This is a genomic window from Streptomyces sp. NPDC058469, from assembly GCF_042721125.1.
Classification (GTDB): Bacteria; Actinomycetota; Actinomycetes; order Streptomycetales; family Streptomycetaceae; genus Streptomyces.
In genome coordinates this window covers 57,672-103,982 of the sequence record NZ_JBHXME010000012.1, presented here as the reverse complement: position 1 = coordinate 103,982, position 46,311 = coordinate 57,672, and the positions used below count along the sequence as shown (strand labels likewise).

The following is a 46,311-nucleotide window of genomic DNA, read 5'->3' as shown; positions in this document are numbered from 1 at the left end:
CTGCCAGGACGGCCGTTTCTGACCCTCGCGGACCGGGAACGCGTCTTCGCACGCGGTGTCACCGGCGGTTCGGAGGCCACCCCGGGCACGGGCGCGGGCCTCGCCATCGTCCGCTGGGTCGCCGGCCTGCATGACGGCACGGCCCGCCTCACGGACGCTCCCGGCGGCGGCCTGCTCGCCGAACTCCGGCTCCCCATGGACGCACCCCAGACGTCCTCATCCTCATCTCATGAAGGTCCCGGCACCGTGGGCGCATGAACGCATCGCGCAGGCCTGTCCTGCTGGTCACCACCACTGCCGTGAGCATCGGCGCCGTGCTCGTCGGCCTGAATGCGCACGGCACGGCCTCCACACCGTCCGCTCCCGAAGTGGCCGTCCGGGTCGACCAGGTCGGCTATGTGCGCGGCGAGCCGAAACAGGCGTACGTCATGGGACCCTCGAAGGCGCTCGCGGGGGCGCGCTTCAAGGTCGTGGACGCGAAGGACAAGGTGGTCACGGCGGGCAGGCTCGGTGCCGTCACCGGCCACTGGAACGCCAGGTTTCCCTCCGTACGGACCGTCGACCTCTCCGCGCTGAACACGCCCGGCACCTATCGCGTCGTCCTGTCCGGCACCGCAGCCGGCCGCTCCCCCGCCTTCCGGATCGCCGACGCGAGCGAGCTGATGACCCCGCTCGTCCGGGACAACGTCCGCTTCCTTCAGGCGCAGCGCGACGGAGCCGACGTGGTTCCCGGCACCTTGTCCCACGGGCCCTCCCATCTCGCCGACGAGCACGCGACCGTCTACGCCGATCCGCACTACGACGAGGAGGGCAACGAGCTGCTCGACGAACGGCTGACCCCGACCGGCGCCACGGTCGATGTCGCGGGCGGCTGGTTCGACGCGGGCGACTTCCTCAAGTTCACCGGCACCACCTCCTACTCGACCGCCGAACTCCTGCTCGCCGAGCGGGACTTGCCGGACATGAAAACGCTGTCCGCCGAGGCCGGGCACGGGCTGGAGTGGGTGGACAAGATGTGGGACGGCGACAGCGAGACGCTCTACGCCCAGGTCGGCATCGGCGCGGGCAACGACGCCGTACGGACGGATCACGACGTGTGGCGGCTGCCGGAGGCCGATGACCGGCTCGATGTGTCGCCCGGTGACCCGGACTACACGATCAAGCACCGGCCGGTGTTCCGCGCGAACAAGCCGGGCGAGCCGATCACTCCGAGTCTCGCGGGACGGGTGGCCGCGGTGTTCGCCCTCGCCGCGCAGCGCACGGCCGACAGTGACCCGGACCAGGCCCAGGAGTGGCTGGACAAGGCCGCCGCCGTCTACGGCCTGGCCGACACCGACCACGACCCCGACAAGCCGCTCGTCACCGCCTTCCCGAGCGCCTTCTACCCCGAGGACTCCTGGCAGGACGACATGGAGTTCGCTGGTGCCGAACTCGCCCTGGCCGCACGGCAATTGGGAGACGACCGGGAGGGCGACTGGACCGGCGAGGCGGCCCACTGGGCCAAGGCCTACCTGGGCTCCGACGTCAAGGGCACCCTCAACGTCGCGGACGTCAGCGCCCTGGCCCACGTCGACCTGACCACCGCCCTGGACGGCGCCCGCAGCAACGGCGTCGGGGCCGAGGACCTGAACAAGGACCTGCGCCGCCAGCTGGAGGAGGGTGTCGATCACGCCGGTCACGACCCGTTCGGCGCCGGTGCGGTCTACGACGACTTCGACGCCGTACCGCACACCTTCGGTCTGGTGGCCACCGCCCGCCTCTACACCAAGGCCACCGGGGACACCCGCTACGACGCGTTCGCCGGCCGGCAGCGGGGCTGGGCCCTCGGCGCCAACCCGTGGGGCACCAGCTTCGTGATCGGCGCGGGTGAGGTCTACCCGCACTGCCCGGAACACCAGTTGGCCAACCTCCGCGGCAGCCACGACGGGAAGGGCGCGATCCTGCGGGGCGCGGTGGTCAACGGCCCCAACGCGGCGGACAAACTGGCGGAGTTGAACAGCTTCCCCACCATGACGAAGTGCACCGCCGCCCCGCCGACCGGAGCCTGGACCGACTTCGACGGCAAGGGCTCGCGCTACGTGGACGACGTGGGCGCCTGGCAGACGGTGGAGCCCTCGCTGGACTTCACCACGACCGCGCTGCTGGCCTTCGCCCTGACCGCGCAGGACGAAGACCAGTAGCCGCGTGATCCGGCAGCCTCCGATCACGCGGGGAGTGGAGGCTGCCGGAGGTGTCGGGCCGGTCAGGACGTGAGGTAGCAGGACTTGCTCACGCCGGGCAGCGGGTCGGTGCCGACGGCGGCCGTCGTGCAGGCGGCGGAGCCGGTGAACGCCTTGTAGAGGAAACGGCCCCGGGCACCGTAGGCGACGGTCTGCTGTCCGCTGAAGCCACAAGTGCCGCCTTCCGCCGAGCAGTTGGTGGCGTAGCCGACCGGTCCGCCGGTCGCGGTGTAACAGGCCTTCGACTCACCGGAGATCGGGTCGCCGAACGTGGCGTCGGTGCACGCGGTGTCGCCGGTGGCGGTGGCCGTGGCGAACGCCCCGTAGGCGCCGTACATCACCGGCTGTCCCGCGGCGGCCGCACAAGTGCCGTTCTGGTCGGCGCACTTGGTCCAGCCACCGGCCGGGGCGCCTGCGGGCGGCAGATAGCAGGACTTGGCGACGCCGTCGATGGGATCGCCGAAGTGGGCGTTGGAGCAGGCGACGGAGCCGTTGGTGACCTGGTGGACGAAGTTGCCGTTGGCGCCGTAAGCGACGTCACGGTTGTAGCCGGGCACGGCGCAGGTGCCGTTCTCGGCCGCGCAGGCGGTGTATCCGGGCGGGCCGCCCACGTCGGCGACGTAGCAGGACTTGACGAGGTTGGCCGCCGGGTCGCCGCCGAAGGAGTCGTTGGAGCAGGCGGTGCTGCTGGTCACCGTCTTGTACGTGTACGTCCCGGCGCCGTAGGCCACCGAGCGGGTGCCGCTGAAGGAGCAGGTGCCGGCCTCGCCCGCGCACCGGGTGTAGCCCGCGCGCAGGGCACCGGTGCCGGGCTGGGTGGGTGCCGACGGATTGCCGAGGCCGGTGGCGGAGACGGTGTAGCTGCCGGGGGCGACGCCGGTGAGGTAGACGTAGGTGTCGTCCTGGCTCCCGCCGGTGATGCCGGAGGTGGGCGTGAAGGCTCCGTTCTGCCATACGACGGTGCCGTTCACGGTCACGGTGATGTCGCCGCCGAGCTTCGGGACGCCGATACGGCCGCTGCTGCCGGAGGGGCTGGAGAGGGTGGCCGAGTAGGTGCCGGCCGACGGGTCGCGGGACCAGGAGGCGTTGATGGCGCCCTGGGGCATGGTGATGCGGCCCTGGGCACTGGTCAGGTCGCCGGGGTGCGGGACGAAGCGGTAGGCGCCGGTCGCCGACTCGGGTGCGGTGCCGAGCACGTCGAAGGTGAGCGTGGAGGTGGGCGCCGTGGACCAGCCGTGGGCCAGGCTCATGAACGAACCGCCGTACGCGAGGCCGCCGTCGGACTGGATGCCCTCCCAGAACGTGCTCTTGGTGCCGATGTCGCTGTCGAGCATGTGGCCCCAGGTGCGGCGGATCTGGTCCAGGGCGGTGAAGTCGTCGTTGGCGGTGAAGCGGGCGTTCAACTCCATGCCGCCGGCGAACGGCGAGACGTTGCCGCCCCACTCCGGGGTGGTCGGGCCGTAGATGCCCCAGTTGTTGCCCAGCCCCGTGATGATGCTCTTCGACTTGGCGGTGGAGTCGCTCAACCCGTACCAGACGGCAAGGGAGTTGCCGTCCTGCGGGTACAGCCCGCTGCTCGGGTTGTCCTTGTACATGCCCTTCGAGGCGTCCCACAGCAGGGAGTTGGCCGCGGACCTGATCGCGGCGGCCTTGCTGTTCCAGCTCGCGGCGAGCGCGCTGTCGCCCTCGACCGTGGCGAGTGCGGCGCCGCCCTTGAGGGCGCCGTACAGGAGCGCGTTGGCGGAGATGTTCTCGCCGCCCTGGCCGACCCGGGCCCAGTCCTGGGTGCGGGTCACGTTGAGCAGGTTGTTGCCGTCGATCTTGTTGGTGATGAAGGCCATCCCCCGCTTGTAGTTGGACCATTCGGAGTCCAGCCACGACCGGTCGGCGGTGTACGTGTAGTACGTGGACGTCCCCAGCAGGGTCCACGTGTGGTACGTGTCCGAGCCGGTGAGGTTGAACGGCGGCCCGGACCAAGGGATTTCACCCGCGGCCGACTGCGCGTTGTACATGGTGGTGAGCGCGTTGCGGGTCGAGGTGAGGTCGTTCGAGTACGCGTACTGCGTGGGGACGGCGATGCCCATGTCGCCGGGCCACACCGTACGGTCGCGCTTCGCCCCGTCGACCAGGACGGAGTCACCCACGCCGACGGTGGCGCTGTTGTCCCAGGCCGAGGAGGGCGGGGGCCAGGCGCGGCCCTGGTTGGAGGCGATGGTGTTCAACTGCACGGTGTACGCCCCGGCGTACCAGATGCGGTTGAGCAGGTCGTCGCTTGAGGTGAAGTAGTTGGGGTAGTCGGCCGGGTTGGACTTCCCCGGTGCCGCGGTGAAGTTGAGGCTGACACCGTTGAGGTCCACCCAGCCCGAGCTGTCGAGGAAGACCGTCAAGTAGCGGAATCCGCCCCGGAGTTGGGCGGTTGGCATCGTGTAGGTGCCGTTGGCGGAGGGCGTGGCGTAGAGCGCGCCGTCCTCGCCGTCGCGGCCGCTGCTGCGGTCGCTGTTGTTGCCCACGTACAGGGACGACTCACTGAAGGCCAGGCCGACGCGTTGGTCGCTGGAGCTGGTGCCGCCGAATGACAACGTTACCAATCCGCCGACTTCTTTCCCGAAGTCGAGCGTGACGGCCGACTGCGAGCCGGTGATCCGTGTCGCCTGTCCGTTGAGGACGTTCTGCGGGTTCGCGACGCTGCCGGACGTCCGGTAGACGGCGGTCGGCTTGAGGGTGCGCGAGGTCGGCGAGTAGTTCACGGCGTCAAGTGCCGCCTTGGGAGCGGGCGTTACGGTCGCCGACGCGTCTCCGGCCGAGGGGGGCGCCGCGCCGGCGGACGACGCGGGAGCCACGGCCAGCGCGGCGGCGACCACCATGGTGAGCCCGACCAGGCGCCCCGGTCCGGGCTTTCGGTTCAGCGGTGGCCGTCGGCGGCGCATGAGTACCTCCCGGATCGGTGGGGAACCAGCTGCTCACCTCGCCCGACCGGTGACTGAATCGATTCAAAAAGATCGACCGGTGAGGCCTGGAAAGGAAGCGACAGCAGGTGTGCGAGATGACTCGCCGAAGTTCGCACCGATGATGGGCGCCCGAAAAGCGGGTGTCAACCCATCGCGTCAACCATCGACTCGCGCCTCAACTCCTCTGGAACAACCGCGCCTTGCGGCATTGACAGGGTCGCACCAAGCCGGTTCACTGCCTCGAAGACGGGTACAGGTATGGACCATTAATCCAGCACTGAATCCATTCACGCTCCGCTCGGCCCGGTGCGAGCCGTGGGCCCCAGCCGCGCCCGCCGACCGGCGTCCCCCATCGTGAAATCGAGGCGAGTTCCGGTGTCCCTACGCAGCTTCGACATCGTTGTCAGACCACGGTTCCTCAGCTTTCTGCTGACGGCCGCTCTCGCGTTCGTGGCGCTGGTCCCGGCCGCGACGCCGGCGTCCGCCGCCACCCAGGTGTGCGTCCTGGCCTGCGACACGCTCGACCCGTCGCAGGCACGACAGGAAACGTTTCCAGTGCCGGACAAGACACTCAACGGCCGGCGCGTCCAGCTCCATGTGTCCGACGCGGACGACATGGCGTGGGCCAGCATCGACAACGGCACGACCGGCGACGCGGTGTGGCTGGACCGTTCCTGGGACGGCGGCGCCACCTGGGACGGCCTGCTCGGCAAGGCGAGCATCCCGAGCACGTGGACCGGCACCAGGACGCTGATGTACAACATCACCGACCCGCGCAACCACAAGCGCGGCCTCGTCCGCGCCTGCGGCGACGCGGCCGGCGTCGGCTGCACGAACTGGGTCTACCCCACGGTCTGCGACACCGTGTGCGACGGCACGAGCGCGGGCCAGGCGGCGGGCGACGACCAGCCGGTGCCCTCAACCACCTTGTACGGCCGCGCCATTCGGCTGCACGTGGACCAGAAGAACTCGATGGCCTGGGCGAGCATCGACACCGGTGGCGCGGGTGACGAGATCTGGCTGGACCGTTCCTGGGACGGCGGCTCGACCTGGCCGGACGGCTCCTCCCTCGGCCGTACGAGCACCCCGTCCGGAGCGACCACGACCCGCACCGCGATGTACGCCGCCCGCGATCCGCGCGGCCTCCTCTACGGCGGGGCGGTCCGCGCGTGCGGCCGGGAGGCGAGCCACAACGAGGGCAGCTGCACGGCGTGGTACCGGCCCGTGCCGACCAGGGCACGAGCGGCGGCGGACACGCTGATGACGTCGTACGACCCCTACAACGGCTGGTGGCCCAGCAGTTGGTGGAACTCGGCGGCCACCCTCACCTCCGTCATCGACTTCGCGAAGACGACCGGCACGCACGACTACGACTGGGTCATCGCCCGCACCTTCGACCAGAACAAGGGCGTCTTCGCGGCCGGGACGCGGAGTTCGGACGCGATCGAGGGCGACTTCATCAGCCGGGCGATCGACGACTCGGGCTGGTGGGCGATCGCGTGGATCGACGCGTACGACTACACGCACGACGCGCGCTACCTCAACGAGGCTGTCACCATCGCCAATTACGTCCAGCAGTACTGGGACACCGGCACCTGTGGCGGCGGCGTGTGGTGGGACCGTGAGCGGACCTACAAGAACGCGGTGACGAACGGGCAGTACCTGTGGCTGACCACCGCGCTGCACCAGCGCATCGCGGGTGACACGGTCTGGCTCCAGCGGGCGAAAACGTCGGCCGCCTGGTACAAGGCCAGCGGGATGATCAACTCCTCGGGTCTGGTGAACGACGGGCTCTCCTCGTCCTGCGCCAACAACGGTTCCACCGTGTGGAGTTACAACCAGGGCCTGGCCATCGGCGCCTTCACGGAACTGTGGAGGACGACCGGCGACAGCTCGATGCTGGCCACGGCGCGGAAGCTGGCGGACGCGGCGATCAGCAGTCCGACGCTGACCTCCGGCGGGGTGCTCACCGAGTCCTGCGACGTCGGCTCGGCGTCCTGCGACGACAACCAGAAACAGTTCAAGGGCATCTTCATGCGGAACTTCGCCGACCTCGCGAAGGCCACCGGCTCCACCACCTACCAGAACTACATCCAGAAACAGGCCGACACCCTGTGGGCGCAGGACCGCACCTCCCTCAACGCCCTCGGTGAACGCTGGGCCGGCACCAGCCCGAACCAGACCGACTGGCGTACGCAGGCCAGCGCGCTCGGAGCGCTCACGGCCGCCGCGGGCTGAGGCCAGGGTGGGTGCCGGGAGGATGCAGGGTGGGTGCCTGACACCTGGGTGAACGGCAGCCTGGTTGCGCTCCTCGGACGCGACCAGGCTTGCCGCGAAGCAGCACCCGTTCACCTTCACCCGAGGAGCAGGCGATGAGCGCCACCCACACGGACACCGTGACCGTGACCTGGAACAGCAAGGCCCTCGACGAGATCGTCTCGAACGACGCGGGCCGCCCCGTCCTGTTCACCAACGCCCGGGTCCTGACGATGGACCCCCTGATCGGAACCCTGCGCGGCGCCGACGTCCTGCTCGTCGGCGCCCTGCTGGTGGGCGTCGGCCCGGGCATCATCACGGCTGCGGGGGACGACAACGCCATCGTCGTCGACTGCACCGGCATGACCGTGGTCCCGGCGGTGGTGGACGCGATCGCCCTGGCCGGCGGACGCGGCCACCGCTCGGAGTACGTCGCGACGCTGACACCGGGGAACACGGGAGACCTGCTCGTCGTACCCGACGCACTCGCCCCGGACGTGGCGGGCGCGCTGGCCACGCTGCTGACCCGCCCGGAGGAGGTCCGCGCCCTGGTGGCCGCCGGCAAGCCGGTCCTCTGGTCCGGCACGAACGCCCCCGGCCGCGCCACCGCGCCCGAGGCGGGCATCCCGGCCGCCCAGGACCTGAGCGGCAGCCCGCGCGTCGGCGTCTGGATCGACAACAACGACTTCCTGCACCAGGAGTTGACGCCCGCCGGCCGCTACGACGAGACCCGCGGCGGCCGCCCGCACGCCTACGAGGGCCGCTACTGGATCGACGGCGACCGCATCGACTACCTGGACGACCTCGGTTTCTGGGCGTTCGGCGAGTTCCGGGGCGAGGAGCTGCACCATGCGGGGTATGCGATGCGGCTCGGACCGCGGGCGTAGTGGGGGGCTGGGCGGTCCCAGGGGATCATGGGCCGCCGCTCCCCCGAACCCCGGCCGGTCGCGGCTGGAGATCCAGGGCAGCAAGGGGGCAACGGGACGGACTCCCGGCACCACGTAGTGCCGAGCCCCGTCCAGTCGAACCGATCACGCCCCGCCGCTCCCCCGAAACCCCGCACGCAACCGGGCCTCGGCCCCGATGTCCGATCGCGGATGCAAGTCCAGAGCGGCCAGAGCCGCGCCGAGCAACGGCGGGTCCGCGCACACCACCGGCCGGACCCCCGGCACCGCCTCGGTGAGGTGGTGTTCGACGTCGTCCAGGAGGGCCTTGTGGCCGGCGGCCAACACGCTTCCGCCGAGGACCACTTCGGGCTCGGGGGCGACGGCGAGTTGGAGGCGGCACAGGACCGTGACCGCCATTCTCGCGATCTCTGCCGCCAGGCGTTCCACCAGTTCCGTCGCGATCTCGTCGCCCACGTCGCGGGCCGCGAAGACCGCCGGGCAGAGTTCGCTGAGGCGGAGTGCGGGTACGTCACCGTTGTGCAGGGCGGCGGTGACGTCGGCGACCGTGGGGAGGGCGAAGTGGTCGATCACCGCCCTGCGAAGGGCCGTTCGCGGGCCGCGGCCGTCCTCCGCCCGTGCCGCGTGCCACAGCGCCGACGTGCCTACGTCGATGCCGCCGCCCCAGTCGCCCGAGATCCGGCCCAGCGCGGTGAAGCCGGTGGTGCGGCCGTCGGGGGCCACGCCGACGCAGTTGATGCCGGTGCCGCAGACCACGCCGACGCCCCAGGGGCGGCTGGCGCCGGCCCGCAGGACGGCGTAGGAGTCGTTGTCGACGCGCTGGGTGACCGCCCAGCGGCGGGCGCCGACGGCCTCGCGCAACGCCTCGATCTCGTACGGCAGATCGGCCCCGGCGAGAAAGGCCGTGATGCCGTCCACCTCGATGTCGGCCGCCACGCCCGCCGCCGCCATCGCCTCGGCTCGCAACTCGGCCAGTACGTCCATCGCCGCGTCGACGCCGACCGCCTGCGGGCGGAATCCGCCGCCCCGCGCGCGGCCCAGGATCGCCCCGTCCGTCGTCAACACGGCAACGTCCGTCTTGGAGTTGCCGCCGTCGACGGCCAGGAGCAGGCCTGTCTTCATCAGGCCCACCACAGGTGTTGGCTGTTGGCGGCGACGAGCTTCGCCGCCAACTCCTCGGCGACCTTGACCTGACCGATGAGGGGATGCGCCAGCAACGCCGTCGCGACCCGGTCGACTCCGCCGTGCAGGGCTGCTTCCAGGGCCAGTTCCTCGTAGGCCGTCACATGCGCGATGAGTCCGGCGAAGAGGGGTTCTACGGCGGTGACGGGCAAGGGAGTTGCACCCTGGGCGTCGATGCGGGACGGGACCTCGATGACGGCGTCGTCGGGGAGGAAGGGCAAGGTGCCGTTGTTGCGGACGTTGGCGACGCGGACGTCACCGGTGTCGGCGGTGAGGGCGTGCACCAGCTGCACGGCGGCCTCGGAGTAGTAGGCGCCGCCGCGCTTGTCGAGGAGGGCGGGCTTCTCCGTCAGGGCCGGGTCGGCGTACATCTTGAGCAAGTCGCCCTCCATCTCCGCCACTTGCTGGGCGCGGGAGGGTTCGCTCAGCTGCTCGCGGAGGACCTCGTCGTGGGCGTAGTAGTAGCGCAGGTAGTACGAAGGGACCACGCCCAATCGGCGGACCACGTCCAGTGGCATGCGCAGCCGGTCCGCGAGGGCCTGGCCGTGTTCGTCGAAGATGCGCGGCAGGACGTCCGCGCCGTCGAGCCTCACCGCCCGTTCCCAGGTGAGGTGGTTGAGGCCGACGTGGTCCAGGGCGACGCGCTCGTGGTCGACGCCGAGCCAGTCGGCGAAGGTGCGCTGGAAGCCGATGGCGACGTTGCAGAGGCCGACCGCCTTGTGACCGGCGTCGAGAAGGGCGCGGGTGACGATGCCGACCGGGTTGGTGAAGTCGACGATCCAGGCGTTCGGAGCGCGCTTGGCGACCCGTTCGGCGAGGTCGAGGACGACCGGGACGGTGCGCAGCGCCTTGGCGAACCCCCCGGCGCCGGTGGTCTCTTGACCGATGCAGCCGCACTCGTGCGGGAAGGTCTCGTCGACGTGCCGGGCGGCCTGGCCGCCGATGCGGAGCTGGAAGAGGACGGCGTCGGTGCCGTCGATGCCCGCGTCCGGGTCGTCGGTGGTGGTGATTTTCGCGGAACTGCCCTGGCGGGCCAGGATGCGGCGCGCGAACGGGGCGATGACATCGAGCCGCTCCGGGTCGGGGTCCACCAGGGCGATCTCGGTGACGGGCAGTCCCAACCGGGCGAATCCGTCGATCAGTTCGGGGGTGTACGTGGATCCGCCACCGACAACGGTGATCTTCAACCTTTGACTCCTGTCAGTGTGACGCCCTCGATGAAGGCCTTTTGCGCGAAGAAGAAGACGATGATCACCGGCGCCATCGCGATGAGGGTCGCCGCCATGGTGAGGTTCCACTGCACTGCATGGGAGGTCTTGAAGGTCGCCAGGCCCAGGGCAAGGGTCCAGTGGGCGGGCGTCTCGCCGGTGTAGATGAGTGGGCCGTAGTAGTCGTTCCAGGCGTTGAAGAAGGAGAAGAGCCCGACGGCGACGAGCGCCGGGCGCATCATCGGCAGCACCACCCGCGTGAGGACCCTGAGTTCGCCGCAGCCGTCGATGCGGGCCGCGTTGAGGTAGTCCTCGGGGACGGTGAGCAGGAACTGGCGCAGCAGGAACACCGAGAAGGCGTCCCCGAACAGGGACGGGAGCACCAACGGCCAGATGGTGCCGGTGAGATGGAACCTGGCCCACATCAAGTACATGGGGATGACGAGGACTTGGGGCGGCAGCATCATCATGGTGATGACGCAGAGGAAGGCCACGTTGCGCCCCTTGAAGCGCAGCCGTGCCAGCGCGTACGCGATGGGGACGCTGGACAGCAGTGTCGCGGCGGTGGCGGCGACGGCGTAGATCACCGTGTTGGCGAGCCAGGTGCCGATCGGGGCCGTGCTGAAGACCGTGCGGTAGTTGGACCACTGCCAGTGGTGGGGCCACAGGCTGGCGGTGAGGGACTGGCCGTCGGTCATGACCGAGGTCAGGAAGATGAACACGATCGGGCCGATGAAGGCGCAGGCCAGGCCGACGGCGACGGCGTGTTCGGCGATCCAGATCAGGGTCCTGCGGCGACCGGCCCGGCCGCGCGCGGCACGGTGGGGCGAGGCGGCGCGGGTCTGGTGGGCGGGTGCCGGGGCGTAGGTGGTCGTCATCGTGGCGTCTCCTCGGTGGCCAAGTCCTGTGCGGTCGTGGCGACTTCCCGATGGACGAAGCGGTACGTCATCGCGGTGACTCCTCGATGTCGAAGCCGGAGGCGCGGCGGAGCAGGACGACGGTGAAGGCCATCGCCACCACGAAGAGCACCACGGCCAGCGCGCAGGCGTAGCCCGCGTGGAACTGGTTGAAGCCGGCGATGTAGAGCTGTTGCGGGAAGGTGAGGGTGGAGCCGTCCGGATAGCCGGGCAGGGGCTGGATGTTGCCGTTCGCGACCTGCGAGGCGACCATCGCCTGGGTGAAGTACTGGAGTCCGGCGATGACCCCGGTGACGGTCGCGAACAGCACGACCGGTGAGATCGTCGGCAGCGTGACGTAGCGGAAGCGGTGCCAGGGACCGGCGCCGTCCAGTTCGGCGGCCTCGTACAGTTCGGCGGGTACCTCAAGGAGTGCCGCCAGGAAGATGACCATCATCGTGCCGCTGCCCCACAGGGCGAGCAGGGTCAGGGCCGGTTTGGACCAGTCCGGCGAGTTGAACCAGAGCGGGCCGTGGATGCCCAGCAGGCCCAGAATCCGGTTCACCGGGCCGGAGTTGGGGTTGAACATGCAGACGAAGGCGACGGTCGCGGCGACCGGCGGGGCCAGCGCGGGCAGATAGAACAGGGTGCGGAACAGGCTCGCCCCGGCCTTGAGCCGGGCGGTGACCATGGCCACGCCGAGGGCGAAGAGCACCTGCGCCGGGACCATGATCACCACCAGCCAGGCGGTGTTGCGGACGGCGTGCCAGATCAGCGGGTCGCCGTCGAGCAGGTAGCGGTAGTTGCGGAGCCCCACGAACTGGGCCTGGGAGATCATGTTCGAGTTGGTGAAGGACAGCCAGACCGTCATCACCAGGGGGTAGACGAGGAAAACGGCGAAGCCGACCAGACCGGGGGCCAGGAAGAGCAGGACGCGCAGCCGGTTGCGGCGCAGCCGCGCTTTCAACGGGGCTGTGGTGAGCGGGAGTTGGGTGACCTGGTGGGTGGCCATGACGTCACTGCCCCAGCTTTAGGGCGGCGTTGTTCTGCTTGTCGACGGCGGCCAGCCCTGCCTTCAGGTCGGGTACGCCGCCGCTCTGCCACTTCTCCACGAAGTGACCGAAGTTGGTGAGATAGGCGCCGCCGTCGCTACTGGCCGGAGTGGTGGCGGTGAGCGGGTTCTTGAAGACCTCCAGGAACGGCGCGAAGTGCGGGTCCTTGGAGAGGCCCAGCGAGGGCGAGTCGAGTGCCGCCGTGGTGGTGGGGACGTTGCCGATCCCGTCGGCCAGTGTGGTCAGCGCGTCGGTGTCGGTGGTGAGGAATTTGATCAACTTCCAGGCGGCGCCCGGATGTTCGGCGCCGCGCGGCATGCCGATCACGTTGCCGCCGACGTAACCGGCACCGTACAGCTGGGACTTGCCTTCGGCGGCCGGCATCGCAGCGGTGCCGTAGTCGACGGTGGACTTGTCGTTCTTGATGAACGCGTTGCGCCACTCGCCGTCGACCATCATGGCCAACTTGCCGGTCTCGAAGGCGTTCTGGGCGGAGAACTCGTCCCCCATGCCCGCCTTGAACGTGACCAGCTTCTTCGCGCCGAACCAGTCGAAGAGCTGCTTCTGCCAGGTCAGCGCCTGTGCGAAGGCGGGGTCGCCGCCGACGTTGGACTGACCGTCGGCGGTGAGCCACTTGCCGCCCCAGCTGGGGACCAGATGCTCGGTGAGCATCTCGTAGGCGCCCAGGTAGGGCATGAACCCGGCGGTCCTGATCGAGCCGTCCGCGTTGAAGGTGGTCAACTTCTTTGCGTCCGCCGCCAGTTCGGACATGGTCTTGGGCGGGGAGGTTATCCCGGCCTTCGCGAACAGCTCCTTGTTGTAGTAGAGGCCGAAGGTGTCGGCGAGCCACGGCATCGTGCAGCGCTTGCCGTCGAAGGCCGTGTACGACTGGACGGCCTTCGGGATCTGGTTCAGGTCCACGTGGTCGGCCTTGATGTCCGGGGTGAGGTCCTGGAAGGCCCCGCTGGAACACCAGCCGCCGACGTTCGCGGCGTTGAACGAGGACGCCACGTCGGGGGCGGTGCCGCCGCGGATGGCCTGGTTGACCTTGTCGTCGGTCTGGGCGGCGACGGCCTTGACGGTGATGTAGGGGTACTTCTTGTGGAACTTGGCCAGCACCGCGTTGACCGAGGCGATCTCGTGCGGGGAGCTGAGACCGTGCCAGAAGGTGATGGTGACCGGGGTGGTGTCGTCGGCGCCGGTGTCCGCCTTCGACGTGGCGCCGCCGGTGGTGCATGCTGCGGCCAGCAGCGCGGTGACCGCGATCAGCGACGCGGCGACGGTACGGCGGGCGGTGCGGCGGGGGCCGCGGGCGGTGCGGGTGACGGGTCCGACACGGGACTCGGACATGGGACCTCCGGCGAATTCGCTTACCACTTATTGACCAGTGGCCACATGTTGGGGCACCATTTGGTCACTGTCAAGCGAGTCCGCAGCAAGAAACCGCTGGAGAAAAGCCATCAAAGCGTTACATTGCGCCACTCGAAGTTGAACCACTGGTAAAGAAAGTTGGTAGGCATGGTCAGCGGTGAGAGCCGTTGGGAGAAGCGGGAACGCATCCGCACCCACCTCCTCGACCTGATCGAGGAGACCGGCACCGGCCGCCCCCTCCCGGGCGAGCGGCAGCTGTGCGAGGAACTCGGGGTCTCCCGCCCCACCCTGCGCGCGGTGGTCGACGACTTCGTCCGTGACGGTCTGCTCGTGCGGGAGCACGGGCGCGGTGTCTTCGTCGCCCGCGCCAAGGTCGCCCAGCACCTTAGCGGCGGCGCCCCCGGGCAGACGCAGGGCCTGGGCGTCGGCGGTGTGGACGGCACCTGGTCGAGCCGCACCCTGGACTTCAAGACCGTCGCCGCGGGGCCCCGGATCGGCCGCCGGCTGGGCACGGCGCCCAGCGAGCAGATCCTGCGGATCACCCGGCTGCGGACGGTGGACGGCGACCCGATGTGTGTGGAGACCCTGCACGTGCCGCACGCGCTGGTCCCCGGACTGACCGCCCGCGACCTGGAGACCGACTCCTTCTACCGCTTGCTGGGCCGGCGTTACGAGATCCTGCTGACCGACGCCACGCAGAGCATCGAACCGACCGTGGTCGACGAGTGGGAGGCCGAAGTCCTCGGCGTCTCCGTGCACACCCCCGCCCTGCTCTTCGAACGGGCGGCGCGGGACGCGGAGGGCCGGGTCGTCGAGTTCACCCGCTCCGTCTACCGGGGTGACCGCTACCGCATCTTCACCAGGCTGTCGTTGGCGGCCCGGCCCGACGGCGGACGCGTCGTCGACGGCTCCTGGTCGGCGGCCACCACCGTCCCCGGCGCCGACACCCTGGTCTTCGACCCCTACTGGACCAACTAGCCACCCTCACCCACGAGTTCACCGCGCCGGCCCACCGGCCGACGCGGCGATCCCGCACGCCCCCCACCAGAAAGGACCGCTCATGATGCGCCACGCTCTTACCGTGAGCGGCGTCGTGGCCTGCACGGTCACCACGCTGCTCGCCTGTACGGCCTCGGTCCCGGCCGGCGCCACCCCCTCCGCCACCTCGGGCGTCCAGCTCCAGACCTGGCTCTACCCCGGGTCGACCGGCGACTCCACCTGCACCGCCAAGAGCGAGTACGCCGACAACAGGGTGAAGACCGGCGCCCTCAATCCCGAGTACTGGTCGGTCCAGAGCAACGGCTCGGTGACCCTGGAGACCACCGCCGACGGCAGCTGCAACACCTACAGCGCGGCCAACGTCGCCGACCTCAAGGCACACTCCGCGTACCAGTACCCGACGCTCTCCGGCATGACCACCGCCGACGTCCACGCCCTGGTCAGCAGCAACAGCACCCGTACGGCAGCCGTCACCAAGGTCACCTCCCTCGTCGGCGACGCCGGGCTCAGCGGTGTCGACGTCGACCTGGAGGACTACTGGTCCTGGAGCACCGCCGACTTCACCAACTACAAAACGTTTCTGAAGCAGTTGGCCACCGCCCTGCACGCCAAGGGCAAGCGCCTCCAGGTCGACGCACCCGCGATGACCGAGGACGCCTCGTTCTACGACTACGCGGCCGTGGCCGCCACCGGCGCCGACGACGTGGTGATCATGGCGTACGACGAGGAGTTCGACACCGCGTCCGGCGCCCGCTGCCTGCCCATCAGCCCCTACGACTGGCTGAAGAAGGTCACCACCTACGCGCAGAGCAAGATCCCCGACCCGAACCGCCTGATCATCGGCGTGCCCTCCTACGGCTACAGCGCGCCCGACCCGTGCGACCTGAACTCCGTGACGGGCAACATCCAGTTCAGCGACATGAAGAAGAGCCCCGGCTTCTCCAGCAACCCGGCCACCATGGAGAGCCGCCGGGACGCGTCCTCCGGCGAGATCCGCTGGACCTCAGGCGGCGTCCTCTACGACTACGTCGACAGCGTCGCCATGGACCGCAAGCTCGCGGTCCTCAAGGGCCTCGGCGTCACCAAGGTCTCGGTGTGGTCGCTGGGTGGCGGGAACCCCTGGTTCTCCAACTGACCCACCTGATCCAACCGGTCCACCTGCTCCACCCACGGCACTGATGCGGCGGGCACCCTCGGGTTCGGGCGCCCGCCGCGTCAACTCCCCTTACTTCACAGGCATGTTGAGCACGTGGTCGCGGGAGGCGCTGACCTCGGCACGCAGTTCGGGAAGGTTCACGTCGAGCACCTGACCGTCCCACTTGCGCGGCTGCCCGTTGACGAACACGGCGGTGATGTTGCGGGCGTCCGAGCCCAACACCAGTGTGCCGATCGGGTCGTTGAGGGGCATGTTGTTGAGGTCTTCGGCCTGTACGACCAGCAGGTCCGCCTTCTTGCCGACGGTGAGGGAGCCGGTGACATCGCCGAGACCGTTGGTCCGGGCGCCCTGGAGGGTGGCGAAGTCGAGGACGTCGTGCGTGGTGATGCGGGAGAGCTCGCCTCCGGTGCCGTAGGCGGCGTTGACGGCACGCATCCGCTGGATCGCGAGCAGGGCCCGCATCTGGGTGAACAGGTCGCTGGCGAGGGCGACTTCGACGTCGATGCTCAGGCCGGGGCGGATGCCGACGGCGAGTGCCTCGTCCACCGCGGGGATCGCCGTCTCCAGGCCGATCTGCGCGTCCGAGGTGGGGGCCAGCGCGACCGTCGTACCGGACTCCCCCATCGCCTTCCATGCCCCGGTGGTCAGACCCGTGGAGTGGATCAGGGTGACGCCGGGGCCGAGGATGCCGTGCTCGGCCCAGGACAGCACGGCCTGTGACCCGGAGGCGCCGAAGACCGCGTCGACGCTGACACCGATGCCCAAGTCGGCCGCCGTACGGGCGAGTTCAGGGCCGTAGGCGAGGGCGGGGCCGGCGATCTCGTCGGTGGCCAAGGTCGCCAGGCGCAGCGTGAGGAGCTGGTCGTCGCTGCTGAAGTACTGGTCCTTGAGGCGGTTCAGGTCGGCCGGCCACTGGCGGTCCCAGTCCCCGAAGTGCGGGCCCATGGAGGCGTGGACGCCGCGGATGCCGGTGTCGCGGAGCGCTTCGATCGCCGCGTCGGAGTGCTCGCGGGTACGGGAGTTGTGCGAGAAGTCGAGCATGGTGGTGATGCCACTGTCGAGCGCGGTGAGCGCCGCCAGTCTGGTGCCGATGTACATGTCCTCGGGCCGGTAGACGGTGGCGTAACCGGCGAGCGTGGCCATCACATAGCCGCCGAGGTCGTCGACGTCGGGCATGATCCGGCGCAACTGGGCTTCCCAGGCGTGCCGGTGGGTGTCGACGAGGCCGGGAGCCAGGATCGTGCCGGAGGCGTCGACGAACACCGCGCCCTCCGCCGCCAGGTCCGGCCCGATCGCGGCGATGGAGTCACCCTCGACGAGCAAGTCGCCCTGCACAGTGCCCAGTTCCGGGTCCATCGTGACGATGGTCGCGCCGGTGAACAGGATGCGCCGACGCGGGTCGGCGGACTGACGGCGCAGCTGGTCGAGAAGGCCGGCGTTGGTGGTGTCGTCGGTGTTCATGAGAGCCCCTTTTCGGATGACGTCGGGTGACGCCGGATGACGTGTGGTCCAAGATTCGGTGCGCGTCCGCACGGCAACCAGGCCGCCGTTTCCCTGGGTGCGCCGCACCCAGGACGCTGTCCGACACGTACGGCCTCCGTCGGCTACGGCCGCCCCAGCCGGATCTCCTCCACGTCGAGCACCTCCTGGACCGCCCGCAGGACGATGTCGTCGATACGGCCGCTGTCGCGCAGGTCGGTGAGGGTGTCGCGTTTGACCTGGAGCAGGGCGAGTCGGAGGCGCCGTACGCTCTCGCGGCGGTGCGCGGAGCCGGGTGCGGGGGCCGTGCGGTCCTCGATGTCCTGGACCATACGCAGGGTGTCCTCCTCGGCCACCCCGAACCGCTCGGCCAGCTCCGGCATCGCGTCCAGGGCGGCGCTGCTCAACCGGCACCGGGCGAGGGTGAGTTCGGCGCTCTTGTCCTCGTCGGCCGGGAAGCGGGCCCGGCGGACCATGGTCGGCAGGGTGGTGCCCAGCAGCGTGAGGGTGACGACGATGACGACCGCGGTGATGAACACGACGGCGTCGCGCTGCCCGACGATACGTCCCTCGGCGGTCGTGGCGGGCACGGTCAGCGCGGCGGCCAGCGAGATGGCGCCGCGCATCCCCGCCCAGGCCAGCGGCAGCCGCTGCGGGGCGGTGATCCGACGGTCCCGCTGCTGAGGGCGCCGGTCCAGGAGCCTCACCAGATAGGGCACCGAGTAGAACCAGAGCAGCCGTGTTCCGAGCACCGCGACACTCACCGCGAGGGCGGCGATCGTCGCCTGCAACAGGGACACGGACGTCAACGCCCGGACGGCGGCGGGCAGTTGGATGCCGACGAGGACGAACAGGGCGCCGTTCAGCAGATAACTCGCCACTTCCCAGAAGGCGACGGCCTGGACACGGGCCTCGGACCCGATGACACGCGGCCCGAACCAGGCGGACACCAGACCGCAGACGACGACCGCCAACACACCGGACGCATGCAGGAGTTCGGCCGGCAGATAGGCGAGGAAGGGGGTCGCGACGCTCAGCACACTGTGCAGCAGCGGCTCGGGCAGCCGACGCCTGACCGGGATCAGGAGCAGGGCGACCGCCGCGCCGGTCAGGATGCCGCCGGCGTAGGACGCGACGAAGGCGAGGGCCGTGCCGGACCAGGAGAAGGGATGCTCGGCGGTGACGACGTCGATGGTCACGGCGAGCAGGACCAGCGCCGTCCCGTCGTTCAGGAGACTCTCGGTGCGCAGCACGGTCAGGATGCGGCGCGGCATCGCCTTGGCGACCGCGGCGACGGCCGCCGCGTCCGTCGGAGCGAGCACGGCACCGAGGACGAACGCGATCGGCCAGCCGTAGCCCAGCGCGTGGGCCACGACTGCGACCGCGACGGCGGTGGCGAGGACCAGCCCGGTGGACTGGAGCGCGATGCTGCGGAAGTTGTTGCGGATCTCCCGCACCGAGGAGGTCAGCGCCTCCCAGTACAGCAGCGCGGGCAGGAAGAGGAACAGGACGACGTCCGGGGACAGCGCGAACGACGAGAAGGACGGTGTCAGCCCCACGAGACAACCGACAGCGAGCAGCACCAGGGGTTCGCTCAGGCCCGTACGCCGCGACAGCCAGCCCATGAGCAGGACGGCGGCCGCGACGGCGACGATCAGTTCCAGGCTGTCCACGTCGGTCACCTCGGCCGCGGGCCGGTGCCCTCCCGGTACAGGACGAGGTGCTCGTGGAAGAGCACGCCGTCGCGGACGTCACCGGTGGCGGTGAAGCCGGTGTCGTCGACGTAGTCGATGTGGTCGCCGGTGACGGTGTAGCTGCCGGTGTAGGCGCTCCGCCGGTTCCCGCGGGCCTCGTCGTAGCGGCCGTTCGGGAGGAGTTCCTGCCGAATGTGCCCGTCCACCGTCACCCACATACCGACGAAGGGGTGCGGTGCTGCGTTCGTGTTCATGGCTCCACGGTCGCGTTCCCGCACACGGGTAACCAGGCCACACCTCTCCTGGGTGTCCGGCACCCACCTTCAGGCCTTCAGAAGATGACCAGCACCGGGCCGTCGGAAGGGCCGGGCACGAAGACGAGCGGCGGGGTCGGCCAGTGGTCGGAGAGGGTGGGGTCGATGCCTTCCATGCCGTAGAGCCGCCATCGGTAGAGGCTGAGCTCGCTGAGCAGCATGACGGCGGTGCCGATGAGGAGGGCGGTGGTCAGGCCCAGCCATTGCACCAGGGCCCCCACACGGGGGCGGCGACGGCCTGGCCGCCCTGGAAGACCAGCAGACGGCGAGTCCGCGGGCCCGGACCCAGCCCGGCAGCCGGGTCTGCATCGCCGCGTTGAGGGTGGACAGGGCACCGATCCAGGCCACTCCCGCGGGCAGCAGCGCGAGCATGGCGACCCAGGTGACGTGCACGGTCGCGAGGACCAGCAGGACGAGGGCGAACATGACGGCGCCTGCGGCCAAGATGCCGTTGATGCCGAGGTGTTGGCGCAGCCACGGGGCGAAGTGGGCGGTCGAGAAGAAGTACGGCAGCTCAGCGAGGGTCGGGCCACCAAGCCGCCGTAAAACCGGACCCGCCCGTGGGACCGGTCCAGCGGTTGGTCAGAAGCAGCCGTCGAGTGGGTCGAGCGCGCCGCCAACCTGGTGCGGGATGCGGTCGAGGTCGCCGCGCCGCTCGCGCCAGGCACGCTGCTCCTCGGAGTCGGCGGCGGCGTCGGTGAAGGCGCGGGCCTGCCGTGCACCGGGTACCTCTGACGCGGCTTGGAATCCGCCGAAGCGGGCTACCGGGCTCCACGCGGGGCTGATCTCCGGGAGCGGGGCGGCGATGTTCTCGTAGTCCCCGACCGCGTGCACGACCTTGCCGCCGGCCACGGTGAGGAGGGCCTCGATCCGGTCGATGTCCTCGTCGGCGACGGAGAAGTAGTCGGCGGACAGCACGGCCAGGTCGCCGTACTTGCCCTCGGTGATGGTGCCCTTGACGTCGGCCTCGCCGGTGAGGTGGGCACCCGCGCTGGTGTACATCCCCAGGGCGGTGGAACGGTCCACGCGGTTCTCGGCCGGGTAGAGGAGGGTGTCACCGACGGTGCGGCCGGTGACCAGCCAGGACAGGGACAGCCAGGGGTTGTAGCTGGAGACGCGGGTGGCGTCGCTACCGGCGGCGACCAGCAGGCCGGTGTCGCGCATGGCGCGGATCGGGGGCGCGGTCGCGGCGCGCTCGGCGCCGTAGCGGTCGATGAAGGCCTTGCCCTGGAACATCATGCGGTTCTGCACGGAGACGGCGCCGCCGAGGGCGTTGATCCGTTCCAGACTGCTCTGGCTGACGGTCTCGGCGTGATCGAACAACCACCGTGTCCCGTCCGGGAATCCGCCGTCCGCGGCGATCTCCTCGAAGACGTCGAGGTCCTGGCGGATCGTCTCGTCGTAGGTGGCGTGGAGGCGGAAACCCCAGCCGTTGTCGAGCAGCAGCCTGGCCGCCGCCTCCAGGTCCTGGCTTGCGCGGGCGGTGAGTTGGGGGCGGGGCTCGGCGAAGTTCTCGAAGTCGGCCGGGGACCAGGCGAGGTTCTCCCCGGCGCCGTTGCAGCGCAGCCACTCGTCTCCGTCGCCGGGGCTGACCATGCCGATCCAGCGGCGCAGGTCGTCGAGTTCCTGCCCGGCGGTCTGCGGGAAGAGGTGATAGGCGATACGGACGGTCAACTCGCCGCGCTCTGCCAGCTCGGTGACGGCCGCGTAGTTGTCGGGGAAGTTCTGGAAACCGCCGGCGGCGTCGATGGCACTGGTGATGCCGAAGCGGTTCAGCTCGCGCAAGTAGTGGCGGGTGGACCCGAGTTGGTCCTCGGGGGCGAGGATCGGGCCCTTGGCGAGGATGGAGTAGAGCAGCCCGGCGGCAGGGGCCGCGAGCAGCACACCGGTGGGATTGCCCGCGAAGTCGCGGACGATCTCGCCGCCGGGCGGATTCGGGGAGTCCCGTGTGAAGCCGACGGCCTCCAGCGCGGCCCGGTTGAGTATCGCCGACTGGTACAAGTGCAGGACGAATACAGGGGTGTCGGGGGCGGCGGCGTTCAACTCGGACACGGCCGGCAGCCGCTTCTCCGCGAACTGTTCCCCGGTCCAGCCCCCAACTACGCGCACCCACTGCCCAGTTGGTGTCCGCTCGGCCTGCTCCCGCAGCATCCGCAGGGCGGTGCGCAACGACCGTACGCCGTCCCACCGCAGTTCGAGCAGATAGTTCAACCCGCCCCGGATGACGTGCAGATGAGAGTCGTTGAGCCCGGGAATCACCCGACGGCCGAGCGCGTCCACGACACGGGTGGCCGGGCCGATGTGCGGGGCGACGGTCGCGTCATCTCCTACGGCGGTGAAGACACCGTCGGTGACGGCCACGGCGGACGCGGCCGGGCGGGCAGGGTCACCGGTGTGGATACGGGCGTTGCGGACGACGAGCTCGGCGGGGTGCCGGACCCCGTCGTGCGGACGTACGCCTCCCACGGGCATGGTGCTGCTGGACACGTCGGCTCCTCGGTCGGGTCGGTCGACTGGCTGGCTGGCTGGCCGCGCACCTCGACGCTAGGTTTGCGAGAATGGATCGGTCCAACACATGGTTCTGCTCGTACCGATCCATAAGAGAGATGGATGAAGAGATGAGCGCGCGATGGACCTGAGGCACCTGAAGTACTTCCTCGCCGTCGCCGAGACCCGCAACTTCACGCAGGCCGCGGCCAGTTGCTACGTCGCCCAGTCCGCCCTGAGCCAGCAGATCGCCCGGCTGGAGAAGGACGTGGGCGCCCAGCTGTTCAGCCGCACCAGCCGTTCCGTACGTCTGACGGCCGCCGGGGAACTCCTCGAACCGCTGGCCCGCCGCATCCTCGCCGACGTCGACAACGCCAGGGCGGCCCTCGACGCGCTGTCCGGGCTGCGGCGCGGGCGGCTGCGCCTCGGCCTCGTCCAGACGCGCGCCTCCTCTGTCGACCTGGTCGAGGTGATGGCCGACTACCACGCCCGCTACCCGGGCATCGACTTCCATGTGACCAACGCGCCCAGCGCGGAGATGGCCGCGTCGGTCCTGGCCGGGGACCTCGACATCGCGATCGTCGGCCTCGGGCCACGGCAGATCCCGGACGGGCTCGACCACCAGGTCCTGGCGGCCGACCCGCTGGTCCTGATCGTGCCCGCCGACCACGCGCTGGCCGACGCGGACGCCGTCGACCTCGCCGACCTGCCGGAGAGCCACCAGCTCATCCAGTTCACCCGGGGCAGCGGACTGCGCCGCCAGGTGGAGGCCGCCTTCGCGCGTGCCGGAGTGGAGCCCGGCCAGCACTTCCAGGTCGGCCAGATACACGACATGATCCGGCTGGCCGCGCGGGGCATCGGCGTGACGGTCGTACCGCGGTCGTCCGTGTTCGACGGGTCGGTCCTCCCGAGCGTCGAAGACGCCCGGAGTGCTCTGCCGTACGGCGCCCGCGCGCTGCGTATCGCGGACGAGGCGGCGGTGCACACCATCTGCGTGGTGCACGACAGCAAACGGCTGGCGCCGGCCGGGGCCGCGTTCCTCGAAGTGGTGGAGCGGCACGCGATCAGGGGATAGGCGATCGATCGCTCCGAGAGATTGCTGCACCCGCATCCATATGTTGGACGAAACGCTCCGTGCGGGGTGAGGCTCGAAGAGGAAGCCGGGAGACCGGGAGACCTCCAGCGAATGGGAGCAATGCCATGCCTGCCGCACTGCACGACGCGTGGACCACGGTCGTCCCCGACATGAAGGACCGGCACGGCCCGCTCCCTCCGCTGATGCTCGCGCTGACGGTGGTGACCGGACTCGTGGACGCCTTCAGCTATCTGGTCCTGGGCCATGTCTTCGTCGCCAACATGACCGGCAACGTCGTCTTCTCCGGCTTCGCGATCGCCGGGGCGGCCGGCTTCTCCCTCGCCGCCTCGCTCGCCGCACTGGCCGCGTTCGCCGTCGGCGCCCTGATCGGCGGACGGCTCGCGCACGGGGCCGGCGCCCACCGAGGACGGGTCCTGCACCTGGCGCTGCTGCTGGAGACGACCCTGGTCCTGGCGGCGTACGTCGTCGCCCAGGTCGCCGACATCTCCCACGTGAGCACGGCCGTCCAGTACGCCCTGATCGCGCTCCTCGGACTGGCGCTGGGCGTGCAGAACGCCACCGCCCGCGCCCTGGCGGTACCCGACCTGACCACGACCGTGCTGACGCTCACCATCACCGGAGTCGCCGCGGACAGCCGTCTCGCGGGCGGCAAGGGCAGCAAGGTCGGCCGCCGGGCGCTCTCCGCCGGAGCGATGTTCGTGGGCGGTCTGGCAGGTGCCGTCACGGTCGAGCACGGCGGCCGGGCCCTGCCCCTGCTGTTCGCCGCGCTGCTCCTTGTGTCAGCCTCCGTCACCGCGTTCGTGCTGACGCACTCCGACGCCTCCTGGACAAAGCCGCTGTGACCAGGGACCCCGCGTGGCGGCGCACGTTCCACTCGGCCCTCCTCGAACTCGCCCTGACCGCAGTCATGTTGTTCGTCGTGGCGACCACGGTCCGCTGGCTGCTGGGCACCATCGACCCGGCGAACGGCGGCTGGTGGAACACCCCGGAGGGCAGACTGCTCGCCGTGGCCCCGCTCTCCGGCTACACGGTCACCGCCGTCATGCTCTCCCCCTGGGGCCGGGTGACCGGCGGCCACGTCAACCCGGCGATCACCCTCGCGATGTGGCGCTACGGCCGTACCCCGGGCCGCGAGGTCGCGCCGTTCATCGCCGGTCAACTGATCGGATCGCTGCTCGGCATTGCGGCCGGACGACTGCTCTGGGGCCCGGTGTTCGCCTCCCCTGCCGTGGCCTTCGCCGTCATCAGACCTGCTCCCGGCTGGAGTTGGGCCGCCGTCGCCGTGATCGAGACCGCCACGATGTTCGTCATCGTCGCCGTCGCCGGAATCGGCGTCTCCAGCCGCCGACTTGGTCCCTTCACCCCGTGGGCGGTCGGCACGATGATCGCCACCCAGATCATCGCGTTCGGCACCCTGTCGGGCGGAATCGCCAACCCGGCAAGGGAGTTCGGGCCGGCTGTGTTCGCCGGGGCGCCCTCTCTCCTGCCCGTCTATCTGCTCGCCCCGCCGCTCGGGGCGCTCGCGGCAACGGTCCTGATCAACCGGATCAACGCCCACCGCCGCACGACCGCACGGATACCGGCCGCGATGGAACCGGCGTCAGCTCCCCACGCGTAGCCGAAGCCCTAGCGGGAGCGCCAGCCGAAGCGTTTACCGAAGCCCTTGCCGAACCTCTTCCGTGAGGCGGAAGACCTGTTGCCGCACCGTGCCGCCCGTCCCGAAGATGTGGCCACCACCAGAGACGGGAGCCGCAAAGATGCCGCACACCACCGCCTTCGCCAGGAACCAGTGGTACGTCGCCGCCTACAGCCACGAGGTCGGCCGCGACCTGCTCGGCCGGACGATCCTCGGCGAACCCCTCGTCTTCTACCGCACCGAGGACGACAACACCGCCGTAGCCCTGCACGACCGGTGTGTGCACCGGCGGTTCCCGCTCTCCGAGAGCCGGCTCGACGGGGACCGGATCGTGTGCGGGTACCACGGGTTCACGTACGACACGACGGGCACCTGCGTGTACGTGCCGGGGCAGAAACGCATCCCCCGCACCGCCCGCGTCGCCTCCTACCCGGTGGTCGAGCAGGACGCGCTGGTCTGGGTGTGGATCGGCGACCCCGCCCTCGCGGACCCGCAGGTCATCCCCCGCGCCCCGCACCTCGCCTCCCCCGACTGGGTCACGGTCAGCGGCATGGAACCGATCGACGCCGACTACGGTCTCCTCGTCGACAACCTCCTCGACCTCTCCCACGAGACGTATCTGCACGGCGGTTACATCGGCTCCCCCGAGGTCGCCGAGACGCCGATCACCACGGAGGTCGACGAGGGCGCGGGCGTCGTACGGGTGAGCCGGCACATGGACGACGCCGAGTGCCCGCCGTTCTACGCCAAGTCCACTGGAGTACAAGGGCGGATCACTCGCTGGCAGGACATCGAGTACCACGCGCCCTGCCTGTATCTGCTGCACAGCCGTATCGCCCCGGTCGGCGTACTCCCCGAGGAGGACGGCAGCGACCCGAACGGCTTCCACACCGAGATCACCTACGCCATCACGCCCTCGTCGGACGGCAAGGTGTACGACTTCTGGGCGGTGTCGCGCGACTGGGCCACGGACGACGCCGAGGTCACCGAGTTCCTGCGCGGCAACAACCACACCGTCGTCATGCAGGACGTCGACGCGCTCAACCTCCTTCAGAAGACGCTGGGTTCGGAGCGCGGCGGCTACCAGGAGCTGAGCATCAACATCGACACCGGTGGTCTCGCGGCCCGCCGTATCCTCGCCCGGCTGGTCGAGGAGGGCGCCAAGCCCGTGGAGAAGGTCCAGTGACCGCTCCGACGGGCGAGGTCTACCGCATCGACTGGCTGCCGGGGACGGACACCCTGCACGGCACCTGCCACTGCGGCCGCGAGCACACCTCGCAGGACCCGATCGAGATGTGGGAGTGGATGCTCGCCCACCCCAACGGCCACTCGGTCGACCCGGCCTACGGGGTCGGCTCGGCTGACGATCCACAGGGAGTCGGAGCATGACCACCTACGAGGCCGAACTCGTCGTAGACCGGCGGGAGTTGGTGGCCGACGGCGTCCTCGCCCTCACCCTGCGCCACCCGCTGGGCGAGCAACTCCCGGTCTGGGAACCGGGCGCCCACATCGACGTCGTGCTCGGCCCCGACCTGGAGCGCCAGTACTCACTGTGCGGCGACCCGGCCGACCGTACGGCGTGGCGGATCGCGGTGCTGCGGGAGCCGGACGGGCGGGGCGGATCGGCGTACGTGCACGGGCAGTTGGGGCTCGGCGACAAGGTGCGGGTACGCGGGCCGCGCAACCACTTCCGGCTGGAGCCCGCCCCCCGCTACCGCTTCGTCGCGGGCGGCATCGGCATCACGCCCCTCCTGCCGATGCTGGCCGCGGCGGAGGCGACGGGTGCGGAGTGGAGCCTGCTCTACGGCGGTCGCACCCGCAACTCCCTGGCGTTCACGGAGGAGTTGGGCCGCTACGGCGAGCGCGTCACCGTCGCTCCGCAGGACGAGGTCGGGCTGCTCGACCTGCCGTCCGTCCTCGACGACGTACCGGACGGCACTCTTGTCTACTGCTGCGGTCCCGGGCCGCTGCTCGACGCGGTCGAGGCACGGTGTCCCGGCGGCATCCTGCATGTGGAGCGGTTCCAGCCGAAGGCCCAAGTGGCGGGCGCCGACAGCGAGTTCGAGGTCGTGCTGGAGCAGAGCGGCAGGACGGTCACCGTCCCGGTGGGCGTGTCCGTCCTCGACACCGTGCGCGCCGCCGGTGTCGAGGTGCTGTTCTCCTGCACCGAGGGCACCTGCGGGACCTGCGAGACCGACGTCCTCGAAGGCACCCCGGACCACCGCGACTCGGTGCTGAGCGAGGAGGAGCGGGCGGCCGGCGAGACGATGCTCATCTGCGTCTCGCGCTGCCTGGGGAAGCGGCTGGTGCTGGATCTGTGATCCTCGGGTCCGCCTCGATCGCGGCCGCCACCATCACGCCATCGCGCCCCCGCCACCACCACGCCGCTCCGGTCCCGCACCGGGGCGGCGATCTCTCTTCCAGCACACCAAGAGCGCACTTCGATAACTGTCAACAATATTGTGAGCACTAGCCATTGACCTGGCCGTGCAGAGGGCCCTACGTTCCCGCTCAGCACCAGTTGAGCACCACTGTGCGGAGTGCGCACAGCCTGTCGGAACAACGTCGTCTGCACAGGAGATGCCATGCGTCGTCTGCTCGTCGGCCTCGCGGTCGGAACAGTGCTGGTCGCCGCGTCGGCCTGCGGTTCGTCCGGCAACGGAGCGTCGGACAAGAACAGCTCGTCCACCGGGACCACCACGGTCAAGGTGGGGGTCATCCCCATCGTCGATGTCGCCCCGCTCTACCTCGGCCAGAAGGAGGGCTTCTTCAGCAAGCACGGCCTGAAACTGTCGATGACCCTCGCGCAGGGCGGCGCGGCCATCGTGCCGGGTGTGGTCAGCGGCCAGTTCCAGTTCGGCTTCTCCAACATGACCTCCCTGATGCTCGCCCAGACCAATGGCGTCCCCGTGAAGGCCATCGCCAACGGCGTCGCCTCAACGGGCGTGTCGGGCAAGGACTTTGGGGCCCTCGTGGTCAAGAAGGGCAGCTCCCTCAAGTCGGCGAAGGAGCTGGAGGGCAAGAAGGTCGCGGTCAACACGCTCAAGAACATCAACGAGACGGCCGTACGAGCATCGGTCCGCAAGGCCGGCGGTGACCCGGACAAGGTCAAATTCGTCGAGCTGGCCTTCGACCAGATGCCGGCCGCGCTCGACAAGGGCCAGATCGACGCCGCCATGGCCGTCGAACCCGCGCTCACCACCATGTTGAACCAGGGCGCCACCCAGATCGCCTGGCCACTGGTCGACGTGGCGAAGAACCTCACCGTCGCCATGTACTTCACGTCGACGGCGTACGCCTCGAAGAACCCGGACATCGTGAAGAAGTTCCAGGAGGCCACCGCCGAGTCCCTGGCCTATGCCGACGCCCACCCGGACGAGATCCGCCAGATCGTCGCCACCTACACCAAGGTCCCCGCCGGCGTGCTGGCCAAGGTGATCCTGCCCAAGTGGCCCGCCGATCCGAACCGTTCCTCGATCGAGGCGCTGGAGAAGCTGAGCGAGACCGACGGCCTCTTCAAGAAGACCCCCGACCTGAACACGCTGCTCCCGTGAAAGGACTGAACACCGCACTCGGTGCGGCCGGACTCGCGGCCTTCCTCGCCCTCGGCGAGGTCGTGCCGCGCGTCGGTATCGTCAAGGAGGCGTACTTCCCGCCGACCAGCAGGATCGCGTCCGCGTTCTGGGACGAGCTCAAGGACGGCACGTTCTGGTCCGCGCTCGGCGACACCCTCACCGGCTGGGCCCTGGGCCTCGCGATCGCCGTCGGCGCGGGCATCGTCGTCGGCGTCCTGCTCTCCGTCGTCCCCCACCTCCGCGAGGCGACGGCGTCGACGGTCGAGTTCCTGCGCCCGATCCCGTCGGTCGCCCTCATCCCGCTCGCGGTGCTGTTGTACGGCACCGAACTGAAGTCGGTGCTGTTGCTCGTCGTCTACGCCTCCTTCTGGCAGATCCTGATCCAGGTCCTCTACGGCGTCCAGGACGTCGACCCGGTCGCCGAGGAGACGGCACGGTCGTACGGTCTCGGCACCTGGGCCCGGGTCCGCCACGTGCTGTGGCCGAGCGCGCTGCCGTACGTCATGACGGGCGTGCGACTGGCGGCGGCCGTCGCGCTGATCCTCACGATCACCGCCGAACTGGTCATCGGGGCACCGGGGTTGGGCGCGACCATCGCGGTCGCCCAGACCTCTCAGGCCGTGCCCGAGATGTACGCGCTGATCGTGGTGACCGGTCTGCTGGGGCTGCTCATCAACGTGGGCGCGCGTACGGTGGAACGGCGGGCGCTGGCCTGGCACCAGTCCGTGCGCGGGGAGGTGGCGGTGTGAGTCGGGCTCTGCTCCGGCTGCTGTACGCGGTCGCGCTGCCGGCCGTACTGGTCGCCCTGTGGTGGCTGGCATCGGACGGCAGCACCAACGTGTACTGGCCGCCGCTGCGCACGATCCTCAAGACCTTCCCCGACGTATGGACCGGCGACCGGCTGAGGACGGACGTGCTGCCCAGCGTCCTGCGGCTCTCGGCCGGTTACGCCACGGCGGCCGTCGTCGGGGTCGCGCTCGGCACGGTGATCGGCTCGTACCGGCGGGTGCGCGCGGTGTGCGAACCGGTCCTGGAGTTCCTGCGCGCGGTCCCGCCACCGGTGCTGGTCCCGGTCATCATGCTGTTCGCGGGCATCGGCGACACGATGAAGATCGTGGTCATCGCGAGCGGCTGCGTCTGGCCCGTCCTCCTCAACACGGTCGAGGGCGTCCGCGCGGTCGACCCCGTCATGAAGGAAACAGCCCTCTCCTACGGCGTCACGGGCGTCGCCCGGCTGCGCACGCTGGTGCTGCGCTCGGCGAGCCCGCAGATCTTCGCGGGGCTGCGCCAGGCGCTGTCCATCGGGATCATCCTCATGGTCATCAGCGAGATGTTCGCGGCCACCGACGGGCTGGGTTTCACCATCGTCCAGTTCCAACGCAGCTTCGCCCTCCCCGACATGTGGACCGGCATCCTCGTTCTCGGCATGCTGGGATTCCTGCTCTCCGTCGTCTTCCAGGTGGTCGAGCGGCGGGTGCTCGGCTGGTACCACGGCCTGCGCGCCGCCGCCCGCCGGTCCCCGTGAACATCGTGAAAGGGCGGTCCATGCACGCGCAACTCGACGTATCAGGCCTGAAAAAGGTCTACGAGGGTTCCGGCCGCCGGGTGGAGGCGGTGCGGGACCTCACCTTCACCGTCGACGCCGGCGAACTCGTCTGTCTCGTCGGTCCGTCGGGCTGCGGCAAGACCACTCTGCTGAAGTGCATGGGCGGACTGCTCACCCCGACCGCGGGCGAAGTCCTGCTGGGCGGAAAGAAGGTGAGCGGGCCGCCGCCCGGGATGGCGTTCGTGTTCCAGGAGTACGGGCGCAGCCTCTTCCCCTGGATGCGGGTCGGCGAGAACGTCGAACTGCCGTTGAAACAGAAGGCGTTGAGCAAGGCGCGCAGGCGGGAGCTGGTCGCGGACGCGCTGGAGTCGGTGGGGCTGGCGGATGCCGCGGGGGCGTATCCATGGCAGCTGTCCGGCGGTATGCAGCAGCGGGTCGCGATCGCGCGTGCGCTGGCGTACGAGCCCGACGTCCTGCTGATGGACGAGCCGTTCGCGGCGGTCGACGCGCAGACCCGGGCCGATCTGGAGGATCTCGTACGGGGGTTGTGGCGGGAGCGCGGCATCACGATCCTGTTCGTGACGCACGACATCGACGAGGCCGTGTACTTGGGCGAGCGGGTGGTCGTGCTGTCCGCGTCGCCGACCGTCGTGCAGGAGCAGCTGAAGGTCGATCTGCCCGTGGAACGCGACCAGTTGCACACCCGGGTCGCCCCGCGCTTCGCCGAACTGCGGACCCATGTGTACGAGCAGATCCAGGCGGCGAAGCGCGGGACTCTCCCCGTTCAGGAAAGGCTCACGACGTCGGATACGCCTCCACTTCACTGAACTGCGCTGCGGGCCAGCCGGTGTTGGCGGTGACGTTGAGCCGCAGATAGCGGAGGTTCGTGCTGCTCGGCAGGGCCACGGTGACCGTGTTCCCGGTCGCCGGGTCGAAGCGGTAGCCGGTGGAGCCGACGACGGTCGAGTAGGCCGAGCCGTCGGTGCTGCCCAGCACGGTGACGGTCTGCGTGCGGGCGCTCCACGCGGAGGACGGCGGCAGCTTCAGCACCACCCTCCGTACGGCCTGGGCGGAGCCGAGGTCGACCGTCCAGGCCTGCGGGAAGGCGTTGTTGGCGGACTCCCAGTAGGAGGTGGCGTCGCCGTCGACCGCCTTGCCCGGCGTGTAGACGTCCTGCGAGCCGGTCGCGGTGGCCGGGCGGCTCTTGGCGAGGTTGGTGTTCTGGTCCGGGGGCGGGTTGCCCTGGCCGGGCTGCGGCCAGGTCGAGCAGTCCGACCAGGTGCTGCTCCAGCCGGAGTTGCCGCCGCCGTCGGCGAGGCTGAAGACCCCGGAGCCGGACGGGTAGGGGCAGTTGTAGATGCCGGCCGCGCCGACGCCGGTGGCCTGCGTGTTGCTGAACTTGGCCGCGCCCTGCGCCTCGGCCTGGACGACGACCGTGCCGGCGTTCCGCACGGTGGCGCCGTTCACGGTGACGTTGCCGGTCGAGTAGCCGTGCCCGCCGCCGGACACGAACTCGAAGGCGCTGTACGGGCTGTCGGTGATCGTCGTGTTGGTGATGTTGACGGTCGCGTTGACCGCGCTGTCGTAGGAGTCGACGCGCAACGCGCCCATGGGATGGCCCCAGTTGGGGTTGATCGCGCCGGTGCGGACGAGGGTGTTGCCGTCGACCGTGATGGTGCCGGCGAGCGGGGAGAAGGGGTCGAGGAACTTCTGGTTGGAGATCGCGATGCCGCTGCCGAGGGCGTTGGTGTCGGAGATCAGGTTGTTCCTGACCGCGATGTTCGTGCCGCCGTAGATCGCGATGCCGTTGGCGAGGTTCGGCTGCGAGATGGTGTTGTTCTCGAAACTGCTGTTGGTGTCCGGGGAGTTGAGCGACCACATGGCGAGGGAGTCGTCGCCCTGGTTACGGAGGAAGTTGTTGCGGACGATGACGCCGTGGGCGGTGCCGTTGAGGTTGAGGCCGTCGGCGGTGGTGTCGAGGACGCGGTTGTTCTCGACGACGAGGTTGTCGTTGTTGCCCGTCAGCCAGAAGCCGACCTTCAGGTGCTGGATCCACATCCCGGAGACCGAACTCCCCGGTCCCAGCGCCCCGTTGACGAAGTTGTCCGGGTTGGAGTCGACGCGCTCGGTGACCTCGCCGATGACGGCGAAGTCCTTGATGTGGACGCCGCCGGAGGAGCTGGACTGGTCGATGAAGCGCGAGGTGTGCACGACCGAGTACCACTGGCCGGCGCCCTGGAGCGTCACGTTCTGCACACCGCTGAGGGAGGAGGTGAGCCGGTAGTCGCCCGGCGGGATCCACACCACTCCCCCTTGGGCGGCGGAGATGGCGTCGCGGAACGCCTGGGTGGAGTCGCCCGCGCCGCTGGGGTCGGCGCCCTTGGAGACCACGGACACCGAACCGGCGGGCTGGGTGGCGGCCCCGCCGACCTGCTCGAAGTCGGCCACGTCGACGGTGACTTGGGTGCCGGTCGACACGAACGCGACCTTGTCGCCCTGCTGGACGTTCTGGCCGAGCAGGAGCCGGGAGTTGTCGAAGAAGTGGTGCGTCTTGGCGCCCGCGATCCAACTGGTGTCGATGTACGAGTACTTGGACGTGACGGCGAGCGTCTTGTTGATCTTCACGCCGTTGACGTACACGTCGACGGTGCCGCTCTGACCGTCCGGGACGCTGTAGGACACGTTCACGGCGTTGGCCGCGCGCGGCACGGTGAACTCGACGCGCTGCCCGGAGGCGAGCCGTACGGCCTGCCGTCCGGAGGCCTCGGAGGCGAGGGTGCCCTGGGTGTAGTCGGGGCCGATCCTGGTGCCGGTGGTGGTGGCCGACTCGGCCTCGACGGAGGTGAAGGGGAGGGAGGCGCCCGAGGCGGCGTGGGCGGCGGCGGGGGTCAGGGCGACGAGCGTACCGGCGGCGAGCGCGACGGCCGCACCGATCATTGGCATGCGCCTGACAGATTTGAGCATGGTGCTGTGCATGTGCTGATCCCTTCAGGGTGGGGGTAAGGGGATAGCGGATGTGGGGCGGTGGTCGACAGCCGACAGTCACCGGTCGACAGTCGGCAGTCGGCGTTACGCGGTCTGCAGCCAGGCCGCCGTGTCCCGCGGCAGGCGTCCCTGGTCGTCCAGGGGGCCGCTGGTCAGCAGGGACCGGGTGTGTGGGGGGAGGTCGGCGGGCGTGTCTGCGAGGTTGACCACGCAGAGCACGCCCTCCGCGCGGGCGAAGGCGAGGACGCCTTCGGGGGCGGGCAGCCAGGTGAGGGGGCCGTCGCCGAAGACAGGACGGAGGCGGATCGCCTCGCGGTAGAGGTTGAGCATGGAGTCGACGGTCCGCTGCTGACGGTCGACCGCATACGATGTCCAGCCGACCGGCTGCGGCAGCCACGGTTCGCCGCGCGAACCGAAGCCCGCGTACGGCGCCCCCTCGGCCCACGGCAGCGGCACCCGGCAGCCGTCGCGGCCGGGGTCGGTACCGCCGGACCGGAAGTACATCGGATCCTGTATGCGGTCGGCCGGCAGCTCGACCTCGGGGAGTCCCAGCTCCTCCCCCTGGTAGAGGTAGACCACCCCGGGCAGGGCCAGCGACAGCAGCGCGGCGGCCCTGGCGCGCCGGGTGCCCAGCGCGAGGTCGGTCGGGGTGCCGAAGGCCTTGGTGGCGAAGTCGAAGCCGGTGTCGGCGCGGCCGTAGCGGGTGACCGTGCGGGTCACGTCGTGGTTGCACAGGACCCAGGTGGCGGGCGCGCCGATCGGGGCGTGCTCGGCAAGGGTCTCGTCGATCGAGGTGCGCAGTCGCTCCGGGTCCCAGGGGCAGGACAGGAAGGCGAAGTTGAAGGCGGTGTGCAGTTCGTCGGGGCGCAGGTAGCGGGCGAAGCGCTCGGTGTCGGGGAGCCAGACCTCGCCGACGAAGACGGCGCCATACTCGTCGGCGACGGCCCGCCAGGAGCGGTAGATGTCGTGGAGTTCGTCGCGGTCGACGAAGGGGTTCGGGTCGCGGCCCTCGACGAAGTCGGGCAGCGCGGGGTCCTTGGCCAGCAGCGCCGCCGAGTCGATGCGGACGCCTTCGACACCGCGCTCGAACCAGAAGCGCAGGATGTCCTCGTGCTCCTGACGCACCGCCGGGTGGGCCCAGTTGAGGTCGGGCTGTTCGGGGGTGAACAGGTGGAGATACCAGTCGCCGTCGGGGAGGCGGGTCCACACGGGTTCGGTGGAGCCGGCGAACTGCGACGGCCAGTCGTTGGGCGGGAGTTCGCCGTGTGCGCCGCGTCCTGGGCGGAAGTGGAAGAGGTCGCGCTCGGGGCCGCCGGCGAGGGCGGCACGGAACCACGGGTGCTGGTCGGAGACGTGGTTCGGCACGATGTCGACGATCGTGCGGATGCCCAACTCCCGTGCCTCGGCGATGAGTTTCTCCGCCTCGGCGAGCGATCCGAAGGCCGGGTCGATGGCGCGGTAGTCGGCGACGTCGTAACCGCCGTCCTTCATCGGTGACAGGTACCAGGGGTTGAACCACAGGGCGTCCACGCCGAGTTCGGCGAGATACGGCAGTCGGGAGCGGACGCCCGCGAGGTCGCCGGTGCCGTCGCCGTCGCCGTCCGCGAAGCTGCGGACGTACACCTGGTAGATGACGGCGGAGCGCCACCAGTCGTCCTGGCTCTGGGCAGGGGAGGGCTGTCCCACGGTGCTGGCCTTTCTGTCGGGGGCGTCGAAGGGGGCGGTGTCAGCCCTTCGTGCTGCCCGCGCTGATCCCGGCGATGATGTGCCGCTGGAAGACCAGGAACATCGCGACCATGGGGATGCTCGCGATCACCATCGCGGCGATGAGCACGGTCAGTTGGATGTTCTGGGACAGCTGGACGAGTGCCACGCTGATCGGCTGTTTGTCGGTGTCGGAGAAGACCATCAGCGGCCACAGGAAGTCCTGCCAGACGGCGACGAGCGCGAAGATCGACACGACGCCGAGCACGGGCCGGGACATGGGCAGGACGATGGACCACAGGATGCGGAGTTTCCCGGCGCCGTCGATCTCGGCGGCCTCCATGACGTCGCGCGGGAGCTGGTCGAAGAACCGCTTGAGGAGATACAGGTTGAAGGCGTTGGCGACGGCGGGAAGCCAGATGCCGAGGGGGCTGTTGAGCAGGCTGGTGTGGATCAGCGGGAGATCGGCGACGGTCAGGTACTTCGGTACGACCAGTGCCTGCGCCGGGACCATCAGCGTCGCCAGGATGCCGCCGAGGACCAACTTGCCGAAGGCGGGCTTCAGTTTGGACAGGGCGTAGGCGGCGGCCGTGCAGAGGACCAGTTGGAACGCCCAGGCTCCGGCGGCCTGGACGACCGTGTTCCACAGGTGCTCCGGGAGCTGCATCAGGTCCCAGGCGTCGGTGTAGCCGCTGAGGTGCCAGTGCGTGGGGATGATCGTGGGCGGGGTCTGCGCGATCTCGTCCGGCGACTTCATCGCGCCGGTGACCATCCAGTAGACGGGGAAGAGGAAGGCGAGCGCGAAGAGCACGACGACGCCGGTGAACACCGTCCAGTAGACGGCCCTTCCGCGCGGCCGGGCGAGGGTCGCCGGGGAGAGCAGCGTGCGGGTGGTCACAGGTCGTCCTCTCCGGAGCGGGTCAGCCGCAGATAGGCGGCGGAGAAGACACCGAGCAGCACGAGGAGCATCACGCTGAGCGCACAGGCGCCGCCGAAGTCGTTGTAGAGGAAGGCGTATTTGTAGATCAGGTAGAGGACGGTGACGGTGGCGCTCTCCGGGCCGCCCCCGGTGATGACGAACGGTTCGGTGAACACCTGCATCGTGGCGATGATCTGAAGGAGCATCAGCATCAGGATGACGAACCGGGTCTGAGGGATCGTCACATACCGGACGCGTTGCAGCAGGCTCGCGCCATCCAGTTCGGCGGCCTCGTACAGCTCGCCGGGGATGGACTGGAGCGCGGCCAGGTAGATCAGGACGGTGCCGCCCAGGTTGGCCCAAGTGGCCACGATCACCAGGGAGATGAGGGCGGTGTCGGTGCCGTTGGACCAGTTCGAGGTGGGCAGGTGCAGGAAGCGCAGCGTCTCGTTCGCGAGGCCCGCTCCCGGGTCGTAGAACCACTTCCACAGCAGGGCGGTGACCACCGGCGGGATCATCACCGGGAGGTAGACGACGACCCTGAAGAAGGCCTTCCAGTGCCTCAACTCGTTGAGGACCAGGGCGAGTACGAACGGGACTGCGAAGCCGATGAGCAGGGCCAGCAGGGTGAAGACGAGGGTGTTGCGCCAGGCCGCGGTGAACTCGGGGTCGTGCCAGACGCGGGTGAAGTTGGCGGTGCCGACCCACTCGGGCGAGGAGCCGGGCGTGTACTTCTGGAAGGCGATCACGACCGCGCGGATCGCCGGGTACCAGGAGAACAGGGCGAAGCAGATCAGGCCGCCGATGAGGAAGGCGTAGGCGCGGGCCTGGTCGAGGAGGCGGCGCCGCCCCCGGCCCCCTGCGGGGGGCGGCGCCTGGACCTGTCGTACCGCCGTCGTGTCGACGGGACTCCGGGTGGCCGTCCGGGTCATCGGGTCAGCCCCGGGCCAGGATGCCGTCGATCTTTCCGGAGGCGTCCTTGAGGAGTTGGTCGATGTTCGCGTCCTTCTTGGTGAGGACGGCGGAGACGGCCGAGTCGAGGACGGAGTAGATCTGCTGGGCGTCCGGCGGCTCGATCTTCATCTGGAGGGACTGGTTGCCGTCGAGGAAGGCCTGGTAGTTCTGCACCGGGACGTTGGCGTTCGCCTTCTTGACCTGCTGGTCCTTGGCGTCGGCGGCGCCGGTGAACAGCCGCGGTTCGGGCAGTCCGACGGGCGCGTTGGCCTTCTTGGCGCGGGCGTAGTCGCCGAGGAAGCCGCTGCCGGGGGTGAGGAACATGCTGTCGAGCCACTTGAGGCCGGCGCGGATCTGGGCGGGCGTGTCGTGCTTGTTGAACATGTAGCCGTCGCCGCCGATGAGCGTGCCCTGGCCGCCGGGCATCGGGCCGAGGGCGAGGTCGTCGTAGTTGCCGCCCTTCTCCTTGACCAGGATCGGGATGTTGTCCGGCGCGGAGAGGTACATGCCGAGCTTGCCCGAACCCATCAGCTGCTGCACGTCGTTGATGACCAGGAGCTGCTTGCTGCCCATCGAGTTGTCACTCCAGCGCATGTCGTGCAGGTTCTGCAGGACGGCGTGGCCCTGGGGCGTGTCGATGGTGGCCTTCTTGCCGTCGGCGCTGACGACGTCGCCGCCTTGTGAGTACATCTCGGCGGTGAAGTGCCAACCTCCTTGGTTCTGGGCGCTGTAGTCGGCGTAGCCGATGGTGCCGTTGCCGAGCGCGGCTATCTTCTTGGCGTCGGCCTGGACCTCGGCCCAGGTCGTCGGCGCCTTGTCTGGGTCGAGGCCGGCCTGCTGGAAGAGCTTGCGGTTGTAGATCAGGCCCATCGAGTAGCCGGTGCGTGGGATGCCGTAGATCTTGCCGTCGACGGTGTAGATGTCACGCAGCTGCTTCTGCAGCGTGTCGTAACTCTTCAACTCCTTGATGTACGGCGTGAGATCGGCGGCCTGGTTGATGTCGACGACGTGCTTGGCGTCGGTGAAGTACGTGTAGAACACGTCCTCCATCTGGCCGCCGGCGAGTTTGGCGTCGAAGGTCTTCGGGTCCTGGCAGGGGAACGCGTCATGGGTGACGACGTCGATGTCGGTGTTCTTCTTCTCGAAGGACGCGACGTCGGAATCGAAGAACTTGCGGTCGACCTTGGCGCTCTTGGGCGGCTCGCAGTTGACCGTGATGCGCGTCTTGCCGCTCGCCGAGTCGTCGCCGGACCCGCAGGCGGAGGCAGTGAGCGCGAGAGAACAGACGCCGATCGCGGCGAAGGTGCGGCGGAACCCGGTGCTTCTCATCGGTGGACCCCTCTGGGCAGGAGCGGTGGGCGCCGCACACTCAAGCACCGCCGACATCCGTCCGCAAGATGTCGCGCAGAATCTGTAATTATTCGACAGCGCGGCGCCGCTCAGCCGCGCGGGGCTTGCGCGGTGGAACCGCGCACCACCAGTTCCGGTTCGAAAAGCAGCTCTTCGGCCGGTACGGCGGTGCCGCCGACCTGTGAGTTCAGCAGCTCCACGGCGGCCCGGCCCATGGCCTCGATGGGCTGGCGGACGGTGGTCAGCGGGGGCTCGGTGCAGTTCATGAAGGCGGAGTCGTCGTAACCCACGACAGAAATTTGTGACGGGACGTCAAGTCCCTTGCGGCGGGCGGCCCTTATCGCGCCCAGGGCGAGGGGGTCGCTGGCGCAGATGATGCCGGTGACGCCCCGGTCGATCAGTCGGGAGGCCGCGGCGTGGCCGCCCTCGATGGAGAAGATGGCCCGGGCGACGAACTCGTCGGGCAGGTCCGCGGCGAGGGCCCGCGCGGCGGCCAACTTCCTTGCCGACGGCATGTGGTCGGCGGGGCCGAGGACGAGCCCGATGCGCTCGTGGCCGAGGGAGGCGAGGTGCCGCCAGGCCTGCTCGACGGCGACCGCGTCGTCGCAGGACACGGCGGGGAAGCCGAGGTGGTCGATGGCCGCGTTGACCAGGACGACCGGGATGTTGCGCTCGGCGAGCAACCGGTAGTGGTCGTGCGGCGCGTCGGCCTGTGCGTAGAGCCCGCCGGCGAACACGACGCCGGAGACCTGCTGTTGCAGCAGCAAGGTCACGTAGTCGGCCTCGGAGACGCCGCCCTTGGTCTGGGTGCACAGCACGGGGGTCAGGCCGAGTTGGGCGAGCGCGCCGCCGATCACCTCGGCGAAGGCGGGGAAGATGGGGTTCTGCAGCTCGGGCAGCACCAGACCCACGAGCCGCGCGCGCTCACCGCGCAACTGTGTGGGCCGCTCGTAGCCGAGAACGTCCAGGGCCGACAGCACCGCCTGCCGGGTGGGCTCGGAGACTCCGGGTTTGCCGTTGAGCACCCGGCTGACCGTGGCCTCGCTGACCCCGACCTTCTTCGCCACCTCAGCAAGTCGTCGCGTCATGTGCGCAAGAATAGCGCAAGATACGCAAGTGGTTTGCGTTACGGGGTGGTCGGATGAAGTCGTTCACGACTCCGCGCGGCTCCCGGTGCCGGTCAGTCGTGGGCGGCCCAGAGCCCGCGGACGTGCCCCAGGTGCCGGGTCATGATCTCACGCACGGCCCGCTTGTCGCGGCCCAACAGCGCGTCGAGGAGCTCCAGATGCTCCTGGGCGGAGGCCAGCAGACGTCCCGCCTCGACGAGGGCCGTCAGCCCGTAGAGGCGGGAACGCCCCCGCAGATCACCGACGACCTCGACGAGGTGGGCGTTGCCCGCAAGAGCGAGCAGTCCGAGATGGAAGCGGGTGTCGGCCTCGACATACGCGATGAGGTCACCGGCCACGGCCGCGCCGACGATCTCCCGGGCGGCCGGACGCAGCGCCTCCAGCGAGACGGGGTCGGCCCTCTCGGCCAGCCCCACCACCGTGGGGATCTCGATCAGCGCGCGGATGTGGGTGTACTCGTCGAGTTGCCTCTCGGAGACCGCGGTGACCCGGAACCCCTTGTTCGGGACGGTGTCGACCAGCCCCTCCTTGGCCAGATCCAGCATGGCCTCGCGCACCGGGGTCGCCGAGACACCGAAGCGGGCGGCGAGCGTCGGCGCGGAGTACACCTCGCCCGGCCGCAGCTCCCCCGCGATCATGGCGGCCCGCAGGGCGTCGACGACCCGCTCGCGATAGCTGCTCTTCTTGCCGCCCAGCGTGGGCAGATCCGGAGCGGTGGTTGGCGGGGCGCTGGCTCGCTGGACGGCCATCGAATCTCCTAGTGGTGCAATGTCACGCGTGACCGGCCATTATCCCCGGTCTAGAGGATGAATCCGCCCGGGAACGGGTCGGTGGGATCGAGCAGGTACTGGGCGGTGCCGGTGATCCAGGCACGGCCGGTGAAACTGGGCAGGACGGCGGGGACACCGGCGACCTCGGTGGTGTCGAGGAGCCGCCCGGTGAACTGGGTGCCGATGAAGGACTCGTTCACGAACTCGGTGTGCAGCGGGAGTTCACCGCGCGCGTGGAGCTGCGCCATGCGCGCGCTGGTGCCCGTGCCGCAGGGTGAGCGGTCGAACCAGCCCGGGTGGATCGCCATCGCGTGCCGGGAGTGCCGGGCGGTGGCGCCGGGCGCGTACAGGTGGACGTGATGGCAGCCGCGAATGGAGGCGTCCTCGGGGTGGACGGGCTCGTCCTGGGCGTTGATCGCCTCCATGAGGGACAGGCCCGCCTTGATGATGTCGTCCTTGCGGGACCGGTCGAAGGGCAGCTCGAACTGGTCCAGCGGCAGGATGGCGTAGAAATTGCCGCCGTACGCCATGTCGTATGTCACCGTCCGCCCGTCGGCCAGTGTGATCTTGCGGTCCAGGCCGACGGAGAACGACGGGACGTTCTTGAGGGTGACGTTCTTCGCGGCGCCGTTCTCGACGGCGACTTCGGCGACGACGAGTCCGGCGGGGGTGTCGAGCCGGATCGTGGTGACCGGCTCGACGACCTCGACCATGCCCGTCTCGACGAGCACGGTGGCCACGCCGATCGTGCCGTGCCCGCACATCGGCAGATAGCCGGAGACCTCGATGTAGACGACGCCCCAGTCGCAGTCGGGGCGGGTGGGCGGCTGGAGGAGGGCGCCGCTCATCGCGGAGTGGCCGCGCGGCTCGTTCATCAGGAACTGCCGGATGTGGTCACGGTGTTCGCGGAAGTACAGCCGCCGCTCGTTCATGGTCGCGCCGGGGATCGTGCCGATGCCGCCGGTGATCACGCGGGTGGGCATACCCTCGGTGTGCGAGTCGACGGCGTGCAGGACGAGTTTGCTGCGCATGACGCTCCTGATGAATCGAGACCGGCCGCTGCGAGGTCGATACGAGGTTGCTTACGCGAGCCCGGCCGCTACCGCCTTCTCGGTGGCGGCACGCACGGCGGCCTCCTGCTCGGCCAGCAGCGGGACGCGCGGCGGACGCACCGGGCCACCGTGCCGGCCGACGATGTCCATGGACAGCTTGATGGCCTGCACGAACTCGACCTTGGAGTCCCAGCGCAGCAGCGGGTGCAGCTGCTCGTACAGCTTCTTCGCCGTGGCCAGGTCGCCGCCGACGGCCGCGTGGTACAGCTCGACGGACGCGGCGGGCAGCGCGTTCGGGTAACCGGCCACCCAGCCCTTGGCACCCGCGAGCGCCAGCTCCAGCAGGACGTCGTCGGCGCCGATCAACAGGTCCAGTTCCGGGGCGAGTTCGGCGAGCTGGTAGGCGCGGCGGACATCGCCGGAGAACTCCTTGACGGCGTGGATGTACCCCTCGCCATGCAGCTTGGCGAGCAGCTCCGGCACCAGGTCGACCTTGGTGTCGATGGGGTTGTTGTACGCCACGATCGGCACACCCGCCTTCGCGACCTCCGCGTAGTGCGCGAGGACCGAACGCTCGTCGGCGCGGTACGCGTTGGGCGGCAGCAGCATCACGGAGGCGCAGCCGGCGTCGCGCGCCTGCTCGGCCCAGCGGCGGGACTCGGCCGAGCCGTAGGCGGCGACACCGGGCATCACGCGCGCGCCGCCGATCGCGGCGACGGCCGTCTCGACGACCTTGGCGCGCTCCTCGGAGGTGAGCACCTGGTACTCGCCGAGCGAGCCGTTCGGTACGACCCCGTCGCAGCCGTTGCCGACCAGCCAGGAGCAGTGCTCGGCGAACTTGTCGTGGTCGACGGCCAGTTCATCGGTCAGCGGGAGCGCGGTGGCGACGAGGACGCCGCGCCAGGGACGGTTCGCGGTGGTGGTCATGTGGAGTCCCATCTCAATAGGGCGTGACATTTTACTGATGAACAGGGCATACGGTCGGTCGCGATCGGTCGGTCGGACAGCACGTCAGGTGCGGTGGTCGGTCAGTCGGCCTGCGCCCCGCCCTCGTCCTCTGGCTCTGCCTCTCCGGCACGGGCCAGCACCCCGAGCGGTACGGGCCGCGCGAACGGGCGCCGGGACGGCGTGAACGCGCACCCGGCCAACCCCGCGACAGCGGGCCCGCACATCCGCCCCTGGCACCAGCCCATCCCGGCCCGTGTCAGCAGCTTCACGGTGCGTACGTCACCGGCGCCGAGTCCGTCCACGGCTTCGCGGATCGCTCCCCCGGTGACCTCCTCGCAGCGGCAGACCACGGTGTCGTCGGTGACGAGGTCGATCCAACGGGCGGGCGGTGCGTACACGGTGTCGAGTGCGGTGAAGAACTCCCGTAGTCCCGTACGGGACTTGGTGGCCCGCGCCCACGTGCGCGGGTCGGGTTCGGTGCCGTTCAGGCGTGCTGCGGCGGAGCGTCCCGCGATGTGGCCCTCGGCGAGGGAGAGGGCCGCGCCGCCGATGCCGGTGGTCTCGCCGGCCGCCCAGACGCCGGGGACGTTGGTGCGCTGTTCGTCGTCGACCTGGACGTCGATTCCGTCGAGCCGGCAGCCGAGGGTCTCCGCGAGGTCGGTGTACGGGAGCATGCCGTGGCCGACGGCGAGGGTGTCGCAGGCGATCCGGCGTTCGGTGCCGGGCCGGACGCGCCCGCCGGTGTCGAGCGCGGCGACGGTCACCGCCTCCAGCCGCTCGTCGCCGTGCGCTTCCACAACGGTGTGCCGGGTGAGCAACTTGACACGGTGGCGCAGGAGTTGGGACGCGTACTGGGCGCCCTCGACCATCTTGCCGGGCTGCGCGGCAAGCGCGCGGGTCCGCCGTACGAACGCCTTGGGGTCGGCGGACTCGACGAGCGCGGCCACGGCAACACCGGCTGCCGCGAGGCCGGTTGCCACGGGGAGGAGGAGCGGGCCGGTACCTGCGACCACGGCGGTGCGTCCGGAGACGGCGAGGGTGCCCTTGAGCATGGCCTGGGCGCCGCCCGCGGTGAGGACTCCGGGGAGGGTCCAGCCGGGGAACGGGAGGACCTTCTCGTAGCCGCCGGTGGCGAGGAGAACGGCGTCGGCGCGCACCTCGACCGGGGCCTCCTGTTCGGGACCGAGGAGGGCGTGCACCGTGAAGGCGTCGCCCGCGTGGCTTCGGTCGGCCCTACCGGCGGCCTGCTGGGTCAACCGCCGCTCCACAAACCACACATGATGGTCCGTCAAGTGCCCTACGCGGCCTGCCTTTACATGTCCTTCGAGTGCGTCCCGCAGCCGCTCCCACGTCCGCCACTGGTGGTGCAGGGCCTGCGGGCGACCGACGTTCAGTTCGGCGGCGGGCTGTCGGTAGAACTGGCCGCCCGCCCGCGCCGCCGAATCGATCAGGGTGACGCGGACGCCGTGGGCCGCGGCGGCGATGGTGGCGGCGAGTCCCGCAGGGCCCGCGCCGATCACGGCGAGGTGCGGTCGGTCGTCAGTCATCGTGGCCCGTCCCCTCCTGCGTACGGATGGCGTCTCCCGGGTGCAATGGCACCAGGCAAGCCCGTTGGTTCGGACGGTCGTTGACGGTGACGAGGCAGTCGTAGCAGACGCCGATCCCGCAGAAGACGCCGCGTGGCCGGCCCTCGCCCCGGGTGGTGCGCCAGGACGTCACGCCCGCCGCCCACAGTGCTGCGGCGACGGTCTGGCCGGGGAGGGCCTCGATCGCGCGGCCGTCGAGAGTGACCGTGAAGGCCGGGCCCGGGTGGGCCCCGGCGAGGTCCAGTGGGGAGTTCACGCGTCCTCCTCCTCGGGGAAGCGGTCGGGCCGGAAGGGGGCCGGGTCGAGGTCCGGGGTCTTGTCGCCCAGCAGTTGGGCGATCAAGTGCCCTGTGCCGGTGGCGAGTCCGATGCCCGCGCCCTCGTGTCCGCAGGCGTGGACGAGGCCGGGGACTCGGAGGTCGGGGCCGATGGCGGGCAGGTGGTCCGGCATGTACGGGCGGAAGCCCAGGTAGGAGCGCATCGCGTGGACGTCGGACAGGAACGGGAACAGTTTCGTCGCACCCGCCGCCAGCGCCCGGACGACCGGCAGCGAGAACTCCCGGTCGAAGCCGACGCGTTCGCGGCTCGCGCCGATCAGGATCGGCCCCGCGGCCGTGCCCTCGACGACCGGTGAGGTCTGCAGGGCCGCCGAGTCGCTGGCCACGTCGGCCACGTAGTCGGCGGCGTACACCTTGTGGCGGACCAGGCGCGGCAGCGGTTCGGTGACGAGGACGAAGCCGCGGCGCGGGAGGACAGGGAGGGTGACTCCGGCGAGGGCGGCGAGTTCGCCGCCCCAGGTGCCGGCGGCGTTGACGACCGTGGGGGCGAGGATGTCGCCCCGGTCCGTGCGGACGCCGTCGACCGTGCCATCCGTCTTGAGGAGTACGTCCGTCACCGTACGGCCGGTGAGCAGGCGGGCGCCCGAGGCCCGGACGAGGTGGGCGGCGGCCAGGGCGGGCATCACCTGGCAGTCCTGGGGGTAGTGCACGCCGCCCGGGAGGCCGGGGGCGAGGTGGGGTTCGAGGTCGTAGAGGGCGTCCCCGTCGACCGGCTCGGCGACGACACCGGCGGTGCGCTGCTCATCCGCGAATCGCTCCAGCGCGGCGAGCCCGTCCGGCGTGGAGGCCACGACGAGGCCGCCCTTCGCCTCGTACTCGACGAACTCCCCCAGTTCCTGGGCGAGTTGGGCCCACAGGCGGCCGGAGAGGAGAGCGAGGTCGAGTTCCGGACCCGGCTCCTTGTCGGAGACGAGCAGGTTGCCCTCGCCGGCGCCGGTCGTGCCGCCGGAGACCGGTCCGCGGTCCACGATGATGACGTCGCGGCCCGCCCGAGCCGCGTAGAAGGCGCAGGCCGCGCCCACCATTCCGGCTCCGACGACCACGACATCGCAGGTCAGTCGCTTGCTCACAGCAGTACTATGTCACATGTCTCTCTAGCTGGGTATGTCCCCACGCGCATGTCACCACACACGGAAAATGTCACCACACGGAAGAGGTGCCCGACGTGGCCAAGGGCCGAAAGAACGGGCTGTACCGAGGAATCTCCGACGAGCTGTCCGCCCTGATGCGGACCGGTTGGGCCGACACCGAGCGCACGGATCTGGAGCCGACCGAGCAGGCGCCGCACGCGGCGCGTCGCCGGGCCGCGCTGTCCGCGCTCTTCCCGGGCGAGCGCCTGGTCGTACCGTCCGGGAACCTCCTGATCCGCTCGAACGACAGCCACCACCCGTTCCGCCCGTACTCCGGCTATGTGCATCTCACCGGCGACCAGGCACGCGACGGTGCCCTGGTCCTGGAGCCCCGCCCCGACGGCGGTCACGACGCGCACTGCTACCAGCTCCCCCGCGACAGCCGGGACAGCGACGAGTTCTGGACGGGCTACACCGCCGAGCTGTGGATGGGCCGCCGCCGCTCGCTCGCCGAGTCGGCGCTGGTGCTCGGGCTGCCGTGCCGTGACATCCGGACGATCGCCGATGACCTCGCCAAGACCTCCGGGACACCCACCCGCATCGTCCGCGGCGTCTCCCCGGCCCTGGACGCGGCGCTCGACACCGACGAGGACCGCGACGACGAGTTCGAGTCGGCCGTCTTTGGACTGCGGCTGGTCAAGGACGAGTGGGAGATCGGCGAGATGCGCCGGGCCGTCGACTCCACGGTGCGCGGATTCACCGATGTCGTACGGGAGTTGTCGCAGGCGGTCGCCACCTCGGAGCGCTGGATCGAGGGCACGTTCTTCCGCCGGGCGCGTGTCGAGGGCAACCACGTCGGCTACGGCTCGATCTGCGCCGCCGGTGAGCACGCCACGATCATGCACTGGACCGACAACGACGGCCCGGTCCGTCCCGGCGAGCTCCTCTTGCTCGACGCGGGAGTTGAGACGCACAGCCTCTACACCGCCGACGTCACCCGCACCCTCCCGATCAACGGCACGTTCTCCCCGGTCCAACGCAAGGTCTACGACGCGGTGTTCGAGGCCCAGGAGGCCGGCATGGCAGCGGTGAAGCCGGGTGCGCGCTACCGGGACTTCCACGAGGCGGCCCAACGGTCGCTGGCCGAGCGGCTGGTGGAGTGGGGCTTCATCGAGGGGCCGGCCGAGCGGGCGTACGAGCTGTCGTTGCAGCGGCGGTTCACGATGGCGGGCACCGGGCACATGCTCGGGCTCGACGTCCACGACTGCGCCCAGGCACGCAACGAGGAGTACGTGGACGGGGTTCTCGAACCCGGCATGGTGCTCACCGTCGAGCCGGGCCTGTACTTCCAGCCCGACGATCTGACGGTGCCGGAGGAGTGGAGGGGCATCGGCGTCCGGATCGAGGACGATCTGCTGGTGACGGCGGACGGTTACGAGAACCTGTCGGCGGGGTTGCCGCGTTCGGCCGACGAAGTCGAGGCGTGGATG

Annotated in this window: 40 protein-coding genes and 1 pseudogene (1 of these 41 cut by a window edge); 17 read left to right on the top strand and 24 right to left on the bottom strand. The window is 69.9% G+C overall.

Annotated elements, in window-relative coordinates; all coding sequences use genetic code 11:
• Both ACFWP5_RS09565 and ACFWP5_RS09560 read left to right on the top strand, forming a co-directional pair.
• A partial coding sequence (locus ACFWP5_RS09565) for a sensor histidine kinase (RefSeq protein WP_384152861.1) occupies window positions 1-258 on the top strand: 258 nt, incomplete at its 5' end.
• Window positions 255-2,180: a glycoside hydrolase family 9 protein gene (locus ACFWP5_RS09560; protein WP_384152858.1), complete on the top strand. Its 1,926-nt coding sequence runs from the start codon at window positions 255-257 to the stop codon at window positions 2,178-2,180. The genes ACFWP5_RS09565 and ACFWP5_RS09560, both read left to right, overlap by 4 nt.
• A 62-nt stretch (window positions 2,181-2,242) precedes the next feature.
• On the opposite strand, the gene ACFWP5_RS09555 is transcribed toward ACFWP5_RS09560, so the two are convergent.
• The gene (locus tag ACFWP5_RS09555) at window positions 2,243-5,146 is read right to left on the bottom strand and encodes a trehalase family glycosidase (RefSeq protein WP_384152855.1); all 2,904 of its coding nucleotides are present in this window, start codon (window positions 5,144-5,146) and stop codon (window positions 2,243-2,245) included.
• A gap of 396 nt (window positions 5,147-5,542) precedes the next feature.
• Between ACFWP5_RS09555 and ACFWP5_RS09550 the strand changes: the two genes are divergently transcribed.
• Together ACFWP5_RS09550 and ACFWP5_RS09545 are read left to right on the top strand one after the other, a co-directional pair.
• Window positions 5,543-7,405 (top strand): glycoside hydrolase family 76 protein, encoded by a 1,863-nt coding sequence (locus ACFWP5_RS09550; protein WP_384152852.1) that lies wholly within the window; start codon window positions 5,543-5,545, stop codon window positions 7,403-7,405.
• Window positions 7,406-7,539: 134 nt separating this feature from the next.
• Window positions 7,540-8,310 (top strand): Atu4866 domain-containing protein, encoded by a 771-nt coding sequence (locus ACFWP5_RS09545; protein WP_384152849.1) that lies wholly within the window; start codon window positions 7,540-7,542, stop codon window positions 8,308-8,310.
• Between the two features lie 144 nt (window positions 8,311-8,454).
• Here the strand turns inward: ACFWP5_RS09545 and ACFWP5_RS09540 are convergent, their stop codons facing one another.
• The 5 genes from ACFWP5_RS09540 to ACFWP5_RS09520 form a co-directional block, all read right to left on the bottom strand.
• The gene (locus tag ACFWP5_RS09540) at window positions 8,455-9,450 is read right to left on the bottom strand and encodes an N-acetylglucosamine kinase (protein WP_384152846.1); all 996 of its coding nucleotides are present in this window, start codon (window positions 9,448-9,450) and stop codon (window positions 8,455-8,457) included.
• Window positions 9,450-10,697, bottom strand: a complete 1,248-nt coding sequence (locus ACFWP5_RS09535; RefSeq protein WP_384152844.1) for a 6-phospho-beta-glucosidase — start codon at window positions 10,695-10,697, stop codon at window positions 9,450-9,452. The genes ACFWP5_RS09540 and ACFWP5_RS09535 overlap by 1 nt, the downstream gene beginning before the upstream one ends.
• Window positions 10,694-11,596, bottom strand: a complete 903-nt coding sequence (locus ACFWP5_RS09530) for a carbohydrate ABC transporter permease (protein WP_384152841.1) — start codon at window positions 11,594-11,596, stop codon at window positions 10,694-10,696. Before ACFWP5_RS09530 ends, ACFWP5_RS09535 begins: the two co-directional genes overlap by 4 nt.
• 67 nt (window positions 11,597-11,663) lie before the next feature.
• The gene (locus ACFWP5_RS09525; protein ID WP_384152838.1) at window positions 11,664-12,626 is read right to left on the bottom strand and encodes a carbohydrate ABC transporter permease; all 963 of its coding nucleotides are present in this window, start codon (window positions 12,624-12,626) and stop codon (window positions 11,664-11,666) included.
• 4 nt (window positions 12,627-12,630) lie between these two features.
• Complete coding sequence (locus tag ACFWP5_RS09520) at window positions 12,631-14,016, bottom strand: ABC transporter substrate-binding protein (RefSeq protein WP_384152836.1); 1,386 nt, start codon at window positions 14,014-14,016, stop codon at window positions 12,631-12,633.
• 168 nt (window positions 14,017-14,184) lie between these two features.
• Between ACFWP5_RS09520 and ACFWP5_RS09515 the strand changes: the two genes are divergently transcribed.
• Window positions 14,185-15,015 (top strand): GntR family transcriptional regulator, encoded by an 831-nt coding sequence (locus tag ACFWP5_RS09515; RefSeq protein ID WP_384152833.1) that lies wholly within the window; start codon window positions 14,185-14,187, stop codon window positions 15,013-15,015.
• 103 nt (window positions 15,016-15,118) lie between these two features.
• Window positions 15,119-16,171 carry a glycosyl hydrolase family 18 protein gene (locus ACFWP5_RS09510; RefSeq protein ID WP_384152830.1) on the top strand — a complete coding sequence of 351 codons (1,053 nt, stop codon included), beginning with the start codon at window positions 15,119-15,121 and terminating at the stop codon, window positions 16,169-16,171.
• Window positions 16,172-16,261: 90 nt separating this feature from the next.
• On the opposite strand, the gene ACFWP5_RS09505 is transcribed toward ACFWP5_RS09510, so the two are convergent.
• The 6 genes and pseudogenes from ACFWP5_RS09505 to ACFWP5_RS09480 form a co-directional block, all read right to left on the bottom strand.
• The gene (locus ACFWP5_RS09505; protein ID WP_384152827.1) at window positions 16,262-17,653 is read right to left on the bottom strand and encodes an amidohydrolase family protein; all 1,392 of its coding nucleotides are present in this window, start codon (window positions 17,651-17,653) and stop codon (window positions 16,262-16,264) included.
• A gap of 143 nt (window positions 17,654-17,796) precedes the next feature.
• Entirely contained in the window at window positions 17,797-19,344 is a 1,548-nt protein-coding gene (locus ACFWP5_RS09500; protein ID WP_384152824.1) for a Na+/H+ antiporter, read from the bottom strand.
• Between the two features lie 5 nt (window positions 19,345-19,349).
• A complete protein-coding gene (locus tag ACFWP5_RS09495) occupies window positions 19,350-19,619 on the bottom strand; it encodes an Atu4866 domain-containing protein (RefSeq protein ID WP_384152821.1) in 270 nt (89 codons plus the stop codon).
• Between the two features lie 77 nt (window positions 19,620-19,696).
• Window positions 19,697-19,888 carry a hypothetical protein gene (locus tag ACFWP5_RS09490; RefSeq protein WP_384152883.1) on the bottom strand — a complete coding sequence of 64 codons (192 nt, stop codon included), beginning with the start codon at window positions 19,886-19,888 and terminating at the stop codon, window positions 19,697-19,699.
• 109 nt (window positions 19,889-19,997) lie between these two features.
• Window positions 19,998-20,123 (bottom strand): annotated as a pseudogene (locus ACFWP5_RS09485) (hypothetical protein); the annotation flags it as partial.
• 138 nt (window positions 20,124-20,261) lie between these two features.
• A complete protein-coding gene (locus tag ACFWP5_RS09480) occupies window positions 20,262-22,151 on the bottom strand; it encodes an amidohydrolase (protein ID WP_384152880.1) in 1,890 nt (629 codons plus the stop codon).
• A gap of 157 nt (window positions 22,152-22,308) precedes the next feature.
• On the opposite strand from ACFWP5_RS09480, the gene ACFWP5_RS09475 reads away from it, so the two are divergent.
• The 10 genes from ACFWP5_RS09475 to ACFWP5_RS09430 all read left to right on the top strand — a co-directional run bounded on the left by ACFWP5_RS09475 (window position 22,309) and on the right by ACFWP5_RS09430 (window position 30,846).
• Window positions 22,309-23,241: a LysR family transcriptional regulator gene (locus ACFWP5_RS09475; protein ID WP_384152818.1), complete on the top strand. Its 933-nt coding sequence runs from the start codon at window positions 22,309-22,311 to the stop codon at window positions 23,239-23,241.
• A 125-nt stretch (window positions 23,242-23,366) separates the two neighbouring features.
• The gene (locus ACFWP5_RS09470) at window positions 23,367-24,104 is read left to right on the top strand and encodes a YoaK family protein (protein WP_384152815.1); all 738 of its coding nucleotides are present in this window, start codon (window positions 23,367-23,369) and stop codon (window positions 24,102-24,104) included.
• The gene (locus ACFWP5_RS09465; RefSeq protein WP_384152812.1) at window positions 24,101-24,880 is read left to right on the top strand and encodes an MIP/aquaporin family protein; all 780 of its coding nucleotides are present in this window, start codon (window positions 24,101-24,103) and stop codon (window positions 24,878-24,880) included. Before ACFWP5_RS09470 ends, ACFWP5_RS09465 begins: the two co-directional genes overlap by 4 nt.
• Window positions 24,881-25,019: 139 nt before the next feature.
• A complete protein-coding gene (locus tag ACFWP5_RS09460) occupies window positions 25,020-26,084 on the top strand; it encodes a Rieske 2Fe-2S domain-containing protein (RefSeq protein ID WP_384152809.1) in 1,065 nt (354 codons plus the stop codon).
• Window positions 26,081-26,287: a hypothetical protein gene (locus ACFWP5_RS09455; RefSeq protein ID WP_384152806.1), complete on the top strand. Its 207-nt coding sequence runs from the start codon at window positions 26,081-26,083 to the stop codon at window positions 26,285-26,287. Before ACFWP5_RS09460 ends, ACFWP5_RS09455 begins: the two co-directional genes overlap by 4 nt.
• Complete coding sequence (locus ACFWP5_RS09450; protein ID WP_384152803.1) at window positions 26,284-27,219, top strand: PDR/VanB family oxidoreductase; 936 nt, start codon at window positions 26,284-26,286, stop codon at window positions 27,217-27,219. The genes ACFWP5_RS09455 and ACFWP5_RS09450 overlap by 4 nt, the downstream gene beginning before the upstream one ends.
• 264 nt (window positions 27,220-27,483) lie before the next feature.
• On the top strand, window positions 27,484-28,452 hold the full coding sequence (locus ACFWP5_RS09445) for an ABC transporter substrate-binding protein (protein ID WP_384152800.1): 969 nt from the start codon (window positions 27,484-27,486) through the stop codon (window positions 28,450-28,452).
• The gene (locus ACFWP5_RS09440) at window positions 28,449-29,222 is read left to right on the top strand and encodes an ABC transporter permease (protein ID WP_384152797.1); all 774 of its coding nucleotides are present in this window, start codon (window positions 28,449-28,451) and stop codon (window positions 29,220-29,222) included. Before ACFWP5_RS09445 ends, ACFWP5_RS09440 begins: the two co-directional genes overlap by 4 nt.
• On the top strand, window positions 29,219-29,998 hold the full coding sequence (locus ACFWP5_RS09435) for an ABC transporter permease (protein ID WP_384152793.1): 780 nt from the start codon (window positions 29,219-29,221) through the stop codon (window positions 29,996-29,998). Before ACFWP5_RS09440 ends, ACFWP5_RS09435 begins: the two co-directional genes overlap by 4 nt.
• A gap of 20 nt (window positions 29,999-30,018) precedes the next feature.
• Entirely contained in the window at window positions 30,019-30,846 is an 828-nt protein-coding gene (locus ACFWP5_RS09430; protein WP_384152790.1) for an ABC transporter ATP-binding protein, read from the top strand.
• On the opposite strand, the gene ACFWP5_RS09425 is transcribed toward ACFWP5_RS09430, so the two are convergent.
• From ACFWP5_RS09425 to ACFWP5_RS09370, 12 genes are all read right to left on the bottom strand, one after another.
• Complete coding sequence (locus ACFWP5_RS09425; RefSeq protein WP_384152787.1) at window positions 30,815-32,995, bottom strand: discoidin domain-containing protein; 2,181 nt, start codon at window positions 32,993-32,995, stop codon at window positions 30,815-30,817. The genes ACFWP5_RS09430 and ACFWP5_RS09425 overlap by 32 nt on opposite strands.
• A gap of 93 nt (window positions 32,996-33,088) precedes the next feature.
• Window positions 33,089-34,690: a glycoside hydrolase family 13 protein gene (locus ACFWP5_RS09420; protein ID WP_384152784.1), complete on the bottom strand. Its 1,602-nt coding sequence runs from the start codon at window positions 34,688-34,690 to the stop codon at window positions 33,089-33,091.
• 40 nt (window positions 34,691-34,730) lie between these two features.
• Window positions 34,731-35,606, bottom strand: coding sequence for a carbohydrate ABC transporter permease (locus ACFWP5_RS09415; protein WP_384152781.1), 876 nt, complete (start codon window positions 35,604-35,606; stop codon window positions 34,731-34,733).
• Window positions 35,603-36,559, bottom strand: coding sequence for a carbohydrate ABC transporter permease (locus tag ACFWP5_RS09410; RefSeq protein ID WP_384152778.1), 957 nt, complete (start codon window positions 36,557-36,559; stop codon window positions 35,603-35,605). The genes ACFWP5_RS09415 and ACFWP5_RS09410 overlap by 4 nt, the downstream gene beginning before the upstream one ends.
• Window positions 36,560-36,563: 4 nt before the next feature.
• Window positions 36,564-37,910 carry an ABC transporter substrate-binding protein gene (locus ACFWP5_RS09405; protein ID WP_384152775.1) on the bottom strand — a complete coding sequence of 449 codons (1,347 nt, stop codon included), beginning with the start codon at window positions 37,908-37,910 and terminating at the stop codon, window positions 36,564-36,566.
• A gap of 110 nt (window positions 37,911-38,020) precedes the next feature.
• Window positions 38,021-39,019 (bottom strand): LacI family DNA-binding transcriptional regulator, encoded by a 999-nt coding sequence (locus tag ACFWP5_RS09400; RefSeq protein ID WP_199810970.1) that lies wholly within the window; start codon window positions 39,017-39,019, stop codon window positions 38,021-38,023.
• A gap of 92 nt (window positions 39,020-39,111) precedes the next feature.
• Window positions 39,112-39,807, bottom strand: coding sequence for a GntR family transcriptional regulator (locus tag ACFWP5_RS09395; RefSeq protein ID WP_384152771.1), 696 nt, complete (start codon window positions 39,805-39,807; stop codon window positions 39,112-39,114).
• A gap of 50 nt (window positions 39,808-39,857) precedes the next feature.
• Entirely contained in the window at window positions 39,858-40,859 is a 1,002-nt protein-coding gene (locus ACFWP5_RS09390) for a proline racemase family protein (protein ID WP_384152768.1), read from the bottom strand.
• A 51-nt stretch (window positions 40,860-40,910) separates the two neighbouring features.
• Window positions 40,911-41,807 carry a dihydrodipicolinate synthase family protein gene (locus tag ACFWP5_RS09385; protein WP_384152765.1) on the bottom strand — a complete coding sequence of 299 codons (897 nt, stop codon included), beginning with the start codon at window positions 41,805-41,807 and terminating at the stop codon, window positions 40,911-40,913.
• Between the two features lie 101 nt (window positions 41,808-41,908).
• Window positions 41,909-43,375 carry an FAD-dependent oxidoreductase gene (locus tag ACFWP5_RS09380; RefSeq protein WP_384152762.1) on the bottom strand — a complete coding sequence of 489 codons (1,467 nt, stop codon included), beginning with the start codon at window positions 43,373-43,375 and terminating at the stop codon, window positions 41,909-41,911.
• Window positions 43,368-43,670 (bottom strand): (2Fe-2S)-binding protein, encoded by a 303-nt coding sequence (locus tag ACFWP5_RS09375; RefSeq protein WP_384152760.1) that lies wholly within the window; start codon window positions 43,668-43,670, stop codon window positions 43,368-43,370. Before ACFWP5_RS09375 ends, ACFWP5_RS09380 begins: the two co-directional genes overlap by 8 nt.
• The gene (locus tag ACFWP5_RS09370; RefSeq protein ID WP_384152757.1) at window positions 43,667-44,821 is read right to left on the bottom strand and encodes an NAD(P)/FAD-dependent oxidoreductase; all 1,155 of its coding nucleotides are present in this window, start codon (window positions 44,819-44,821) and stop codon (window positions 43,667-43,669) included. Before ACFWP5_RS09370 ends, ACFWP5_RS09375 begins: the two co-directional genes overlap by 4 nt.
• Before the next feature lie 95 nt (window positions 44,822-44,916).
• Between ACFWP5_RS09370 and ACFWP5_RS09365 the strand changes: the two genes are divergently transcribed.
• Window positions 44,917-46,311, top strand: the 5' portion of a protein-coding gene (locus ACFWP5_RS09365; protein ID WP_384152754.1) for an aminopeptidase P family protein. It continues 18 nt past the right edge of the window; the window shows 1,395 of its 1,413 coding nt (coding positions 1-1,395); the start codon lies at window positions 44,917-44,919; its stop codon lies off the right edge, out of view.

Bases quoted from the DNA above. Each gene is read 5' to 3' on its own strand.
- ACFWP5_RS09450 (WP_384152803.1), top strand. From the start codon at position 26,284: ATGACCACCTACGAGGCCGAACTCGTCGTAGACCGGCGGGAGTTGGTG.
- ACFWP5_RS09555 (WP_384152855.1), bottom strand. From the start codon at position 5,146: ATGCGCCGCCGACGGCCACCGCTGAACCGAAAGCCCGGACCGGGGCGC.
- ACFWP5_RS09480 (WP_384152880.1), bottom strand. From the start codon at position 22,151: ATGCCCGTGGGAGGCGTACGTCCGCACGACGGGGTCCGGCACCCCGCC.
- ACFWP5_RS09530 (WP_384152841.1), bottom strand. From the start codon at position 11,596: ATGACGACCACCTACGCCCCGGCACCCGCCCACCAGACCCGCGCCGCC.
- ACFWP5_RS09515 (WP_384152833.1), top strand. From the start codon at position 14,185: ATGGTCAGCGGTGAGAGCCGTTGGGAGAAGCGGGAACGCATCCGCACC.
- ACFWP5_RS09495 (WP_384152821.1), bottom strand. From the start codon at position 19,619: ATGAACACGAACGCAGCACCGCACCCCTTCGTCGGTATGTGGGTGACG.
- ACFWP5_RS09540 (WP_384152846.1), bottom strand. From the start codon at position 9,450: ATGAAGACAGGCCTGCTCCTGGCCGTCGACGGCGGCAACTCCAAGACG.
- ACFWP5_RS09400 (WP_199810970.1), bottom strand. From the start codon at position 39,019: ATGACGCGACGACTTGCTGAGGTGGCGAAGAAGGTCGGGGTCAGCGAG.
- ACFWP5_RS09380 (WP_384152762.1), bottom strand. From the start codon at position 43,375: ATGACTGACGACCGACCGCACCTCGCCGTGATCGGCGCGGGCCCTGCG.
- ACFWP5_RS09405 (WP_384152775.1), bottom strand. From the start codon at position 37,910: ATGAGAAGCACCGGGTTCCGCCGCACCTTCGCCGCGATCGGCGTCTGT.
- ACFWP5_RS09505 (WP_384152827.1), bottom strand. From the start codon at position 17,653: ATGAACACCGACGACACCACCAACGCCGGCCTTCTCGACCAGCTGCGC.
- ACFWP5_RS09445 (WP_384152800.1), top strand. From the start codon at position 27,484: ATGCGTCGTCTGCTCGTCGGCCTCGCGGTCGGAACAGTGCTGGTCGCC.
- ACFWP5_RS09395 (WP_384152771.1), bottom strand. From the start codon at position 39,807: ATGGCCGTCCAGCGAGCCAGCGCCCCGCCAACCACCGCTCCGGATCTG.
- ACFWP5_RS09560 (WP_384152858.1), top strand. From the start codon at position 255: ATGAACGCATCGCGCAGGCCTGTCCTGCTGGTCACCACCACTGCCGTG.
- ACFWP5_RS09390 (WP_384152768.1), bottom strand. From the start codon at position 40,859: ATGCGCAGCAAACTCGTCCTGCACGCCGTCGACTCGCACACCGAGGGT.
- ACFWP5_RS09430 (WP_384152790.1), top strand. From the start codon at position 30,019: ATGCACGCGCAACTCGACGTATCAGGCCTGAAAAAGGTCTACGAGGGT.
- ACFWP5_RS09460 (WP_384152809.1), top strand. From the start codon at position 25,020: ATGCCGCACACCACCGCCTTCGCCAGGAACCAGTGGTACGTCGCCGCC.
- ACFWP5_RS09425 (WP_384152787.1), bottom strand. From the start codon at position 32,995: ATGCACAGCACCATGCTCAAATCTGTCAGGCGCATGCCAATGATCGGT.
- ACFWP5_RS09385 (WP_384152765.1), bottom strand. From the start codon at position 41,807: ATGACCACCACCGCGAACCGTCCCTGGCGCGGCGTCCTCGTCGCCACC.
- ACFWP5_RS09410 (WP_384152778.1), bottom strand. From the start codon at position 36,559: ATGACCCGGACGGCCACCCGGAGTCCCGTCGACACGACGGCGGTACGA.
- ACFWP5_RS09545 (WP_384152849.1), top strand. From the start codon at position 7,540: ATGAGCGCCACCCACACGGACACCGTGACCGTGACCTGGAACAGCAAG.
- ACFWP5_RS09520 (WP_384152836.1), bottom strand. From the start codon at position 14,016: ATGTCCGAGTCCCGTGTCGGACCCGTCACCCGCACCGCCCGCGGCCCC.
- ACFWP5_RS09475 (WP_384152818.1), top strand. From the start codon at position 22,309: ATGGACCTGAGGCACCTGAAGTACTTCCTCGCCGTCGCCGAGACCCGC.
- ACFWP5_RS09525 (WP_384152838.1), bottom strand. From the start codon at position 12,626: ATGGCCACCCACCAGGTCACCCAACTCCCGCTCACCACAGCCCCGTTG.
- ACFWP5_RS09470 (WP_384152815.1), top strand. From the start codon at position 23,367: ATGCCTGCCGCACTGCACGACGCGTGGACCACGGTCGTCCCCGACATG.